General features: G+C 71.1%; 52 protein-coding genes (2 of these 52 cut by a window edge). 29 read left to right on the top strand and 23 right to left on the bottom strand.

Going from position 1 to position 57,176, the window contains the following annotated elements; all coding sequences use genetic code 11:
- Positions 1-206, bottom strand: the beginning of a protein-coding gene (locus ACYF6T_RS07780) for a S66 family peptidase (RefSeq protein ID WP_461694588.1). It extends 841 nt beyond the left edge of the window; 206 of the gene's 1,047 nt are visible here — the first part of the coding sequence; it begins with the start codon at positions 204-206; its stop codon lies beyond the left edge, outside the window.
- A gap of 86 nt (positions 207-292) precedes the next feature.
- Here ACYF6T_RS07780 and aroQ point away from each other — a divergent pair, with 86 nt between their 5' ends.
- Positions 293-766 carry a type II 3-dehydroquinate dehydratase gene (gene aroQ, locus ACYF6T_RS07775; protein ID WP_461694586.1) on the top strand — a complete coding sequence of 158 codons (474 nt, stop codon included), beginning with the start codon at positions 293-295 and terminating at the stop codon, positions 764-766.
- Positions 767-791: 25 nt separating this feature from the next.
- Here the strand turns inward: aroQ and ACYF6T_RS07770 are convergent, their stop codons facing one another.
- The 5 genes from ACYF6T_RS07770 to ACYF6T_RS07750 form a co-directional block, all read right to left on the bottom strand.
- Positions 792-1,544, bottom strand: coding sequence for an amino acid ABC transporter ATP-binding protein (locus ACYF6T_RS07770; protein WP_461694585.1), 753 nt, complete (start codon positions 1,542-1,544; stop codon positions 792-794).
- Positions 1,541-2,455: an amino acid ABC transporter permease gene (locus tag ACYF6T_RS07765; RefSeq protein ID WP_461694583.1), complete on the bottom strand. Its 915-nt coding sequence runs from the start codon at positions 2,453-2,455 to the stop codon at positions 1,541-1,543. The genes ACYF6T_RS07770 and ACYF6T_RS07765 overlap by 4 nt, the downstream gene beginning before the upstream one ends.
- Positions 2,452-3,336 (bottom strand): ABC transporter substrate-binding protein, encoded by an 885-nt coding sequence (locus ACYF6T_RS07760; RefSeq protein ID WP_461694581.1) that lies wholly within the window; start codon positions 3,334-3,336, stop codon positions 2,452-2,454. The genes ACYF6T_RS07765 and ACYF6T_RS07760 overlap by 4 nt, the downstream gene beginning before the upstream one ends.
- Before the next feature lie 437 nt (positions 3,337-3,773).
- The gene (locus tag ACYF6T_RS07755; protein WP_461694579.1) at positions 3,774-4,430 is read right to left on the bottom strand and encodes an MBL fold metallo-hydrolase; all 657 of its coding nucleotides are present in this window, start codon (positions 4,428-4,430) and stop codon (positions 3,774-3,776) included.
- A gap of 76 nt (positions 4,431-4,506) precedes the next feature.
- On the bottom strand, positions 4,507-5,193 hold the full coding sequence (locus tag ACYF6T_RS07750) for a maleylpyruvate isomerase family mycothiol-dependent enzyme (RefSeq protein WP_461694577.1): 687 nt from the start codon (positions 5,191-5,193) through the stop codon (positions 4,507-4,509).
- Positions 5,194-5,418: 225 nt separating this feature from the next.
- Here ACYF6T_RS07750 and uvrA point away from each other — a divergent pair, with 225 nt between their 5' ends.
- Entirely contained in the window at positions 5,419-8,463 is a 3,045-nt protein-coding gene (gene uvrA, locus ACYF6T_RS07745) for an excinuclease ABC subunit UvrA (protein WP_461694575.1), read from the top strand.
- A gap of 162 nt (positions 8,464-8,625) precedes the next feature.
- Here uvrA and ACYF6T_RS07740 read toward each other — a convergent pair whose 3' ends face one another.
- Both ACYF6T_RS07740 and ACYF6T_RS07735 read right to left on the bottom strand, forming a co-directional pair.
- A complete protein-coding gene (locus ACYF6T_RS07740; RefSeq protein ID WP_461694574.1) occupies positions 8,626-9,543 on the bottom strand; it encodes a carbohydrate kinase family protein in 918 nt (305 codons plus the stop codon).
- On the bottom strand, positions 9,540-10,604 hold the full coding sequence (locus ACYF6T_RS07735) for a LacI family DNA-binding transcriptional regulator (RefSeq protein ID WP_461694573.1): 1,065 nt from the start codon (positions 10,602-10,604) through the stop codon (positions 9,540-9,542). Before ACYF6T_RS07735 ends, ACYF6T_RS07740 begins: the two co-directional genes overlap by 4 nt.
- 183 nt (positions 10,605-10,787) lie before the next feature.
- Between ACYF6T_RS07735 and ACYF6T_RS07730 the strand changes: the two genes are divergently transcribed.
- Entirely contained in the window at positions 10,788-11,210 is a 423-nt protein-coding gene (locus ACYF6T_RS07730) for a Rieske (2Fe-2S) protein (RefSeq protein WP_461694571.1), read from the top strand.
- 56 nt (positions 11,211-11,266) lie between these two features.
- Here ACYF6T_RS07730 and ACYF6T_RS07725 read toward each other — a convergent pair whose 3' ends face one another.
- The 4 genes from ACYF6T_RS07725 to ACYF6T_RS07710 all read right to left on the bottom strand — a co-directional run bounded on the left by ACYF6T_RS07725 (position 11,267) and on the right by ACYF6T_RS07710 (position 13,210).
- Positions 11,267-12,223 carry a hypothetical protein gene (locus tag ACYF6T_RS07725; protein WP_461694569.1) on the bottom strand — a complete coding sequence of 319 codons (957 nt, stop codon included), beginning with the start codon at positions 12,221-12,223 and terminating at the stop codon, positions 11,267-11,269.
- A gap of 212 nt (positions 12,224-12,435) precedes the next feature.
- Positions 12,436-12,567 (bottom strand): hypothetical protein, encoded by a 132-nt coding sequence (locus tag ACYF6T_RS07720; RefSeq protein ID WP_461694567.1) that lies wholly within the window; start codon positions 12,565-12,567, stop codon positions 12,436-12,438.
- Between the two features lie 5 nt (positions 12,568-12,572).
- Entirely contained in the window at positions 12,573-12,923 is a 351-nt protein-coding gene (locus ACYF6T_RS07715) for a hypothetical protein (RefSeq protein WP_461694565.1), read from the bottom strand.
- Between the two features lie 125 nt (positions 12,924-13,048).
- Entirely contained in the window at positions 13,049-13,210 is a 162-nt protein-coding gene (locus ACYF6T_RS07710; RefSeq protein ID WP_461694563.1) for a hypothetical protein, read from the bottom strand.
- A gap of 487 nt (positions 13,211-13,697) precedes the next feature.
- On the opposite strand from ACYF6T_RS07710, the gene ACYF6T_RS07705 reads away from it, so the two are divergent.
- The 14 genes from ACYF6T_RS07705 to ACYF6T_RS07640 all read left to right on the top strand — a co-directional run bounded on the left by ACYF6T_RS07705 (position 13,698) and on the right by ACYF6T_RS07640 (position 30,603).
- Positions 13,698-13,955, top strand: a complete 258-nt coding sequence (locus ACYF6T_RS07705) for a hypothetical protein (protein WP_461694561.1) — start codon at positions 13,698-13,700, stop codon at positions 13,953-13,955.
- A 10-nt stretch (positions 13,956-13,965) separates the two neighbouring features.
- Entirely contained in the window at positions 13,966-16,110 is a 2,145-nt protein-coding gene (gene uvrC / locus ACYF6T_RS07700; RefSeq protein ID WP_461694560.1) for an excinuclease ABC subunit UvrC, read from the top strand.
- Positions 16,107-17,075 (top strand): RNase adapter RapZ, encoded by a 969-nt coding sequence (rapZ, locus tag ACYF6T_RS07695; RefSeq protein ID WP_461694558.1) that lies wholly within the window; start codon positions 16,107-16,109, stop codon positions 17,073-17,075. The genes uvrC and rapZ overlap by 4 nt, the downstream gene beginning before the upstream one ends.
- Positions 17,072-18,148 carry a gluconeogenesis factor YvcK family protein gene (locus tag ACYF6T_RS07690; protein ID WP_461694556.1) on the top strand — a complete coding sequence of 359 codons (1,077 nt, stop codon included), beginning with the start codon at positions 17,072-17,074 and terminating at the stop codon, positions 18,146-18,148. The genes rapZ and ACYF6T_RS07690 overlap by 4 nt, the downstream gene beginning before the upstream one ends.
- The gene (whiA, locus tag ACYF6T_RS07685; RefSeq protein WP_461694554.1) at positions 18,139-19,128 is read left to right on the top strand and encodes a DNA-binding protein WhiA; all 990 of its coding nucleotides are present in this window, start codon (positions 18,139-18,141) and stop codon (positions 19,126-19,128) included. Before ACYF6T_RS07690 ends, whiA begins: the two co-directional genes overlap by 10 nt.
- Before the next feature lie 147 nt (positions 19,129-19,275).
- Complete coding sequence (locus ACYF6T_RS07680) at positions 19,276-22,230, top strand: M14 family metallopeptidase (protein ID WP_461694553.1); 2,955 nt, start codon at positions 19,276-19,278, stop codon at positions 22,228-22,230.
- Between the two features lie 228 nt (positions 22,231-22,458).
- Positions 22,459-23,466 carry a type I glyceraldehyde-3-phosphate dehydrogenase gene (gap, locus tag ACYF6T_RS07675; RefSeq protein WP_461694552.1) on the top strand — a complete coding sequence of 336 codons (1,008 nt, stop codon included), beginning with the start codon at positions 22,459-22,461 and terminating at the stop codon, positions 23,464-23,466.
- A 189-nt stretch (positions 23,467-23,655) separates the two neighbouring features.
- Positions 23,656-24,867, top strand: coding sequence for a phosphoglycerate kinase (locus ACYF6T_RS07670; RefSeq protein WP_461694551.1), 1,212 nt, complete (start codon positions 23,656-23,658; stop codon positions 24,865-24,867).
- Positions 24,868-24,872: 5 nt separating this feature from the next.
- Positions 24,873-25,649, top strand: coding sequence for a triose-phosphate isomerase (gene tpiA / locus ACYF6T_RS07665; RefSeq protein WP_461694549.1), 777 nt, complete (start codon positions 24,873-24,875; stop codon positions 25,647-25,649).
- Positions 25,650-25,746: 97 nt separating this feature from the next.
- Positions 25,747-25,983 (top strand): preprotein translocase subunit SecG, encoded by a 237-nt coding sequence (gene secG / locus ACYF6T_RS07660; RefSeq protein ID WP_461694548.1) that lies wholly within the window; start codon positions 25,747-25,749, stop codon positions 25,981-25,983.
- Between the two features lie 213 nt (positions 25,984-26,196).
- Positions 26,197-26,532, top strand: coding sequence for an RNA polymerase-binding protein RbpA (locus ACYF6T_RS07655; RefSeq protein WP_003976875.1), 336 nt, complete (start codon positions 26,197-26,199; stop codon positions 26,530-26,532).
- Positions 26,533-26,664: 132 nt separating this feature from the next.
- A complete protein-coding gene (locus ACYF6T_RS07650; RefSeq protein WP_461694516.1) occupies positions 26,665-27,969 on the top strand; it encodes an MFS transporter in 1,305 nt (434 codons plus the stop codon).
- A 53-nt stretch (positions 27,970-28,022) separates the two neighbouring features.
- A complete protein-coding gene (gene pgi / locus ACYF6T_RS07645) occupies positions 28,023-29,678 on the top strand; it encodes a glucose-6-phosphate isomerase (protein WP_461694514.1) in 1,656 nt (551 codons plus the stop codon).
- A gap of 97 nt (positions 29,679-29,775) precedes the next feature.
- The gene (locus ACYF6T_RS07640; RefSeq protein ID WP_461694512.1) at positions 29,776-30,603 is read left to right on the top strand and encodes a hypothetical protein; all 828 of its coding nucleotides are present in this window, start codon (positions 29,776-29,778) and stop codon (positions 30,601-30,603) included.
- 18 nt (positions 30,604-30,621) lie between these two features.
- Here the strand turns inward: ACYF6T_RS07640 and ACYF6T_RS07635 are convergent, their stop codons facing one another.
- The 3 genes from ACYF6T_RS07635 to ACYF6T_RS07625 are packed head-to-tail and all read right to left on the bottom strand — an operon-like array spanning position 30,622 to position 34,365.
- A complete protein-coding gene (locus ACYF6T_RS07635) occupies positions 30,622-33,090 on the bottom strand; it encodes an FtsX-like permease family protein (protein WP_461694510.1) in 2,469 nt (822 codons plus the stop codon).
- A gap of 13 nt (positions 33,091-33,103) precedes the next feature.
- Complete coding sequence (locus ACYF6T_RS07630) at positions 33,104-33,853, bottom strand: ABC transporter ATP-binding protein (protein WP_461694508.1); 750 nt, start codon at positions 33,851-33,853, stop codon at positions 33,104-33,106.
- A complete protein-coding gene (locus tag ACYF6T_RS07625) occupies positions 33,850-34,365 on the bottom strand; it encodes a PadR family transcriptional regulator (protein WP_461694506.1) in 516 nt (171 codons plus the stop codon). Before ACYF6T_RS07625 ends, ACYF6T_RS07630 begins: the two co-directional genes overlap by 4 nt.
- 121 nt (positions 34,366-34,486) lie before the next feature.
- Here ACYF6T_RS07625 and ACYF6T_RS07620 point away from each other — a divergent pair, with 121 nt between their 5' ends.
- The 5 genes from ACYF6T_RS07620 to ACYF6T_RS07600 all read left to right on the top strand — a co-directional run bounded on the left by ACYF6T_RS07620 (position 34,487) and on the right by ACYF6T_RS07600 (position 41,087).
- Entirely contained in the window at positions 34,487-35,764 is a 1,278-nt protein-coding gene (locus ACYF6T_RS07620; protein ID WP_461694504.1) for an ABC transporter substrate-binding protein, read from the top strand.
- Between the two features lie 134 nt (positions 35,765-35,898).
- Positions 35,899-37,509, top strand: coding sequence for a glycoside hydrolase family 13 protein (locus ACYF6T_RS07615; RefSeq protein WP_461694502.1), 1,611 nt, complete (start codon positions 35,899-35,901; stop codon positions 37,507-37,509).
- Positions 37,510-37,558: 49 nt separating this feature from the next.
- Positions 37,559-38,887 carry an ABC transporter substrate-binding protein gene (locus tag ACYF6T_RS07610; protein ID WP_461694771.1) on the top strand — a complete coding sequence of 443 codons (1,329 nt, stop codon included), beginning with the start codon at positions 37,559-37,561 and terminating at the stop codon, positions 38,885-38,887.
- Between the two features lie 5 nt (positions 38,888-38,892).
- Positions 38,893-40,251: an ABC transporter permease subunit gene (locus ACYF6T_RS07605; RefSeq protein WP_461694500.1), complete on the top strand. Its 1,359-nt coding sequence runs from the start codon at positions 38,893-38,895 to the stop codon at positions 40,249-40,251.
- Positions 40,248-41,087: a carbohydrate ABC transporter permease gene (locus ACYF6T_RS07600; RefSeq protein WP_461694498.1), complete on the top strand. Its 840-nt coding sequence runs from the start codon at positions 40,248-40,250 to the stop codon at positions 41,085-41,087. The genes ACYF6T_RS07605 and ACYF6T_RS07600 overlap by 4 nt, the downstream gene beginning before the upstream one ends.
- 47 nt (positions 41,088-41,134) lie before the next feature.
- Here ACYF6T_RS07600 and pgl read toward each other — a convergent pair whose 3' ends face one another.
- The 5 genes from pgl to tkt are packed head-to-tail and all read right to left on the bottom strand — an operon-like array spanning position 41,135 to position 47,802.
- Positions 41,135-41,917: a 6-phosphogluconolactonase gene (gene pgl / locus ACYF6T_RS07595; protein ID WP_461694496.1), complete on the bottom strand. Its 783-nt coding sequence runs from the start codon at positions 41,915-41,917 to the stop codon at positions 41,135-41,137.
- The gene (gene opcA / locus ACYF6T_RS07590; RefSeq protein WP_461694494.1) at positions 41,914-43,023 is read right to left on the bottom strand and encodes a glucose-6-phosphate dehydrogenase assembly protein OpcA; all 1,110 of its coding nucleotides are present in this window, start codon (positions 43,021-43,023) and stop codon (positions 41,914-41,916) included. The genes pgl and opcA overlap by 4 nt, the downstream gene beginning before the upstream one ends.
- Positions 43,020-44,558, bottom strand: coding sequence for a glucose-6-phosphate dehydrogenase (zwf, locus tag ACYF6T_RS07585; protein ID WP_461694492.1), 1,539 nt, complete (start codon positions 44,556-44,558; stop codon positions 43,020-43,022). Before zwf ends, opcA begins: the two co-directional genes overlap by 4 nt.
- Before the next feature lie 4 nt (positions 44,559-44,562).
- Entirely contained in the window at positions 44,563-45,681 is a 1,119-nt protein-coding gene (tal, locus tag ACYF6T_RS07580; RefSeq protein WP_461694490.1) for a transaldolase, read from the bottom strand.
- A 33-nt stretch (positions 45,682-45,714) separates the two neighbouring features.
- Positions 45,715-47,802, bottom strand: coding sequence for a transketolase (gene tkt, locus ACYF6T_RS07575; protein ID WP_461694488.1), 2,088 nt, complete (start codon positions 47,800-47,802; stop codon positions 45,715-45,717).
- A gap of 371 nt (positions 47,803-48,173) precedes the next feature.
- On the opposite strand from tkt, the gene ACYF6T_RS07570 reads away from it, so the two are divergent.
- From ACYF6T_RS07570 to ACYF6T_RS07560, 3 genes are all read left to right on the top strand, one after another.
- Positions 48,174-49,127 carry a heme o synthase gene (locus ACYF6T_RS07570; RefSeq protein ID WP_461694486.1) on the top strand — a complete coding sequence of 318 codons (954 nt, stop codon included), beginning with the start codon at positions 48,174-48,176 and terminating at the stop codon, positions 49,125-49,127.
- 58 nt (positions 49,128-49,185) lie between these two features.
- Complete coding sequence (locus tag ACYF6T_RS07565) at positions 49,186-49,506, top strand: hypothetical protein (RefSeq protein WP_461694484.1); 321 nt, start codon at positions 49,186-49,188, stop codon at positions 49,504-49,506.
- 91 nt (positions 49,507-49,597) lie between these two features.
- Positions 49,598-50,704, top strand: a complete 1,107-nt coding sequence (locus tag ACYF6T_RS07560) for an amidohydrolase family protein (protein WP_461694482.1) — start codon at positions 49,598-49,600, stop codon at positions 50,702-50,704.
- A 58-nt stretch (positions 50,705-50,762) separates the two neighbouring features.
- Here the strand turns inward: ACYF6T_RS07560 and ACYF6T_RS07555 are convergent, their stop codons facing one another.
- Genes ACYF6T_RS07555 through ACYF6T_RS07545 form a run of 3 tightly spaced genes read right to left on the bottom strand, consistent with a single transcriptional unit; the run spans position 50,763 to position 53,521 of the window.
- Complete coding sequence (locus ACYF6T_RS07555; protein WP_461694480.1) at positions 50,763-51,773, bottom strand: COX15/CtaA family protein; 1,011 nt, start codon at positions 51,771-51,773, stop codon at positions 50,763-50,765.
- Between the two features lie 54 nt (positions 51,774-51,827).
- On the bottom strand, positions 51,828-52,544 hold the full coding sequence (locus ACYF6T_RS07550; RefSeq protein WP_461694770.1) for an ABC transporter permease: 717 nt from the start codon (positions 52,542-52,544) through the stop codon (positions 51,828-51,830).
- A gap of 53 nt (positions 52,545-52,597) precedes the next feature.
- On the bottom strand, positions 52,598-53,521 hold the full coding sequence (locus tag ACYF6T_RS07545) for an ABC transporter ATP-binding protein (RefSeq protein ID WP_461694478.1): 924 nt from the start codon (positions 53,519-53,521) through the stop codon (positions 52,598-52,600).
- A 217-nt stretch (positions 53,522-53,738) separates the two neighbouring features.
- On the opposite strand from ACYF6T_RS07545, the gene ACYF6T_RS07540 reads away from it, so the two are divergent.
- The 4 genes in view from ACYF6T_RS07540 to ACYF6T_RS07525 are tightly spaced (at most 58 nt apart) and all read left to right on the top strand, a layout consistent with a single transcriptional unit that may run on beyond the window.
- Entirely contained in the window at positions 53,739-54,482 is a 744-nt protein-coding gene (locus ACYF6T_RS07540) for a helix-turn-helix transcriptional regulator (RefSeq protein WP_461694476.1), read from the top strand.
- Positions 54,479-55,903 (top strand): Fe-S cluster assembly protein SufB, encoded by a 1,425-nt coding sequence (gene sufB / locus ACYF6T_RS07535; protein ID WP_461694474.1) that lies wholly within the window; start codon positions 54,479-54,481, stop codon positions 55,901-55,903. The genes ACYF6T_RS07540 and sufB overlap by 4 nt, the downstream gene beginning before the upstream one ends.
- 58 nt (positions 55,904-55,961) lie before the next feature.
- On the top strand, positions 55,962-57,146 hold the full coding sequence (sufD, locus tag ACYF6T_RS07530) for a Fe-S cluster assembly protein SufD (RefSeq protein ID WP_461694472.1): 1,185 nt from the start codon (positions 55,962-55,964) through the stop codon (positions 57,144-57,146).
- Positions 57,143-57,176, top strand: partial view of a bifunctional 3-phenylpropionate/cinnamic acid dioxygenase ferredoxin subunit gene (locus ACYF6T_RS07525; protein WP_461694470.1) — the 5' end (the start) only. It continues 287 nt past the right edge of the window; the window shows 34 of its 321 coding nt (coding positions 1-34); it begins with the start codon at positions 57,143-57,145; the stop codon falls past the right edge of the window. Before sufD ends, ACYF6T_RS07525 begins: the two co-directional genes overlap by 4 nt.

Here is a 57,176-nt window from a genome sequence, read left to right as displayed (position 1 = left end):
TGGATGTCGGCGGCGCGTTCCCGGGGCGTGGCGCCCATCGTGCGGGTCGTCGGATACTCGACCGGTTCGAGTCCGTAGTCCTTGCGCAGGCGCTCCAGGCCCAGTTCGAAGGGGCGCGGGAACAGACCGGGGAGGCCGGCCGACGGGGAGATGACGGCTATGCGATCACCGGGCGCGGGCTTGGGCGGGTACGAGATCGTCGTCATGGCGGGAGGGTACGGGCCGTCCGGCGCGCCGCGCACCGTGATAAACCGGGTGCGAGCAGCCCGCCTTTCACCGGACCGGAGGAACCGTGCCCCGCACCCTGGCCAACGCCCCGATCATGATCCTCAACGGCCCCAACCTGAACCTCCTCGGGCAGCGGCAGCCGGAGATCTACGGCAAGGACACCCTGGCCGACATCGAGGCCCTGTGCGCCAAGGCCGCGGCCGCGCACGGCGGCACGGTGGACTTCCGGCAGTCCAACCACGAGGGCGAGCTGGTGGACTGGATCCACGAGGCACGGCTGAACCACTGCGGGATCGTCATCAACCCGGGCGCCTACTCGCACACGTCGGTCGCGATTCTGGACGCACTCAACACCTGTGACGGCATGCCGGTGCTGGAGGTCCACATCTCCAACATCCACCAGCGCGAGTCCTTCCGGCACCACTCGTACGTCTCGCTGCGCGCGGACGGGGTCATCGCCGGGTGCGGGGTGCAGGGCTACGTGTTCGGCGTGGAGCGGGTGGCCGCACTGGCGGGGCCGGCCCAGACCGAGGTGTAAGTCCCGACGGCCGGGACGACGCCCCTTACAGTCGGCCCGCCTCCACGATCCGCCGCAGGAAGCGCCGTGTGCGTTCCTGCTGCGGATCGCCGAAGACCTGCTCGGCGCTGCCGCGCTCCAGGACGACGCCTCCGTCCAGAAAGCAAACCTGGTCGGCGACATCGCGGGCGAACCCCATCTCGTGCGTCGCCAGCACCATGGTCATGCCGTCCTCCTTCAGGTCGCGCACGACCGTGAGGACCTCCCCGACGAGTTCCGGATCGAGCGCGGCGGTGATCTCGTCGAGCAGCAGCAGCCGGGGACGTACGGCGAGGGCGCGCACGATCGCCACACGCTGCTGCTGACCGCCGCTGAGCCGGTCCGGGTACGCGTCCGCCTTGCCGCCCAGCCCGAGCCGCTCCAGCAGCTCCCTGGCCCGCTGCTCGGCCTCCTCCCGGGCCACGCCGTGCACCCGGCGCGGGGCGAGCGTGATGTTCTCCAGCACGGTCATGTGCGGAAAGAGGTTGTACGCCTGGAAGACGACGCCGATACGGCGGCGTACCGCGTCCTGGTCGACGCGCGGGTCGGTGATCTCCTCGCCGTCCAGCCAGATCGCGCCGTCGTCGATCTCCTCCAGGAGGTTGGCGCACCGCAGCAGCGTCGACTTGCCGGACCCCGAGGCGCCGATCAGCGCGGTCACCGTGTGCGGGGCGACCTCCAGGTCGACGTCCCGCAGGACCACCGAGCCGCCGAAGGTCTTGCGCACGGACTCCATGCGCAGCACGGGCGCGTCGCTCATATCGCTCCTCCCTGGGCCCGCTGCCGGTCCATCCTGGCCGTCACCCAGTCCGTGAACCGGGTCATCGGGATGGTCAGCGCCACGAAGACCAGGCCCGCGACGATGTACGGCGTGTAGTTGAGACTGCGCTGGGCGATGATGTCGGCCGCACGGACCGCGTCGATGGCGCCGCCGATCGACACCAGGCCGGTGTCCTTCTGGAGGGACACGAGGTCGTTCAGCAGGGGCGGCACCTGGCGTCGTACGGCCTGCGGGAGCACCACGTGGCGCAGCGCCTGCCGGTTGGTCAGGCCGAGCGAGCGGGCCGCGGCGCGCTGCGAGGGGTGCACGGACTCGATGCCGGCGCGGAACACCTCGGCGACGTACGCGGAGTACGTCAGGGTCAGCGCCGTACCGCCGAGCAGCACGGGGTCGACGGTCACGCCCTGAAGACGCAGCGCCGGCACGCCGAAGACCACGATCATCAGGTTGATGATCAGCGGCAGACCGCGGAAGAAGTCCGTGTACGTGGCCGCCAGCACCCGCAGCGGGAAGAACACGGGCCCGGGCAGGGTGCGCGCGATGGCGATCAGCATGCCCAGGACCAGGACGAGCACACCGCAGATCAGCAGCAGCCGGACGTTGAGCCACAGTCCTTCGAGGACCTTCGGGAGCGCCTCGCGCGCGTAGTGCGCGTCGAAGAACGTCTCCTTGGTGCGCTGCCAGCCCGGCGCGCTGACCACGACCACGTACAGAACGGCGGCGGTGACCAGGGTCGACAGCGCGGCGATCGCCGTCGCGCGACGGGCACGCGCGCGCTTGTACCGCTCGCGCTCCAGCCGCCGTTCGGACGGGACGTACCCGTCGCGCACGCCGCCGTTGCCGGAGTCCTCCCCGGACTCCTCCCCGGAGACGTCCTTGGTGACCGTCACTTGAGCACCGGAGCGTCGACGGCGTCGGACAGCCACTGCTGCTCCAGCTTCGCCAGCGTGCCGTCCTTGCGCAGGGCGTCCACGGCCGACGACACACAGGAGGTGAGGGCGCTGCCCTTGTCCAGGACGAGCCCGAACTGCTCCGGCGTGCCGCCCTGGTTCTCGAACTGGCCCACGATCTCGGCGTTGGTCACCTGTGCCGAGGTGACGTAGAAGGCGGTCGGCAGGTCGGTGACGATCGCGTCCACCTGACCGTTCTTCAGCGCCGAGATGGCCTGGTCGTTCTTGGAGTACGCGGCGGCCTCCTGAGAGGGCTTCACCACGTCGCTGATGTAGTTCAGGCTCGTCGTGCCGACCTGGGCGCCCAGCTTGAGCCCCTTCAGGTCGGCGATGCCGGTCGCCTTGGCGGCCTTGGTGCCCTTCAGCGCGATGACGGCCTGACGCACGTCGTAGTAGCCGGCGGAGAAGTCCACGGCCTTCTTGCGCTCGGCACTGATCGACACCTGGTTGATGTCGAAGTCGAAGGTCTTCACGCCGGGCGCGAAGGCCTTGTTGAAGGGCACGCTCTGCCAGACGACGGCGTTCTTGTCGTAGCCGAGCTGCTTCGCCACGGCGTAGGCGACCGCCGACTCGAACCCCTTGCCGTTGGCGGGCTTGTCGTCCTCGAACCAGGGCTCGTACGCCGGCTCGTCGGTGGCGATCGTCAGCTTGCCGGAGGTCTTGGTGGCCAACTGGCCCTTGGCGCAGGTGCTCCCGGTCGACCCGGACGGCGTGTCGGCCGCCTTCTCCTCCGGCTGCGGAGCACAGCCGACGGCGGTGGCGAGCAGGGCGATCGTTGCGGCGGCTACGGCGCGGCGCAGTACGCGAGGGGCGAGATGCATGGCGGGAATTCGACCGCACACCGTCCCGTTTGTCGAGGTCACGACGGGAACTGTCCGCATACTGGGAAGCCGTGTTGCATTCCTGTGAACACTGCTCCCGGCGCACGCCGGGGCCGCCGGCCGAGGGCGGGGATTCGGAAGACCGGCGGCCCGTACCGCGCAGGAGCCGTCATCCTGTGCGGGGCTGCTCCCAGTTGACCGCGCAACCACGCGCGCGGGGAGCGCACGCATGACTCCGGCTCGTGTGAATGCTTCACACGGGACCGAACGGTTCACACGGGCCCTGCGCGAGGGGTGTGACGCACCGGCGGCCCGGTGCGCTGTAGGGCATGACTCCCATGGGTCGCGGGCCCGTCTTCAGAAGCGGCGAAACGGGCCGACGCGTACAGGGGCGGCGGGTCCCGGCCCGACCGCCCCTGTGTGCCGTGCGGAGGCCGTCACCACCCGCGCGCGTGCCACTCCGGCAGCTGCGGGCGCTCGGTGCCGAGCGTGGTGTCGTTGCCGTGCCCCGGGTAGACCCAGGTCTCGTCCGGGAGCACGTCGAAGATCTTCGTCTCGACGTCGTGGATCAGACTGGCGAACGCCTGCGGGTCCTTGCGGGTGTTGCCCACGCCGCCGGGGAACAGGCAGTCCCCGGTGAACACATGGGGATGCCCGTGCGGGTCGTCGTAGACGAGGGCGATGGAGCCCGGGGTGTGGCCGACGAGGTGGCGCGCGGTGAGTTCCACGCGCCCGACGCGGATCACGTCGCCGTCGTCGACGAGCACGTCCGTCGGCACGGGGATGCCGTCGGCGTCGTCGCGGCCCGCGTACGTGCGGGCGCCCGTGGCCGCCACGACCTGCGCGAGCGCCTGCCAGTGGTCGGGGTGCTGGTGGGTGGTGACGACGGAGGCGATGCCGTCGTCACCGATCATGCCCAGGAGGGTGTCCGCGTCGTTGGCCGCGTCGATCAGCAACTGCTCGTCGGTGGCCCGGCAGCGCAGCAGATAGGCGTTGTTGTCCATGGGGCCGACCGCGATCTTGGTGATCATCAGGTCCTTGAGCTCGTGCACGTCCGCCGGGCCGCCGACCGTCACCTGTCCGCTGTACGTCATGGCGGTCAGCCTATAGCTCGGGCGGCGGCCCCGGACCGCCCGCGCCCCACGGCGGAACAGCGGTTCCGGGGGCGCCCTACAGCGGCGGGAGCGTCGGAAGCGGGCCGCCGGCCACCGTGAGACCGGAGCCGGCCCGGCGGCCGCACAGCCAGCCCAGCAGGTCGGGAGCGGGGCCGCTGACCGTGATGTCGGGCACATCCGCCTCCCGTCCCGTGCGCCACGCGTGCGTGCCGTCGGTCAGTCGCGTGGACGGCACGTCGGAGCGGCCCGTGAAGCGCCGGGCGAGGAAGTCGATCTCCCGCTCCACGAACTCCGCTGGCAGGTTCTCCAGCTCGTAGCCGATCCCGAGGTCGACATGGTGCAGCTCGACCTCGATCCACCGCCGGAACGGTACCCGGGACGCCGAGTCGGTGACCCCGTTGCGCAGCTCCACCGTGCGCGACCAGTCCGCGGGCGCCGCTGCCGCATCCTGGAAGCGGGCCGCGGCCTCGCGCAGGTCGGCGAGCTGGACGTCCAGGGCGCGCGGGGCGTCCCGCTCGATGTCGGCGTCCCGGGCGTCGCCGGAGGCGTACATGGGGCGGCCCTGGAGGACGTTCACGAGCGCGTCCGCGTTGCGGGCGAGGTGGGCGAGGACGTGGCCGCGGCTCCAGCCCGGCAGCCGTGACGGCTCGGCCACCGAAGCGTTGTCCAGCTTGGCGGCTGCGCTGAGCAGCCGGTCCGTCGCGTCTCGTACACACGCCAGGTCATGACCGTGATCAATCATGGTGCTGACCCTAGCCCCGCCACACCTTTGGGTGAAGGTGGTGAAGCGATGACGAAAATCGAATGCACGTGCTATAGGGTCGGGTGTGGCGTCGGGCATGCTGGATGGCCGGGGATTGTTATGCACTCCGGGAATCCGACCCGGCGTTGTCAGTGGCTCCCCCTAGTGTGAGAAGACACGGGGGCCCCGCCCCTGTCACTTCTCTCAAGAAAGGTGCGGACCGGCGTGGCCGACCGTCTCATCGTCCGTGGCGCGCGCGAGCACAACCTGAAGAACGTCTCGCTCGACCTGCCTCGTGACTCGCTCATCGTCTTCACGGGCCTGTCCGGGTCGGGCAAGTCCTCCCTGGCCTTCGACACCATCTTCGCCGAGGGCCAGCGGCGCTACGTGGAGTCGCTCTCCTCGTACGCCCGCCAGTTCCTCGGCCAGATGGACAAGCCGGACGTCGACTTCATCGAGGGCCTGTCCCCGGCCGTCTCCATCGACCAGAAGTCGACCTCGCGCAACCCGCGCTCGACGGTCGGCACCATCACCGAGGTCTACGACTACCTGCGTCTGCTCTTCGCGCGCATCGGCAAGCCGCACTGCCCCCAGTGCGGCCGCCCGATCTCGCGCCAGTCGCCGCAGGCCATCGTGGACAAGGTCCTGGAGCTGCCGGAGGGGAGCCGCTTCCAGGTCCTCTCGCCGCTGGTGCGCGAGCGCAAGGGAGAGTTCGTCGATCTCTTCGCCGACCTCCAGACCAAGGGCTACTCCCGCGCGCGGGTGGACGGCGAGACCGTCCAGCTGTCCAACCCGCCGACACTGAAGAAGCAGGAGAAGCACACCATCGAGGTGGTCGTCGACCGCCTCACGGTCAAGGACTCCGCCAAGCGCCGCCTCACCGACTCCGTCGAGACCGCGCTCGGCCTGTCCGGCGGCATGGTCGTGCTCGACTTCGTCGACCTCCCCGAGGACGACCCCGAGCGCGAGCGCATGTACTCGGAGCACCTGTACTGCCCGTACGACGACCTGTCCTTCGAGGAGCTGGAGCCCCGTTCCTTCTCCTTCAACTCGCCCTTCGGCGCCTGCCCCGAGTGCACCGGCATCGGCACGCGCATGGAGGTCGACCCGGAGCTGATCGTCCCGGACGAGGACAAGTCCCTCGACGAAGGCGCCATCCACCCCTGGTCGCACGGACACACCAAGGACTACTTCGGCCGCCTCGTCGGCGCCCTCGCGGACGCGCTGGGCTTCCGCACGGACATTCCCTTCGCGGGCCTGCCGCAGCGCGCCAAGAAGGCCCTGCTCTACGGCCACAAGACGCAGATCGAGGTCCGCTACCGCAACCGCTACGGCCGCGAGCGCGTGTACACGACGCCCTTCGAGGGCGCCGTGCCGTTCGTCAAACGGCGGCACAGCGAGGCCGAGAGCGACTCCAGCCGGGAGCGCTTCGAGGGCTACATGCGCGAGGTGCCCTGCCCCACCTGCGAGGGCACCCGCCTGAAGCCGATCGTCCTCGCGGTCACGATCATGGGCAAGTCGATCGCCGAGGTGTCGGCGATGTCCATCAGCGACTGCGCGGACTTCCTGGGCGAACTGAAGCTCAGCGCCCGCGACAAGAAGATCGCCGAGCGCGTGCTCAAGGAGGTCAACGAGCGGCTGCGGTTCCTGGTCGACGTCGGCCTGGACTACCTCTCCCTCAACCGCGCGGCCGGCACGCTCTCCGGCGGCGAGGCCCAGCGCATCCGCCTGGCCACCCAGATCGGCTCTGGTCTCGTCGGCGTCCTGTACGTCCTGGACGAGCCGTCCATCGGCCTGCACCAGCGCGACAACCACCGGCTGATCGAGACCCTGGTCCGGCTGCGCGACATGGGCAACACGCTCATCGTCGTCGAGCACGACGAGGACACCATCAAGGTCGCCGACTGGGTCGTGGACATCGGCCCCGGCGCGGGCGAACACGGCGGCAAGGTCGTGCACAGCGGCTCCCTGAAGGAACTGCTCGCCAACGCCGAGTCGCAGACCGGCCAGTACCTGTCCGGCAAGAAGTCCATCCCGTTGCCCGACATCCGCCGCCCGCAGGACCCGTCCCGCCGGCTCACGGTGCACGGCGCCCGGGAGAACAACCTCCAGGACATCGACGTGTCCTTCCCGCTGGGTGTCTTCACCGCCGTCACGGGCGTGTCGGGCTCCGGCAAGTCCACGCTGGTCAACGACATCCTGTACACGCACCTGGCCCGCGAGCTCAACGGCGCGCGCAACGTCCCCGGGCGGCACACGCGCGTGGAGGGTGACGACCTCGTCGACAAGGTCGTGCACGTCGACCAGTCGCCCATCGGCCGCACCCCGCGGTCCAACCCGGCGACGTACACCGGTGTCTTCGACCACATCCGCAAGCTGTTCGCCGAGACGACCGAGGCGAAGGTCCGCGGCTACCAGCCCGGCCGCTTCTCCTTCAACGTCAAGGGCGGCCGCTGCGAGAACTGCGCGGGCGACGGCACGATCAAGATCGAGATGAACTTCCTCCCGGACGTCTACGTCCCGTGCGAGGTCTGCCATGGCGCCCGGTACAACCGGGAGACCCTGGAGGTCCACTACAAGGGCAAGTCCATCGCCGAAGTCCTGAACATGCCCATCGAAGAGGCCATGAACTTCTTCGAGGCGGTCCCGGCGATCAACCGCCACCTCAAGACGCTGAACGACGTCGGTCTCGGCTACGTCCGCCTCGGCCAGTCCGCGACCACCCTGTCCGGCGGTGAGGCGCAGCGCGTCAAGCTCGCCAGCGAGCTGCAGAAGCGCTCCACCGGACGCACGGTCTACGTCCTGGACGAGCCGACCACCGGTCTGCACTTCGAGGACATCAGCAAGCTGCTGAAGGTGCTGTCCGGCCTGGTCGACAAGGGCAACACGGTCATCGTCATCGAGCACAACCTCGACGTCATCAAGACCGCCGACTGGATCGTCGACATGGGTCCGGAGGGCGGCGCCGGCGGCGGACTCGTCGTCGCCGAGGGCACGCCGGAGGAGGTGGCCGGGGTTCCGGCCAGCCACACCGGCAAGTTCCTGCGCGAGATCCTCGGCGCCGAGCGGATCAGCGACGCCAGCTCCGTGAAGGCCCCGCGCAAGACGGCCGCGAAGAAGACGGTCGCGGCCAAGTCGCCGGCGAGGAAGACGGCGGCGACGAAGAAGGTGGCGGCCACGAAGACCACTGCCACGAAGACCACTGCCACGAAGACCACTGCCACGAAGGCGACTTCCGCGAAGAAGGCGACGCGGACACGCAAGGGCTGAGGCCCAAGGGCAACAAGCCTCGACAAATCCGGAAAAGTGCGGCGCCCCGCGGGAACCTCCTGCGGGGCGCCGCTCGTTGTCCGATCAAGCCGCCCGATCCACGCGGCGGCGACGCACCTTGACTCCTCAACAGTGGAAACGGCGAGGAAGAGCCGAACGCCCCTACATGTCCCCAAGCCCGAGCTCGGAGGCGTACGGCGGTTCCGCACCCGCCCGGGAGCAGGTGATCGCGGCTGCCCGCGCCGCGAACCGCAACAGCCCCGTCCAGCCGTCGGTGCCCAGTCCCAGGAGCGCCTCGGCGGACAGGGCATCCCGGGCGGCCAGCCCGTGCAGCAACGCCGCGTTCACGGTGTCGCCGGCGCCGATCGTGTCCACGACGTCGACGTCCTCACCCGGTACGGAGTGCACCGCGCCGTCCCCCGTGAAGACGCTCAGTCCGTCACCGCCCTGGGTGATCACGACGGCCGAAGGTCCCGCGGCCAGCCACTCGCGCGGGGTGCCGCCCAGCCACCGCGCGTCCTCCTCGGAGAGCTTCAGCAGCGACACCGACGGCAGCCAGCTCTTGAAGCGCGCGCGGTAGGCGTCGGCGTCCGGGATCAGTCCCGCCCGGATGTTGGGGTCCAGCGCGGTGAAGACGCCCTGCTCGGCCGCCGTCCGCATCATCTCCTCGTAGGCGCTCGCCCCGGGCTCCAGGACGAGTGAGCAGGTGCCGAAGGACACGGCCCGGGTCCCGGCGGGAAGAGCCGGGGGAGCGGTGAACAGCCGGTCGGCCGTGCCCTCCACGTAGAAGGAGTAGGCGGCCGAACCACCTGCGTCGATCGTGGCGACCGCGAGCGTGGTGGGCTCGGTTCCCCGCTGCACGGCGGAGACGTCCACGCCCGCCTGCCGCAGGCCGTCGAGCAGGGCCTCGCCGAAGGCGTCGAGCGAGGTGCGGGAGCAGAAGGCGGTGGGGGAGCCGAGGCGGCCGAGGGCCACGGCCGTGTTGTACGGGCCGCCGCCGAGCGCCGGCTTCAGGCTCGCGAGGGCACCCGTGCCCTGCGGTACCAGGTCGATCAGGGCCTCACCGGCGACGACGATCACGAGACGGGTCCTTTCTCGGGGTGCGTGGGTTCGGAGCCGTGACGCCGTTCCGGACAGCCGCACGAGGTGCGGTGCACGAAGGCGCAGGGCAGCCGCACGGTCTGTGGCGGACGCTGCGGGTCGGCGAGGCGTTCCAGCAGCACCCGGACCGCCTCCGCGCCGATCTCCTTGCTGGGCTGGGCGATCGCGGTGAGCCGGGGCGAGAACAGGTCGGCCCACGCGAAGTCGTCGAAGCAGCACAGGGCGATGTCGTCGGGCACGGTCAGACCATGCGCGCGCAGGGCGCGCAGCGCGCCGATGGTCATCGCGTTGTTGGCCGTGACCAGGGCGGTCGGCGGAGCGGCCAGGGACAGCAGGGCGACGGTGGCCCGCTCGGCGCCGGCCGACTTGGAGTCGCCGTGCACCACGAGCCGCTCGTCGTGCGGGAGCCCGGCAGCGGTCAGCCCCTGCCGGTATCCGGCGATGCGTTCCCGGGTGGTGCTGAGCCCGGGCAGACCGGCGACGAGGGCGATGCGGCGATGGCCGAGCTGCGCGAGATGGGTGACCAACCGGGCCGTCGGCGCGCGGTTCTCGGCGCAGACCTGGTCGTGGCGCGGTGCGTCGCCGGACGGGGCGTCGACCAGCCGGTCCAGGAAGACGGTCGGCACGTCGTGGCGGCCGAGGTAGGCGAGGAGCTCGGCCGGGTGAGGCGAGGGGGCGACGATCATGCCGTCCACCCGGCGTTCGTGGAGCAGTTGGACGACCTTGCGCTCGTGCTGCGGGTCGTCGTGCGGATCGGCGATCAGGAGGCTGTAGCCGTGCTCCAGGGCGGCGGCCTCGACGCCCTGGAGGATCTCCGTGAAGTACGGGTTGCTGATCGCCGACACCGCGAGCCCGATGGACCGGGTGCGCGAGGTCACCAGGGACCGGGCGAGGGTGTTCGGGGTGTAGCCGAGGCGGTCGATGGCGTCCAGGACCGCCTGGCGCGTGTGCGGGAGGACCGGTCGGGTGTCGTTCAGGACGTGCGAGACGGTCGCCACGGACACGCCCGCGCTCCGCGCGACGTCCGCCATCGTCGGCATGGCTGCCCTCCTCGACCCGTCGGCACGACACTCCGCAGCGGTGGCTTCGGGCGGGAACGTATCTCATTCGCAGCCCCCGCGTAAACGCTTGCGTAAGCGTTTACGTACCCGGGGTGCCCGTCGGTGGGAACGATCAGCGCCGGTATCGTCGCCGTGCACCGCACCCGACCAGTGGAGTCCCGCATGCCCGGCCGTCCCTCCCCGAGCCGCCGTACCGTCCTGCGAGGAGCAGCCCTCACCCCCGTGGCCGGCCTCGGCCTCACCGCCTGCTCCTCAGGCGGCGGCACGGCATCCGCCACGCCGACGGCGCCCGTCGAGCTCGGCGCGGAGAGCGAGGTCGCCAAGGGAGGCGCCAAGCTGTACCGGGATCACAACGTCGTCGTCAGCCGGAGCGCGGACGGCACGCTGAAGGCGTTCAGCACGATCTGCACGCACGCGCTGTGCCCCATCAACAAGCTGGAGGGCACGACGCTGATCTGCCCGTGCCACGGCAGCCGGTTCGACGCCACGACCGGCAAGGTGCTGCACGACCCGGCCACCGAGCCGCTCAACGCACTGCCGGTGAAGGCCGAGAACGGCAAGATCGTCGCCGGTCCGGGAGCCTGAGCCCCGGAAACTCGGGTAGCGGCTGGGCCGCGGTCAGTGACAGCCGTCCGGCGACGTCACTCCCAGTCCCATCCGATCCCCACCAGTCCCGTCCGCACCCGTGGCTCCACGAGGTGGACCGAGTGGTGCCGGGCGCTGAGGAGCAGTTCCTGGCGGCCGCTGCGCGGAGCCGCCGGCGAGTGCTGGGCGAAGCGGTGGCAGCGCACCGGGAGCGCCTGCGCGTCGAAGCCGACCTGGAGGGCGTACTGCCCGCCGGCCGGTCCGAAACCGCGGACGTACTCGCGGCACACTCCGGCGGTGCCGTCCTCGACGGCGTACCGGAAGAGGAAGGTGTCCCCGGCCCGCAGCCGGGTGTCGAAGAGGAGCTCCACCACGAGCATCCCGGTCTCCTGATCCGTGCGGACGCGTCCCGTGCGGCAGTTCTCCAGGGCGAGCACTCGCATGCCCTCGGGTACGCACCCCACGTCCCCGTGGTGGACGGCCACGAACCGGTCGACGCCCTCCTTGTGGGCGCGCACGATGTGGTGCGACTCGCGCCCCGCCAGTTCCCGGCGCGGCCCGATGCGGACCCGCTCGTGGTGCCCCAGGGTGTGCAGGCCGCCGTCCGCGGGCAGGCCCAGCTCGCTCAGCAGCCGGTCCAGGACGCCCGAGGCCTCCATGAGGGAGCGGTAGGAACGGCCCGCGGGCTGCCGGGTGGACGTCGGCTCCTCGGCCTCGGCGAGCAGCCGGATCAGGGACTCCTCCGGGAGCTGGAGTATCTCCTCCAGCGCCCGGACGGCCCGCAGGGACTCGGGCCGCTGCGGGCGGCGGGCGCCCTGCTGCCAGTAACTCAGGCTGGTGACGCCGACCTTGACGCCGTGCCGCGACAGATGGTGCTGCACACGCTGCAACGGCAGCCCACGGGCGGCGATGGCGGCGCGCAGCGCGATGTGGAAGGGGCCGCCCCGCAGGGCCGAGTCCAGTTCCGCGGTGGCGACGGTGGCGACGTCCGCGTGCTGTGTGGCGTGCGGCATGCAGGGGGCCTTTCTGTGAGTGCTCGCTACGGCTGGTCAGGCCGGTTCGGGCCGGACATCGGAGGCCGGTGCGCCGGCGTCGGGGCGTCTTCACATCCGTACGCCGTCGTTCACCGCTCCGAGTTCCCCCGCATTGAAGCGTGTTGACCTACTCCCGACAACACCTGGCGACCGACCGCGAGGCGCCGCTGGCCGAGACGCGATCGGCCCTCTCAGACCGGCGCGGTGCTCCCGTCGCCGCCCAGGACGTCTCTGATCGCCCGCGCGGACAGGTCTGACTTGTGCGGGAAGCCGCGGGCGGGACTGGAGGCGACGAGTTCCCGGGAGCCCTTCGACGAATGCATGGAGATCAGGATGATGACCGAGGAGACGCTGTGAGGAGGGCCACTGCGACGTCGAAGCCGTTGTCGCCGTCGAGGCCGAGGTCGAGGTCCTCCAGGACGATGTCCGGGCGCAGTTCCGCCGAGCGGGCGGCGCCCGGTACCCGGAACCTGCTCAGTAACCGGAATGCGCTGAGGTCCCATTCGGAGGCCGAGTTCGCCGAACACCTCCGGCCATCCTCTCCAACGGCGGCCTCAGAACCGCCCTGTGTCCCCTGTCCCGCCGCTCCGTCGTCCCCGTGGCGCTCGACCTGCGACTGCCCGCCACGCGGCTGCCCGAACCCGTGGAGGTGGTAGAGGTGATCGGCGGCAGACTGCATGTCACCACCCCGCCGACGAGGGCACCACGATGACCGTCCACCTGCCCGGGGACCAGGCCCCCGGCGCCTGACGGGCGACGGGCGCACGTCGCGCATACGACCGCCCGAGAGGCAACCGTTCGACTCTAGAGGCGGCCGTCACCGTCCCGCTGCGCGAGTTGCAGGCGCTTGGCGCGCACTATGTCCGGGTCCCGGGGGTCCAGGACGTCGCCGAGCGCACTGGGGTCGTCCGCGTCCCGGCGGGCACGAGCCGGCAGCCGTCGTTTGTCGATCCGCGTCTGTCGCATGCCCGCAGCCCTTCGACCCATGACCGCCGGCTCTCACCCGAGCCGGCCGGTCGATCTGCATCCGCACTGCTACGAGAATCGCGTGCGGACGTGCCGATGTCGTCACGGCAAGCCTCCAATTCCCCTTACGACTGGCCGTAACCCCGTGCGCGGCCAGCCGTAACCGCACGATGTGGGAAGACTGTTGGGCGCGCACCGCATCGGCCAAGGGAGCCGGCACCATGGACGCCGCATCGCAGCAGTCCGCGCGGGGAGGTGTCGTTCTCCGCCGCCGACGACGTCCTGGTCCGGGCGGACGGGCCAGCCTGTGCCAGCGCGCGTCGGATACGAGGTGGCGGGCCAGACGGGCGAGGCAGGCGCAGCTCCTGAACCTGGTCGCCGCCGAGCGCCCCGACCTCGCCATCGTCGACATCAGGATGCCGCCGGACCACTCACCGAGGACCTGGAGCCGGTCAACCGGGGCGGATCGGTCGTCGTCCCCCCCCTGGTGCTGGTGCTGGTGCTGGTGCTGGTGCAGGTGCAGGAGCCGTTCCCGACACAGCGCCGCGACGACCCCCTCGCCCGCCTCAGCGCCCGCGAGCGCGAGCGCGAGGCCCTCGTCCTGAGGGCCGAGGGTCACTCCAAGCCCGGCCTCGCCGAGGACACCGACGACCGCCGCCGTGTCCCGGCGTGGCGGTGGCGATCTTGCTGGAGTCGCGTCAGGCGTTGTCCACAGGCGCGCCGCGCTGTCAGCGCCCGCCAGTAGGGTGTGAGACATGGCCGACCCCTCCAGCTACCGCCCCAAGCCGGGACAGATCCCGGACTCTCCCGGGGTGTACAGGTTCCGTGACGAGCACCGCCGGGTGATCTACGTCGGAAAGGCGAAGAGCCTGCGCCAGCGCCTGGCGAACTACTTCCAGGACCTGGCGAACCTGCACCCGCGCACCCGGACCATGGTCACCACGGCCGCGTCCGTGGAGTGGACCGTGGTGTCCACGGAAGTCGAGGCGCTGCAGCTGGAGTACTCCTGGATCAAGGAGTTCGATCCCCGGTTCAATGTCAAGTACCGCGACGACAAGAGCTACCCGTACCTCGCGGTGACGATGAACGAGGAGTTCCCGCGCGTGCAGGTGATGCGCGGCCACAAGCGCAAGGGCGTCAGGTACTTCGGGCCATACGCGCACGCGTGGGCGATCCGCGACACCGTGGACCTGCTCCTGCGCGTCTTCCCCGTGCGCACCTGCTCCGCCGGCGTCTTCAAGAACGCCGCCCGCACCGGCCGCCCCTGCCTGCTCGGCTACATCGGCAAGTGCTCCGCCCCCTGCGTCGGCCGCGTCTCCGAGGACGAGCACCGGGAACTGGCCGAGGAGTTCTGCGACTTCATGGCCGGCCGCACGGGCACCTACCTGCGCCGCCTGGAGACGCGGATGACGCAGGCGGCCGAGGAGATGGAGTACGAGCGGGCGGCCCGCCTGCGCGACGACATCGAGGCCCTGAAGAAGGCCATGGAGAAGAACGCGGTCGTGCTCGCCGACGCGACCGACGCCGACCTGATCGCCGTCGCCGAGGACGAGCTGGAGGCCGCCGTCCAGATCTTCCACGTGCGCGGCGGACGCGTGCGCGGCCAGCGCGGCTGGGTCACCGACAAGGTCGAGGAGATCACCACCGGCGCCCTCGTCGAGCACGCTCTGCAGCAGTTGTACGGCGAGGAGCGCGGCGACGCGGTCCCGAAGGAGGTCCTCGTCCCCGCCCTGCCCGACCCGGTCGAGCCGGTCCAGGAGTGGCTCACCGAGCGCCGGGGGTCGAACGTGTCGCTGCGCATCCCGCAGCGCGGCGACAAGAAGGCGCTGATGGAGACCGTGCAGCGCAACGCACAGCAGGCACTCGCCCTGCACAAGACCAAGCGCGCCTCCGACCTCACCACCCGCTCGCGCGCCCTGGAGGAGATCGCCGCGGCCCTCGACCTGGACAGCGCGCCCCTGCGGATCGAGTGCTACGACATCTCCCACCTCCAGGGCGACGACGTGGTGGCCTCCATGGTCGTCTTCGAGGACGGGCTGCAGCGCAAGAGCGAGTACCGCCGCTTCCAGATCAAGGGCTTCGAGGGCCAGGACGACGTCCGCTCCATGCACGAGGTGATCACCCGCCGGTTCCGACGCTACCTCGCCGAGAAGGAGAAGACCGGCGAGTGGGTCGACGACGCCTCCCAGGGCCTCTCAGGCAACGGCTCGCAGGACCTCTCGGGCAACGGCTCGCCGGACCTGTCGGGCAACGGCTCCCAGGGCCTTCCGGGCAACGCCTCCCCGGACCTGTCGGGCAATGGCCTCAAGGACGAGGAGGGCCGTCCCAGGAAGTTCGCCTACCCGCCGCAGCTCGTCGTCGTCGACGGCGGCCAGCCGCAGGTCGCCGCCGCCAAGAAGGCCCTGGACGAGCTCGGCATCGACGACATCGCCGTCTGCGGCCTGGCCAAGCGCCTGGAGGAGGTCTGGCTGCCCGGCGAGGACGACCCGGTCGTCCTGCCCCGCACCAGCGAGGGCCTCTACCTGCTGCAACGCGTCCGCGACGAGGCCCACCGCTTCGCCATCACCTACCAGCGCACCAAGCGCGCCAAGCGCTTCCGCTCCAGCCCGCTGGACGACGTGCCCGGTCTCGGAGACGCGCGGAAACAAGCTCTTCTCAAACATTTCGGCTCGCTGAAGAAGCTGCGTTCCGCCACCATCGACCAGATCTGCGAGGTTCCCGGCATAGGCCGCAAGACGGCCGAGACCATCGCCGTGGCCCTGGCCCAGGCGGCTCCGGCCACGCCCGCCGTGAACACCGCGACCGGAGAGATCATGGAAGAGGAACCGGGCACCATGGGTTCCAGTGGGCAGCCCGTGACGACGGGTGCCCCGGACGAGCGACGGGGGCAGGAGACATGAATGACAACAAGCACACCGCACCACAGGGCCAAGAGGGCCAGGGCGGAGACGGAGCACAGGTGAGTACGGGCACGACCATCGAGACGGCCGGGGTGCCCGACGCGGCCATCCCCGAGCTGGTGATCATCTCGGGCATGTCCGGGGCCGGCCGGTCCACGGCCGCGAAGTGTCTGGAGGACCTCGGCTGGTTCGTCGTCGACAACCTGCCGCCCGCGCTGATCCCCACCATGGTGGAGCTCGGCGCCCGCTCCCAGGGCAACGTGGCCCGGATCGCGGTGGTCGTCGACGTCCGCGGCCGGCGCTTCTTCGACAACCTGCGCGAGTCCCTCGCGGATCTGGAGGCGAAGAACGTCACCCGGCGGATCGTCTTCCTGGAGTCCTCCGACGAGGCGCTGGTGCGCCGCTTCGAGTCGGTGCGCCGCCCGCACCCCCTCCAGGGCGACGGCCGCATCGTGGACGGCATCGCGGCCGAGCGGGAACTGCTGCGCGAGCTGCGCGGCGACGCCGACCTGGTGATCGACACCTCCAGCCTGAACGTGCACGAGCTGCGCGCCAAGATGGACGCGCAGTTCGCCGGCGAGGAGGAGCCCGAGCTGCGGGCCACCGTCATGTCCTTCGGCTTCAAGTACGGCCTGCCGGTCGACGCCGACCTGGTCGCGGACATGCGCTTCCTGCCCAACCCGCACTGGGTGCCGGAGCTGCGCCCCTTCACCGGCCTCAACGAGGAGGTGGCGGCGTACGTCTTCAACCAGCCCGGCGCCAAGGAGTTCCTCGACCGCTACGCCGAGCTGCTGCGGCTGATCGCGGCCGGCTACCGCCGCGAGGGCAAGCGCTACGTGACCATCGCCATCGGCTGCACGGGCGGCAAGCACCGCTCGGTCGCGATGTCGGAGAAGCTCGCCGCGCGCCTGGCGGCCGAGGGTGTCGAGACGGTGGTCGTGCACCGGGACATGGGACGGGAATGACGGAACGTTCTCCGCGGCTGGGCAGGCTCGGACGGCTGGGCCGGGCGGTGCCCGAGGGGCGCGGTGGCCGGCCCGTCGAGGGCCGCGGGGCCAGGCCCCGCCGCCGGGGCGCCCAGCCCAAGGTGGTCGCGCTGGGCGGCGGCATGGGCCTGTCCGCCTCGCTCGCCGCGCTGCGCCGGATCACCGGCGACCTCACCGCCGTCGTCACCGTGGCCGACGACGGCGGCTCCAGCGGGCGGCTGCGCGACGAGCTGGGCGTGCTGCCGCCCGGCGACCTGCGCAAGGCGCTGGCCGCGCTGTGCGGCGACGACGACTGGGGCCAGACCTGGGCCCGCGTCATCCAGCACCGCTTCCAGTCCAAGGGCGACCTGCACGAACACGCGGTCGGCAACCTGCTGATCGTTGCCCTGTGGGAGCAGCTCGGCGACCACGTCCAGGCCCTGGACCTGGTCGGCAAGCTGCTCGGCGCGCACGGGCGCGTGCTGCCCATGTCCGCCGTGCCGCTGGAGCTGCAGGCCCTGGTCAAGGGGCACGACCCGGAGCGGCCCGACGAGGTGGACACCGTGCGCGGGCAGGCGACGGTGGCCCTGACGCCCGGCGAGGTGCAGTCCGTGCACCTGGTGCCGCACGACCCGCCCGCCGTCCCGGAGGCCGTCGCCGCCGTCCTGGACGCGGACTGGGTGGTGCTCGGCCCCGGCTCCTGGTTCTCCTCGGTCATCCCGCACCTGCTGGTGCCGCAACTGCTGGACGCGCTCACCGAGACGAAGGCGCGCCGGGTACTCTCGCTGAACCTCGCCCCGCAGCCCGGAGAAACCGAGGGCTTCTCCCCGCAGCGTCATTTGGAGGTTTTGGGACGACACGCCCCTAAACTCGCCCTGGACGTGGTGCTGGCCGACGAGGCCGCCGTGCCCGACCGCGACGTGCTGACCGAGGCCGCCAAGCGGCTGGGTGCCGCGGTGGAGCTGGCACCGGTGGCCCGGACGGACGGGACTCCAAGGCATGACCCGGAGCTCCTTGCCGCCGCGTACGACCGTATTTTTCGGATGCATGGAAGGATCGGCCCATGGCGATGACGGCAGCGGTGAAGGACGAGATCTCCCGGCTCCCCGTCACCCGGACCTGCTGCAGGAAGGCGGAGGTCTCCGCCATTCTGCGGTTCGCCGGCGGCCTCCACCTGGTGAGCGGGCGCATCGTGATCGAGGCGGAGCTGGACACCGCGATGGCGGCCCGCCGGCTCAAGCGGGACATCCTGGAGATCTTCGGCCACAGCTCCGAGCTGATTGTGATGGCGCCGGGCGGACTGCGCCGCGGTTCGCGTTACGTGGTGCGGGTCGTCGCCGGCGGTGACCAGCTGGCCCGGCAGACCGGCCTGGTGGACGGCCGGGGCCGCCCGATCCGGGGCCTTCCCCCGCAGGTGGTCTCGGGGGCCACCTGCGACGCGGAGGCGGCCTGGCGCGGGGCCTTCCTGGCGCACGGCTCGCTCACCGAGCCCGGCCGCTCCTCCTCCCTGGAGGTGACCTGCCCCGGCCCGGAGGCCGCGCTCGCCCTGGTCGGCGCCGCCCGCCGGCTGTCGATCGCCGCGAAGGCCCGCGAGGTGCGCGGCGTGGACCGGGTGGTCGTCCGCGACGGCGACGCGATCGGCGCGCTGCTCACCCGCCTCGGGGCGCACGAGTCGGTACTGGCCTGGGAGGAGCGCCGGATGCGCCGCGAGGTGCGGGCGACGGCGAACCGGCTCGCCAACTTCGACGACGCCAACCTGCGCCGCTCCGCCCGCGCGGCCGTCGCCGCCGGCGCCCGGGTGCAGCGCGCGCTGGAGATCCTCGGCGAGGACGTCCCCGAGCACCTCGCGGCCGCCGGGCGGCTGCGCATGGAGCACAAGCAGGCCTCCCTGGAGGAGCTGGGCGCGCTCGCCGACCCGCCGCTGACCAAGGACGCCGTGGCCGGCCGTATCCGCCGGCTGCTGGCGATGGCGGACAAGCGCGCCGCCGACCTCGGCATCCCGGGCACCGAGTCCAGCCTCACCGAGGAGATGGCCGACAACCTCGCCGGCTGATCGCCCGTCAACTCACCGGTGCCGACGCCCCGTCGGGGTGTCGGCACCGGTGTTTGTCTGGCTTTGAGTCGCCCTTGACTCGGCTGTGAACCGGCATGAGCCTGGCAGCCGATTCGTCATCGTGACGAAGGACTGCTAGGGGGGTTCATGAGACACAGAGCGAGATCGATCCTCGCTGTCGGCGCGCTCCTGATCGGCGGAGCGAGCCTCGCACCCATCGCCCAGGCACAGAACGGGACCTCACAGGGTTCCGGGACCGACGAGGTCAGGGTCTACCGCGCCGAGGTCACCGCCCGGCAGGTGCCCCTGCTGCTGGCCGCCGGACAGGACGGCCGCGAACTGGGCGACCAGGTCCCCGCGAAGGGGACGGCGCAGGTCGAGCTGTACCTCACCGGCAAGCAGGCGCACACGCTCGAAAAGCAGGGCGTCGACCTCACCGAGCACACGCTTTCGGCCAAGGCGGAGAAACGGGTCGACAGCGCCGCCCAGGGCGTGTTCCGCCCCTACAGCGGAAGCGGCGGCCTCAAGGAGGAGATCCTGCGCACCGGGCAGCAGAACCCCGGGCTCACCAAGGTCGTCTCCATCGGCAGGACCGTCAACGGCCAGGACATCCTCGCGCTCAAACTGACCAAGGACGCGAAGAAGTCCAAGGACGGCTCCAAGCCGTCCGTCCTGTACGTCTCCAACCAGCACGCGCGCGAGTGGATCACGCCGGAGATGACCCGTCGGCTGATGCACTACTACCTGGACCACTACAAGACCGACAAGCGCGTCAAGAAGATCGTCGACAGCACCGAGCTGTGGTTCGTGATCTCGGCCAACCCCGACGGCTACGACTACACCTTCAAGGACTCCGACACCCGCCTGTGGCGCAAGAACCTGCGTGACGTCAACGGCGACGGCGTCATCTCCACCGGCGACGGCGTCGACCTCAACCGCAACTTCGCCTACAAGTGGGGCTACGACGACGAGGGTTCGTCCCCGAACCCCACCAGCGAGACCTATCGCGGCGCGAGCCCGGCCTCCGAGCCCGAGACCCGGGCGCTGGACGCCTTCGAGAAGCGCATCGGCTTCTCCTACGGCGTCAACTACCACTCCGCCGCCGAACTCCTCCTCTACGGCGTCGGCTGGCAGGTCGCCACCCCGACCCCCGACGACGTCCTCTACAAGGCGCTCGCCGGCACCCCGGACAACTCCGCGATCCCCGGCTACCGTCCGCAGGTCTCCTCGGAGCTGTACACGACCAACGGCGAGGCGGACGGCCACGCGGCCAACGTCAACGGCATGTCGATGTTCACCCCGGAGATGTCGACCTGCCAGACCGCCTCGAACCTCGACCCGAACGACCAGTGGAACGCGGCCGACTGCCAGTCGGTGTTCAACTTCCCCGACGACGAGAAGCTGATCCAGCAGGAGTTCCAGAAGAACATCCCCTTCGCGCTCTCGGTCGCCGAGACCGCCGAGCACCCCGACGTCCCGTCCTCCTCGCTCGGTCTGAAGGCCGCCGACTTCACCCCGGCGACGTTCGCCACCTCCTACGCGCGCGGCGCCGACCAGGAGGTCTCCGTCGTCGTGCGCAAGTCCGTGCGGGACAAGGAGCTCAGGTACCGCGTCAACGGCGGCCGTACGCAGGACGAGCCGCTGCGCGCCTGGAAGGGCGGCGAGACCTACGGCGGTGACGACAACCTCCACTTCGACGAGTACCGGGCCAAGGTCAGGGACGGCGACCCGGGTGACAAGGTCGAGGTGTGGTTCACCGGCCGCACCCGGGGCGGCAAGCGCACCTCCAGCGGGCACTTCACCTACACCGTCGCCCAGCGGGCCAAGGCCGACACGCTCGTGGTCGCCGAGGAGGGCGCGGCCGCCACGCAGGCGCAGACCTACGTGGACGCGCTCAAGGCCAACGGCCGCAAGGCGGTCGTCTGGGACGTCGCCACACAGGGCGCGCCCGACGCGCTCGGCGTGCTGAAGCACTTCCGGACGGTCGTCCACTACACGGGCGCGAGCGTCCCCGGCAACGCCACCCAGCTCCAGCTGCGCGCCTACCTCAACGAGGGCGGCAAGCTGATCGAGGCCGGCGAGCAGGCCGGCGGCTACGTCGACCTCGGCGGTGGCACCCTGTCCAACGACTTCAGCCAGTACTACCTGGGCGCCTACTCGCGTACGTCGACCCCCGGCGCCACCGGCTTCACCGGCTCCGGCGAACTCGGCGGTTTCAGCGGGGCCCTCGGCGCGGCGCCCGGCAACCCGCTGGACAAGGCCGGCACCTACGGCGTCACCTCCGACTCCCTGCCGGTCGCCGACTATCCGCAGTTCGCCAGCGCCGGCGCGGGCCAGTTCGCCGGCACCGTCAACCCGTACGGGCCCTACGCGGGCTCCTACATGGCGGCGGCCGTCCACACCGACGACGCCTACAAGCGCCTCACCCGCACCATCGACCTCACCGGTGTCACGGCGGCCGACAAGCCGACCCTGCGCAGCCACCTGCTGTGGGACACCGAGCCCGGCTACGACCACGTCATCGTCGAGGCGCACACCACCGGCGCCGACGACTGGACCACGCTTCCGGAGGCGGGCGGCGCGAGCAGCACCGCCGTACCGTCCGAGTGCGGGGCCGGGTTCCTGATCGCCGAGCACCCGTGGCTCAAGCACTACCTGACGATCGCGAACAACGCCTGCACCGCGACCGGCAGCAGCGGCTCCTGGAACAGCCTCACCGGCGCCTCCAGCGGCTGGCAGCAGGTCGACTACGACCTGAGCGCCTACGCCGGCAAGTCCGTCGAGGTCTCGCTCAGCTACGTCACCGACCCCGGCACCGGCGGCCACGGCGTCCTCGCCGACGACGCCTCGCTCGTCGTCGGCGGCACCGCGACCCAGACCGAGGGCTTCGAGACCTCGCTCGGCGCGTGGAGCGTGCCCGGACCGCCCGCGGGCAGCCCGGCCGTCCTCAAGGACTGGACGCGCACCGGAACGCTGTTCAGGACCTACGGCGCCGTCACCACCGACCGGACCGTGCTGCTGGGCTTCGGCCTGGAACACGTCACCGCGGCGGCCGACCGCAACGCCCTCCTCAAGAAGGCGCTCGCGGCCCTCGCCGGGTGAACGGCATGGTCAACGGTGACTAGCGCTCCGTAGCCGAAACGAGTGATCGGGTTTTCCGACCCGGGCGGTCCGTACCCCTACTGGCGGGTACGGACCGCCTGCCCGTGTATGCGGCGTCTCGATGTCACTCCGGGGGCCTCAGGGAGGTAGGGTCGGGGGTGGTCGGGGACATCCCAAACAGAGCTCGCCGGCACCGCATGGCCGGCGTACCAACGAGGAGATCGGTTCGTGACGATCCGCGTAGGCATCAACGGCTTCGGCCGCATCGGTCGTAACTACTTCCGCGCGCTGCTGGAGCAGGGTGCAGACATCGAGATCGTGGCTGTCAACGACCTGGGTGACACCGCGACCACCGCTCACCTGCTGAAGTACGACACCATCCTGGGCCGCCTGAAGGCCGAGGTCTCGCACACCGCCGACACCATCACCGTCGACGGCAAGACCATCAAGGTCCTGTCCGAGCGCAACCCCGCCGACATCCCGTGGGGCGAGCTGGGCGCCGACATCGTCATCGAGTCGACGGGCATCTTCACCAAGAAGGAAGACGCCGCCAAGCACATCGCCGGCGGCGCCAAGAAGGTCATCATCTCGGCTCCGGCCAAGGATGAGGACATCACCATCGTGATGGGCGTCAACCAGGACAAGTACGACGCCGCCAACCACCACGTCATCTCCAACGCCTCCTGCACCACCAACTGTGTGGCGCCGATGGCGAAGGTCCTCGACGAGAACTTCGGCATCGTCAAGGGCCTGATGACGACGGTCCACGCGTACACCAACGACCAGCGCATCCTGGACTTCCCGCACAAGGACCTGCGCCGCGCCCGGGCCGCCGCCGAGAACATCATCCCGACCACCACGGGTGCCGCCAAGGCCACCGCGCTGGTCCTGCCGCAGCTCAAGGGCAAGCTGGACGGCATCGCGATGCGCGTCCCGGTCCCGACCGGCTCGGTCACCGACCTGGTCGTCGAGCTCGGCCGCGAGGTCACCAAGGAAGAGGTCAACGCCGCCTTCCAGAAGGCCGCCGAGGGCGAGCTGAAGGGTCTGCTCGACTACACCGAGGACCCGATCGTCTCCTCCGACATCGTCAACGCCCCGGCGTCCTGCACCTTCGACTCCTCCCTGACCATGGTCCAGGAGGGCAAGAACGTGAAGGTCATCGGCTGGTACGACAACGAGTGGGGCTACTCCAACCGCCTCGTCGACCTCACGGTCTTCGTCGGCAACCAGCTCTGATCGCCGCCGCAACCGGCGTCTCGACGTGAGAGCAGGGCTCGGGCAGCGCGCGGTCGCGCTGTCCGAGCCCTGTGTCGCGTGGCTGGGGCCGATCGGCCCTCGCGCCCGCGCCGCGCAGGCACCAGCCTCACGAAGAGAGCAGCCCTCTCGGACAGCCGAGCCTTTCCAGCCCTTTCTAGGAGCCCTGACATGAAGACGATCGACGAGCTTCTCGCCGAAGGCGTCGACGGCAAGCGGGTCTTCGTCCGCGCCGACCTCAACGTGCCGCTCGCCGACGGCCTCATCACCGACGACGGCCGTATCCGCGCCGTCCTGCCCACCGTCAAGGCCCTCGCCGCGGCGGGCGCCAAGGTGGTCGTGGCCTCGCACCTGGGCCGCCCCAAGGGCGCGCCGGACCCCGCCTTCTCCCTGCTGCCCGCCGCCGAGCGGCTCGCCGAACTCCTCGGCGCCCCGGTAGCGTTCGCCCAGGACACCACCGGCCCCGCCGCCCACGACGCGGTCAACGGCCTGCAGCCCGGCCAGGTCGCGGTCATCGAGAACCTGCGCTTCAACGCCGGCGAGACCTCCAAGGACGACACCGAGCGCGGCGAGTTCGCCGACCGGCTGGCCGCCCTCGCGGACGTCTACGTCGGCGACGGCTTCGGCGCGGTGCACCGCAAGCACGCGTCCGTCTACGACCTTCCGGCGCGCCTGCCGCACTACGCCGGCTACCTCATCGCCACCGAGGTCGGCGTCCTGAAGAAGCTCACCGAGGACGTCCAGCGCCCCTACGTCGTCGCGCTCGGCGGCGCCAAGGTCTCCGACAAGCTCGCCGTCATCGACGAGCTGCTCGGCAAGGCCGACCGGCTGCTCATCGGCGGCGGGATGGCGTACACCTTCCTCAAGGCCAAGGGCTACGAGATCGGCAGGTCCCTCCTTCAGGAGGACCAGATCGAGGCCGTCCGCGGCTACATCGAGCGCGCCGAGAAGACCGGCGTCGAGCTGGTCCTGCCCGTCGACGCCCTGGTCGCCACCGACTTCCCGGACCTGAAGACCAAGGCCCCGGCCAACCCCACCACCGTCGCCGCGGATGCCATCCCGGCCGACCAGCAGGGCCTGGACATCGGCCCGGAGACCCGCAAGCTGTACGCCTCGAAGCTCGCCGACGCGGCCACCGTCTTCTGGAACGGCCCGATGGGCGTCTTCGAGCACCCCGACTACGCCGAGGGCACCAAGGCGGTCGCCCAGGCCCTCATCGACTCCCCGGCCTTCACGGTCGTCGGCGGCGGCGACTCCGCCGCGGCCGTCCGTCTCCTGGGCTTCGACGAGACCGCATTCGGCCACATCTCGACCGGTGGCGGCGCCTCCCTCGAATACCTCGAGGGCAAGACGCTCCCCGGCCTCGCCGCACTGGAGGACTGAACCGCATGAGTACGCGCACGCCGCTGATGGCGGGCAACTGGAAGATGAACCTCAACCACCTCGAGGCCATCGCGCACGTCCAGAAGCTCGCCTTCGCCCTGGCCGACAAGGACTACGAGGCCGTCGAGGTCGCCGTCCTGCCGCCCTTCACCGACCTGCGCTCCGTGCAGACCCTGGTCGACGGCGACAAGCTGCGGATCAAGTACGGCGCCCAGGACATCTCGGCGCACGACTCCGGCGCCTACACCGGCGAGATCTCCGGTCCGATGCTGGCCAAGCTGAAGTGCACGTACGTGGCCATCGGCCACAGCGAGCGCCGTCAGTACCACAACGAGACTGACGAGCTCGTGAACGCCAAGGTCAAGGCCGCCTACAAGCACGGCCTGACCCCGATCCTGTGCGTCGGCGAGGAGCTGGAGGTCCGCGACGCGGGCAACCACGTCACGCACACCCTCGCCCAGGTCGAGGGCGGCCTCAAGGACCTCCCGGCCGAGCAGGCCGAGTCGATCGTGATCGCCTACGAGCCCGTGTGGGCCATCGGCACCGGCAAGGTCTGCGGCGCCGAGGACGCGCAGGAGGTCTGCGCCGCCATCCGCGGCAAGATCGCCGAGCTGTACACCCAGGAGCTGGCCGACCGGGTCCGCATCCAGTACGGCGGCTCCGTCAAGGCCGGCAACGTCGCCGAGATCATGGCCCAGGCCGACATCGACGGCGCCCTGGTGGGCGGCGCTTCGCTGGACGCCGACGAGTTCGTCAAGATCGTGCGCTTCCGCGACCAGTGAGTATGCGGTAGACCCGATCCGTCGTACCCTTGCGGGGGCACAGGAGCTCCACACTGTGCCCCCGTCGTCATCCGAGTCCGAGGAAGTTGGTCCAGCCGTGGTTTTGGGGTTCTCGATCGCCCTGATCGTCTTCAGCCTGCTGCTGATGCTGCTGGTGCTGATGCACAAGGGGAAGGGCGGCGGCCTCTCCGACATGTTCGGTGGCGGCATGCAGTCGTCCGTCGGTGGCTCCTCGGTCGCCGAGCGCAACCTCGACCGCATCACCCTGGTGATCGGTCTGCTGTGGTTCGCGTGCATTGTCGTACTCGGCATCCTCATGAAGTCGAACAGCTGAGCAGCAACGCACACACAGCACCTCCATTCCGCACGTAAGGCCCCATGTTCGGTACGCGCAGCTGAGCGCGGCCTATCATGGGGCTTGCGTCTGGTTGCGGGGGTGGTAACTCCCCTCACTGGACGCGCGTTGGGCCTTACGTAGACTGAGGCGCTCGCAGCGAAGCGAAACGCCGACTCGCTTCGCGGCACCATCACGCAGGGAGTTACGACCGTGGCAAGTGGCAACGCGATCCGAGGTAGCCGGGTCGGGGCGGGGCCGATGGGCGAGGCCGAGCGCGGCGAGTCCGCGCCGCGTCTGCGCATCTCCTTCTGGTGCTCCAACGGGCACGAGACTCAGCCCAGCTTCGCCAGCGACGCGCAGGTGCCCGAGACCTGGGACTGCCCGCGCTGTGGCTTCCCGGCCGGTCAGGACCGGGACAACCCCCCGGACCCGCCGCGCACCGAGCCCTACAAGACGCACCTGGCGTACGTCCGGGAGCGGCGCAGCGACGCGGACGGCGAGGCGATCCTCGCCGAGGCGCTCGCCAAACTGCGGGGCGAAATCTAGGAGTTGAGAGCCGGCCAGGCGCCCAGGGGCGCCTGGCCGCAGCCGTTTCCCGGCCCGCCTCCCTGCCGGCCCGGACCGATTGTCAGTGGTGCCCCCTACGGTTTGTGTCACGAGAGATCGTGAGGGGGAGACGTGACGGCGGTCGAGGCTGCGGGAGGGGGTGCGCCCGCGTGGCGTGGGGGATTCGGGCGGCTGTGGACCGCCGCGGTGGTCTCCCGGTTCGGGGACGCGCTGCGGGGTGCCGCGCTGCCGCTGCTCGCCGCCTCGCTGACGGACCGGCCGCTGCTCGTCGCGGCGGTGACCGCCTGCGGCTACCTGCCCTGGATCGTCTTCGGGCTGCCGGGCGGGGCGCTCGCGGACCGGGTCGACCAGCGGCGCGCCATGGGGGCGGTCGACGCCGTACGGGGGCTGCTCGTCGCCGCCTTCGCCGTGACCGTCGCGCTCGGTCACGCCTCGATCGGGCTGCTGATCGCGCTCGCCTTCCTCCTGACCACCCTCCAGACTCTCTTCGACAACGCGGCCACGGCCCTGCTGCCCGCCCTGGTGGGCCGCGAGGCGCTGGGCGGCGCCAACGCCCGCCTCATGACCGGGCAGAAGATCGCCGGAGGGCTGCTGGGGGCGCCCGTGGTGCCGCTGCTGCTCGCCGCCGGGACCGCCGTCCCCTTCGCGGCCGACGCGGGGACCTTCCTGGTGGCGGCGCTGGTGGCCTCACTCCGGCCGACGACGCCCGAGCGCGACTGCGGGCCGGCCGAGGCCGCCCCGCGCCGGCCGGTTCGGCACACGGCGGGCGGCGGCGCGCTGCGTCGGGAGATCGCCGATGGCCTGCGTGTCCTGTGGCGTGACCGGGCGCTGCGTGGGCTGTGTGCCGCCACGGCTCTGTGCAACGTCGGCATGGGCGCGCTCATCGCCACGCTGGTGATCCTGGTGACCGGCTGGCTGGACGCCGGCACCGCCGGATACGCGGCCGCGACCACCGCGTACACCGTCGGCGGCCTGGCCGGGGGAGTGGCACACCGGCGGATCACCGCCCGGCTCGGCCCGATGCGCGGTGTGCTGCTCGCCGGCGTCGCGCAGACCGGCGCCCTCGTGGTCATGGGCACCGTGCGCAGCCTGATGGCGCTGGTGGCGGCGCTCGCCGTCTTCGGGTTCATGGGCATGGTGTGGAACGTCGACACCACGACCCTGATGCAGCACCGCACCCCCGCCGACATGCTCGGCCGGGTCGGCTCGGCCTTCCGTACCCTCGCCGTCGCCGGAGCCCCGCTGGGCGCCCTGCTCGGCGGCGCGGCCGCCACCGCCTGGGGCCTGAACAGCCCCGCGCTGCTCACCGGCGCCTTCTTCGTCCTGTCCGTCCTCGTGCTGATACCTCCCCGCAAGGCCGACGTACCTGTTGTTGCGCCGGACGACGACGCCACGACGGCTCACGCCCGCCGCTGATCAACTAGGTTGGACCCGCTGGGACAGGCACCGAAAGAAGGCTGAAGTCGGACATGAACGCAGACGGCCGTACCAGGCTCAACCAGACGCCCGAGTGGACCGCGCTGGCCAAGCACCGTGAGGAACTCGGCGAGACGCGGCTGCGCGAGCTGTTCGCCGCCGACCCGGACCGCGGCACCGGCTACGCGCTCCAGGTCGGCGACCTGTACGTCGACTACTCCAAGCACCTCGTCACCGACGAGACGCTGCGGCTGCTGCGTGAACTGGCCGCCGCCACCGACGTGTTCGGGCTGCGCGACGCCATGTTCCGCGGCGAGAAGATCAACACCACCGAGAACCGCGCCGTGCTGCACACCGCCCTGCGCGCCCCGCGGGACGCGGTGATCGAGGTCGACGGCGAGAACGTGGTGCCCAAGGTCCACGAAGTCCTCGACAAGATGGCCGACTTCGCCGACCGCGTCCGCTCCGGCGCCTGGACCGGCCACACCGGCAAGCGCATCAGGAACGTCGTCAACGTCGGCATCGGCGGCTCCGACCTCGGCCCGGCCATGGCCTACGAAGTGCTGCGCAGCTTTACCGACCGCGACCTCACGGTCCGCTTCGTGTCGAACGTCGACGGCGCCGACCTGCACGAGGCCACCCGCGATCTGGACGCCGCGGAGACGCTGTTCGTCATCGCCTCCAAGACGTTCACCACGATCGAGACCATCACCAACGCGACGTCCGCGCGCAACTGGCTGCTGGGTGAGCTGAAGGCGGGCCAGGAAGCCGTCGCCCGGCACTTCGTGGCGCTGTCCACCAACGCCGAGAAGGTCGCCGACTTCGGCATCGACACGGCCAACATGTTCGAGTTCTGGGACTGGGTCGGCGGGCGCTACTCGTACGACTCCGCGATCGGCCTGTCGCTGATGATCGCCGTCGGCCCGGACCGCTTCCGGGAGATGCTGGACGGGTTCCGGCTGGTCGACGAGCACTTCAGGACCGCGCCCGCGGAGTCCAACGTGCCGTTGCTGCTCGGCCTGCTGGGCATCTGGTACGGCAACTTCCACGACGCCCAGTCGCACGCGGTGCTGCCCTACAGCCACTACCTGTCGAAGTTCACCGCGTATCTCCAGCAGCTGGACATGGAGTCCAACGGCAAGTACGTCGGCCGGGACGGGCGCGAGGTGGACTGGCAGACCGGGCCGGTGGTGTGGGGCACGCCCGGCACCAACGGGCAGCACGCCTACTACCAGTTGATCCACCAGGGCACCAAGCTCATCCCGGCGGACTTCATCGGCTTCGCCGAGCCGGTCGCCGAGCTCAGCGACGAACTGAAGGCGCAGCACGACCTGTTGATGGCGAACTTCTTCGCCCAGACGCAGGCCCTCGCCTTCGGCAAGACGCCGGAGGAGGTGCGGGCGGAGGGTGTGCCCGAGGAGCTGGTGGCGCACAAGACGTTCAAGGGCGACCACCCGACGACGACCATCCTGGCCCGTGAGCTGACCCCGTCGGTCCTCGGCCAGCTCATCGCCCTTTACGAGCACAAGGTGTTCGTGCAGGGCGCGATCTGGAACATCGACTCCTTCGACCAGTGGGGCGTCGAACTCGGCAAGGTGCTCGCCAAGCGCGTCGAGCCCGCCCTCACCGAGGGGGCCGAGGTGCCGGGGCTGGACGCGTCCAGCAGGGCTCTGGTCGCCAAGTACCGGGAGCTGCGCGGCCGCCGGTAACACCGGTGCCACAAGTACGGGAAGCGGGCGGCGCCGGGCCGTCCGCTTCCCGTAGACTCCCGATGATCATGAACACGCTCGCTCGGGGGAGCTCAGGATGAGCAGCGCACACGGCAGTTGGATCAGCGAGAGGCTGACCGCCCGGTCCCTTCTCAAGCCGCACCACGTGGCACGGGCGGTGTTCCACCCGGCGTGGATCCCGGAGGCGGTCGATCCGTCGGTGGAGCAGCTCAAGCGCGTACGGGTCATCGCCGGAGCGGTCGCCGCCCTCGGCGTCTACACCTTCGTGGAGGGCGGCTTCGCCTTCGACGAGATGCTCGACAACGCGGCGACCGCCTCCGCCGTCCTGTTCCTCCTCACGCCCCTGACGGTCGGCGTGATGCTCTACGTGTGGCGGCGCGGCGGCTCGGTGCGGCAGCTGCGGGTGCCGTTGGTGAACTCGCTCAAGCTGCTGCTGCTCTTCATCGGTTCCGTTCTGGCGACCGTGCTGCTCTTCCGGCTGGGGGACGTGTTCGGGATCCTCGCCAAGATGGTGCTGACCCTCGCCGGGCTGTGGATGGCCGTGTTCGTGCTCGCGGGCGCGGTCAGGCTCACCGGGAACTTCTTCGGCACGGCCGCCGTCCACCGCTGTCTGCCGCCGCTGCTGGCCACGGTGACGACGTGGCTCATGGCCGTCCCCGACCTCATGACCGGCGATCTGCACGGGCTGGGGCTCACCCTGGGCATCGTCTTCATCCTGGGCGCCCCCGTCACCGTCACGGCGATCGCCCTGCTGGAGACGCGACGCCTGCGCCGGCGTTACGGCATCCGGCTCACGGCCCACCCGGCCACCCTGCCGTCCGTACTCCCGCCCGTGCCGCCCTACGCCCCGGGGCCGGCGGGTCCGTACAACCCCTACAACACGCCACGCCCCTACCGGAGTTGACCCCGGCCACGCGTCCCGCTACGCCACCGCGCCCAGCGTGTCCGCCAGTCTCCGCCGTGCCGCCCGGGACGCCGGCAGGGCCGCCAGCGCCGCCGCGCCCACTACGGCGGCGGCCCCGAGCAGCACCAGCAGGAGCGGCGGCGGCGCCTGGGCGATCCCGGCGCCGATGCCGCTCGACCGGCTCTCGGCGTCGATCAGCCACCGCGCGAGAGGCGTGCCGAGCAGCGTGCCGACGAGGACGGCGGCCAGGGCGGTGCAGGCGGTGGCCGTGACCGTCACGGCGGTGATCTGGCGCGGCGACAACCCGATGGCCTTCAGTGCCAGCAGATCGCGCTCGCTCTCCCGGACGGTGCCGCCGATCGCCGTGAGCAGCTCGATCAGGCCGATCAGCGCCAGCACGGCGATCAGCCCGACGACCACGGCGCGCAGCGGCGAGAGCCCGTCCGCGGGGTTGTCCACGGCACGCACGTCGAGCTGCCCGTGCCCGGCGGCGGACAGGCGGGCGGCGACCCGGTGGGCGTCGGCGCCCGGCCGCAGCCGTACCTGGTAGAGGGTGGGCGTCAGCCGGGGGTCGTTCTCACGCAGGGTGTCGAGCGAGGTGGAGATGACCCGGCCGGCGTTCTCCGGCTCGATGCTGCGGCCGACGATGTGCAGGATCTGCGGCTGGTCGCCGACGGTCATCCGCACCCAGTCGCCGACCCGCGCGTCCAGCAGGTCGAGCAGCCCCTGCCCGGCCACGGCCTCGTCGCTGCCGTGCGCCGGACGCCCCGCGGCCAGCGTGTACGGGTACGGCTCCCGGCGGGTGCCGAGGCCGCGCAGGGCGATCGTGGCCGTCTGGCCCGGGACCAGGGCGGCGACCTCCACGCCCGGGTAGGCGGCGGCGACCTGCGGATCGCGCTCCAGCAGGGCGCGGGCGTCCCGGTCGCCGAGACCCGGGTCGGTGTGGACGGTGAGCGCGGCCGGGAGCCCGATCCGCTGCGGGTCGCCGCGGAAGCCGTCGATGGTGGTCCACGCGCTCATCGCCACCACGATCAGCAGCAGGGGTAGCGCCAGCCGTGCCACGGAGGCCAGCGACCGCATCCGACGCGTGAACGCGTTGTGCGCACCCAGCACCAGCGCGGGCGGCAGCCGCAGCCCCGCCGCCCCGGCGCGGACGCCCGCACCAGGCCCCTCCGCCGTCCTGCCCCCGCCTTCGTCGGACGCCTCCTGGCGCGTCCGTGCGCCGGCGCCCGGACCACGACCCTGGGATGTCCGGCCCCCGCGTCCGCCGGACGCCTCCCGCCGTGCCTGTATGCCGGGCCACGGCACGGTGAGCGTCGGGACCAGGGCCCAGCGCGCCGCGCGGGACAGTCCACCGCCCGTCGCAGCGGCCGGCCGCGGTACCGGAACCGGGGGAACCCGGCCCGCCCGCCAGGCCGCGAGCCCGGTGATCGCCCCGATGAACAGCACCGCGCCCGCCGGCACCGCGACCAGCGCCGCAGTGTGCCCGGGCAGCCCCTGCCACACACCGACCGCGTCCCCGAGCCGGCCGGGGACGCGCCGGCCCAGCGTCTCGGTGAGCGCGGCGGCGGCCAGAGCGCCGAGAAGGGCGTAGACGAGGTGCTGCAGGAGGAAGACGCGGACGACCTGGCCCGGAGTGAAGCCGATCGCCTTCAGCACCGAGATGTCCCGCAGGTGGCCGCGGATACGGGTGGCGATCGCCCCGTGCACCGCGAGGCCCGCCGCGATCAGCGCGCCCAGTCCGAACAGGCCCAGCACTTGCCCCAGCAGCCGGTTGTCGCCCTGCGCCTCGGCGCGGGCCTGCCGCCAGGTGGAGACCTCGCCGATGGCGCCGGCGCCGAGCACGGTGACGGCGCGCTGGACGGCGTAGTCCGTGTCGCCGGGGTCGGTCAGGCGCACCCCGATGACCTGGCCGGTCGGGGCGCGCACGGCGGACGGCAGGGCCCAGACGAGCCCCGGCTGCTCGCCCGGGCGGTAGCGCGGCTCGGCGCTGTCGGCCACGCCCAGCACGGTCACCGTACGCGCCGTTCCCGGCACGGTCAGCGTGTCGCCGGGCGCGGCCAGCAGGGCGCGGGCGAGGCCGGCCTCCAGGACCACGCCGTCGGGGTGGGCGGGCTCCAGCCAGTGCCCGGAGGTCAGCAGCGGGCGGCCCACGGAGGGGCGTCCGGGCGTCGCGCGCAGCTCGACCGCGGCACGGGCGCCGCGCGAGGCGAGGGTGGCGGACTCGACGGCGTAGGGGCCGGCGACGGCCTCCACGCCGTCCAGACCGGCCAGTCGGCGCACGTCCGCCGACGTGCCGGTGTGGATCCACACGTGCGCGCCGCGGGCCTGGGTGAAGACGCGCTGCCAGGGGTTGGTGGCGTATCCGAACAGGGCCGTGGCCAGCAGCAGCGACACCACGATCCCGGCGGTGGCGAGGACGAGGAACAGCGCCTCGCCGCGGTGCGTGCGCAGATCGGAGTGGGCCCAGCGCAGGGTGGCTCGCATGCGGGTCAGTCCCTCAGTCCTTGAGCTCCAGGACCCCGGAGATGCCCCGTCCGCGCGCCGGTGTGCCCTCCAGCGCGGCGTCGTCGGCTATCCGGCCGTCGAAGAAGGAGATCACCCGGTCCGCGGCGCTCGCCAGCCGGGCGTCATGGGTGACCAGCACGATCGTCTGGCCGCGCTGGTGGAAACGGGACAGCAGCCGCATCACCTCGCGGGTGCCCTTGCTGTCCAGGCTGCCGGCGGGCTCGTCGGCCAGCAGCAGGGGGGGACGGTTGACCAGGGCGCGGGCCAGCGCGACCCGCTGCTGCTCGCCGCCGGACAGCTCGCCCGGCATGCTGCGCTCCTTGCCGGCCAGGCCCAGCTCGGCCAGCAGTCCCTCCCGCTCGGCGCGTGCCTGCTTCGGGGGTGTCCCGGCGAGCAGGGCCGGCAGCTCCACGTTGTCGGCGACCGACAGGTTGGAGACGAGGTTGAAGAACTGGAAGACGATCCCGATCCGCTTGCGGCGCTCCACCGCCCAGCGGGACTCGCTCCAGGTGTCGGTGCGCTCGCCGTCCAGCCGGATGACCCCGCCGTCGGGCCGTTGCAGGCCGCCCAGCAGATGCAGCAGCGTCGACTTCCCCGCCCCGGACGGACCGGTGACGGCCACGAACTCGCCCTGCCGTACGCACAGGTCGACCCCGCGCACGGCGTGCGCCGGGGCGCCCTCGCCGTAGTGCGTCTTGACCAGGCCCTCGGCGTGCAGCACGGGAGCGGGACGCTCGCTCACTCCAGCTCCTCCAGCTCTTCCTGGCACCGCTCCAGCCAGTCGAGGTCGGCCTGCAGGTGCAGCATCGCGCCCTCGATCAGCAGATGGGCGATGCGGTTGTCCCGGTCTTCGGCGGCGGCCAGTTTCGACAGCTGCCGCATGGTGTTCAGATACTGGCGCCGCTGCTTGTTGATCAGGGCGATCTGGTCGGCGAGTCCGGTCTTCGGGGCGAGCGCCAGCTTCATGAAGAACTCGTCCCGCACCCGCGGCTCGTCCTCGGGCTCCTCGAACCAGGCGCGCAGTGCCTGCCGCCCGGCGTCGGTGAGGTGGTAGACCTTCTTGTTGGGCCGGCTCGACTGCTCGACGTCCTCGCCCTCGATCAGCCCCTGCTTCTCGAGGCGGCCGAGGGTGACGTAGATCTGGCCGACGTTCGGCTGAGGGTACGCGGACCCCAGCATCTGCTCAAGGTCCTGCTTGAGCTCGTACCCGTGGGCCGGACCACGCGCGAGGAGTGCCAGGAGGGGCAGACGCACGTGAGCAGTCCTCCTGTCTCGTCAATGTGCTCCAGGCCCTAGTATCGCGCATACCTAACAGGTATACATGGCCTCTGTCTCCGGGCGAAGACGCCCGCAGCCGGTGTGCAAGGAGGAACCTATGCGGTGGGTGCGTGCCGCGGGTAGGGGCCTCCTCGTCTTCGTCGTGGTCATGGCGGGGTACGTCGCCTCGGGTGCCGGGGCCGGCGAGGGCGCGGCCGGCGGTCGTGGCCCCCTCACCCTCGCCACCGCCGGAGACCTCACCAACTACCTCGGGCCCGTCCTGGAGGGCTGGAACCGCACCCACCCCGGCGAGAAGGTCACCCTCGTCGAGCTGCCGGACTCCGCCGACGAGACCCACGCGCAGATGGTCACCGACCTGCGCGGCGGCGACCGCAGCCGGTTCGACGTGCTGAACATCGACGTCAACTGGACCTCGGAGTTCGCCGCGGCGGGCTGGATACGGCCCCTGCCGCGCGACCGCTTCCCCCTCTCCACCTTCCTCAAGCCGGTCGTCCGCACGGCCACCTACGACGGACGCCTGTACGCCGTCCCGTACGTCACCAACGCCGGCCTGCTCCTCTACCGCAAGGACATCCTCGCCAAGGAGGGCCTCCCGCCGCCGCGCACCTGGGCCGAGCTGGAGCACGACGCCAGGACCGTCGCGCCGAAGTACGGCCTCGGCGGCTACGCCGGACAGTTCCTGCCCTACGAGGGGCTGACCGTCAACGCCGCGGAGGCCGTCTACTCCGCGGGCGGCACCATCCTCGGCGACGAGGGCGCCCGCGTCACCGTCGACTCCGCGGCGGCGCGGGAGGGGATCGGGTTCCTGGCCCGCGGGGTGCGCGAGGGCTGGATACCGAAGGCGGCGCTGACGTACAAGGAGGAGGAGTCCAAACAGGCCTTCCAGGACGGCAGGCTGCTCTTCCTGCGCAACTGGCCGTACGCGTACGTCGTCGCCTCGGCCAAGGGCTCCCCGGTCGCCGGCCGGATCGGCGCCGTGCCGCTGCCGGGGCCGGACGGTCCGGGCACCAGCGTCCTGGGCGGCTCCAACCTCGCCGTCACCGCGCACGCGCGGCACCCCGACTCCGCCGCGCGCCTGATCGCCTACCTCACCAGCGCGTCCGTGCAGCGCCAGGTCCTCACCCGCGGCGCGCTGCCACCGGTGCGCGCGGCGCTGTACGACGACCCCGAGCTGGTACGGCGGTTCCCCTACCTGCCGACCCTGCGCGAGAGCGTGATCTCCGCCCAGCCGCGCCCCAAGAGCCCGCACTACGACCAGGTGAGCCTGGTCGTGCAGGCCGTCGTGCAGGACGCCCTCACCGGGCACGAGACGCCCGCGGCGGCGGTGCGGCGGCTGGCGCGGGAGCTCGCCGCCGTCTCCCGGCGACAGCGATAGCTACTTGTTAGGTAACGCGGCGATCTCATCCAGCCGTGAAGTGCCCTGTTAAGTCCGGACATAAAAGGCCAACCGCGCGGTAGCTTCCGCATGTTCGTTGACACCTCCGCGACACGCCTACTTAACATGCATACATGTTGAGTAAGTACCGCTGGTGGCGCGACGCCGTGATCTACCAGGTGTACGTCCGCAGCTTCCTGGACAGCACCGGTGACGGCATCGGCGACCTGGCCGGGGTCCGCGCCGGGCTGCCGTACCTGTCGAAGCTCGGCGTCGACGGGATCTGGCTGAGCCCCTTCTACCCCTCGCCGCAGCACGACCACGGCTACGACGTGGCCGACTACTGCGACGTCGACCCGCTCTTCGGCGACCTCGCCGAGTTCGACCTGCTGATGACGGCCGCCCGCCGGCTCGGCATCAAGGTGCTGCTGGACATCGTCCCCAACCACTGCTCCAGCGAGCACCCGTGGTTCAGGGAGGCGCTCGCCGCCGCCCCCGGCAGCGCCGCCCGCGCCCGCTTCCACTTCGCCGACGGCCGCGGCCCGGACGGCGCCGAGCCGCCCAACAACTGGCACTCCATGTTCGGCGGCCCCGCCTGGACCAGGGTCGGCGACGGCCAGTGGTACCTGCACATGTTCGCGTCCGAACAGCCCGACTGGAACTGGCGCAACCCCGAGGTCGCCGCCGAGTTCGACCGCGTGCTGCGCTTCTGGCTGGACCGGGGCATCGACGGCTTCCGCATCGACGTCGCCGCCGGCCTCTACAAGCACCCCGACCTGCCCGACTCGGACGACCCCGAGGCCGACGCCCGCACCCGCGACTCGGTCAACCCGCTCGCCTGGAACCAGCCCGAGGTGCACGGCGTGTGGCGGCGCTGGCGTGCCCTCTGCGAGGAGTACACCGCCCGCGACGGCCGGGAGCGCCTGCTGGTCGGCGAGGTCTCCGTGCCCACCGCCCGCGAACACGCCCTGTACGTCCGGCCGGACGAACTCCACCAGGCGTTCTTCTTCGACCTGCTCAGCGCCCCCTGGGACCCCGACGCCTTCCGCAAGGTCATCTCCGAGGCCATGCAGGACATCGCCGGCACCGGCTCCACGGTCACCTGGGTCCTCAACAACCACGACCAGGTCCGCACCGTCACCCGTTACGGCGAACCCGCCACCGAGGGCAGCGGACTCGGCGCCGCCCGGGCCCGCGCCGCCGCGCTGCTGATGCTGGCGCTGCCCGGAGCCGCGTACATCTACCAGGGCGAGGAACTGGGCCTGCCCGAGGTCGTCGACCTGCCCGACGACGTGCTCACCGACCCGATCTTCCGCCGCACCGGAAACCGGGCCCGGATCCGCGACGGCTGCCGGGTGCCGCTGCCCTGGTCCGGGCAGGCCTCGCCGTTCGGCTTCACCTCCGGCGCCGAGAGCGCCAAACCGTGGCTGCCGCAACCGGAGTACTTCGCCGAGTACGCCACCGACCGCGCCCTCGCCGACACCCGCTCGTTCTGGCACCTGTACCGCGACGGCCTCCAACTGCGCGCCCGGCTGCCCCAGTTGGGCGAGGGCACGCTGCGCTGGCTGGACACCCCACCCGGCGTCCTGGCCTTCGCCCGCGGCGACGGCCTCGTCTGCGCCGTCAACTTCGGTACGGCGCCCACCCCGGCGCCGGTCTCCGGCACCCCGCTGCTGTCCAGCGGCCCGTGCCCGGCCGGGGTGCTGCCCGGCTCGACGGCGGCCTGGTGGATCGACGGCCTCTGAGCACCCCCGACCGCCCGCCAACTCCCCACCTGTGAAAGGGACATCGATGATGATGCGACGACGCACGACCCTGCTCGCGAGCTGCACCGCCCTCGCGCTCGCCCTCGGCGCGACCGCCTGCGGAGGCGGCGGCCCGGTCTCCGCGGGCGGCGGCGACAAGGCACTCAGCGGGCAGACCGTCACCGTGGCCGGCGTCTGGTCCGGCAGCGAGCAGAAGAACTTCCAGAAGGTGCTGGACGCGTTCAGCGCGAAGACCGGCGCCAAGACGCAGTTCGTCTCCACCGGGGACAACGTCTCCACCGTCGTCGGCAGCAAGATCGAGGGCGGTAACGCGCCCGACGTGGTGATGGTCCCGCAGGTGGGCGTGTTGCAGCAGTTCGCGAAGCAGGGCTGGCTGACCCCGCTGTCGGCGACCACCGAGAAGGCCGTCGACGCCGGGTACGCACCCGTGTGGAAGAAGTACGGCAGCGTCGACGGCCACCTGTACGGCCTGTACTTCAAGGCCGCCCACAAGTCGACGGTCTGGTACAGCCCCGACGCCCTCGACCAGGCCGGCGTCAAGCCGCCGACGACGTACGACGAGATGCTGAAGGCCGGGCACACCGTCTCCGACTCCGGGCTCGCGGCCTTCTCGGTGGCCGGCCAGGACGGCTGGACCCTCACCGACTGGTTCGAGAACATCTACCTCTCCCAGGCCGGACCCGAGAAGTACGACGCCCTCGCCGCGCACCGGCTGAAGTGGACCGACGCCTCGGTGGTCAAGGCGCTCGGCACCCTCGGCAAGCTGTTCAAGGACAAGCAGCTCATAGCCGGCGGCCAGAAGGAGGCCCTCAACACCGACTTCCCGGGCTCGGTGGAGAAGGTCTTCGGGCCCAAGCCGGAGGCCGGCATGGTCTACGAGGGCGACTTCGTCGCCGGCGTGGCCCACGACCAGTTCGGCAAGACCATCGGCACCGACGCCGACTTCTTCCCCTTCCCCGCCGTCGACGGCGGCACCGCCCCGGTCGTCAGCGGCGGCGACGCGGCCGTCGTCCTCAAGGACGGCAAGAACGCCAAGGCCGGCATGAAGCTCCTGGAGTACCTGGCCACCCCGGAGGCGGCGGCCGTGTGGGCGAAGGCGGGCGGCTTCCTGTCCCCGAACAAGAAGCTCGACCTCGCCTCCTACGGCGACGCCGTCACCCGCGCCACCGCCAAGTCCCTGGTCGAGGCCGGGGATTCGGTCCGCTTCGACATGTCCGACCAGGCACCGGCCGCGTTCGGCGGCACCAAGGGCGCCGGCGAGTGGAAGCTGCTGCAGGACTTCCTGCGCGACCCGTCCGACCCCAAGGCGACCGCGGCGAAGCTGGAGTCCGCGGCGGCCAAGGCCTACAAGGGCTGACGGCCGTGACCGCCACCCTCGTGAAAGAGACGAGTCCGCCCACGGCCGGGCTCGTCGCACGCGCCCGGCGCTCGCGGCGCCGGGCCCGCACCGTCGCCCTGCTGTTCGCCTTCCCGGCGCTGCTCCTGCTCGGCGCGCTCGTCGTCTACCCGGTGCTGTTCTCCATCGGCCGCAGCTTCTTCGACGCCTCCGGCACCCGCTTCGTCGGCGGCGAGAACTACGCCGAGATGTTCCGCGACCCGGCGACCCTGAAGGCCGTGCGGAACACGGCCATCTGGGTCGTGGTCGCCCCGGCCCTGCTGACCGGGCTCGGCCTGATCCTCGCGGTGCTGGTGGAGAAGGTGCGCTGGGCGACCGCCTTCAAGCTGCTGCTGTTCATGCCGATGGCCGTGTCCTTCCTCGCCGCCGGGATCATCTTCCGCCTCGCCTACGACGAGGACCCGGACAAGGGCGTGCTGAACGCGGCCGTGGTGTCGGTGCACGACGCCTTCAAGGGCACGGCGGAGTACCCGACCGCCCGGGCGCGGGACGGGCAGGGGCTGAGCGCGCTGAAGGACGGCTCGTACCGCACCAGCGCGGCCGTCGCGCCCGGCGGCTCGGTCGCCCTCGGCCTGGTGGGCGTCGCGCCGAAGGACCTGCCCGAGGGCGCCGAACCCGCCTACGCGGCCGCCCACCGCACGGCGGCGGCCGACGAGGTGCGCGGGGTCGTCTACCTGGACTTCACCCCCGGCGGGGGAGGAGTCCAGGGCAGGGTCGACCGACGGGAGAGCGGGCTGCCGAAGATGAGCGTCGAGGCCGTGCGCGACGGCAAGACGGTCGCCCGGACCACGACCGCCGCCGACGGCTCCTTCCGCTTCACCGGCCTCCCACAGGGCTCGTACACCCTCCGGTTGCCCGCCTCGAACTTCGCGCAGCCGTACCAGGGCGTCTCCTGGCTCGGACCGGCGCTCGTCACCCCGGCGATCATCGGCGCGTACCTGTGGATCTGGACCGGCTTCGCGATGGTCCTGATCGGAGCCGGGCTCGCCACCCTGCCCCGGGACGCGCTGGAGGCGGCGCGGATGGACGGCGCGAACGAGTGGCAGATCTTCCGGCGGATCACCGTGCCGCTGCTCGCGCCGGTGCTGACGGTGGTCTTCGTGACCCTCGTCATCAACGTCATGAAGGTCTTCGACCTCGTCTACATCATCGCGCCCGGGCCGGTGCAGGAGGACGCGACCGTGCTGGCGACGCAGATGTGGCTGGTGTCCTTCGGCGGCGGCAACAACCAGGGCCTGGGCAGCGCGCTCGGCGTCCTGCTCCTGCTGCTCGTCGTCCCCGCCATGGTCTTCAACGTCCGCCGCTTCCGAAGGAGTCAGCGATGAACGCGCTACGACGGGGACTGAGCAGCGCCCTGGTACAGGCCTTCCTCGTCCTGATCGGCCTGGTCTGGCTCACCCCGCTCGCGGGACTGTTCCTGTCCTCGCTGCGGTCGTCCCGGGACTCGGCGAGCAGCGGCTGGTGGACGGTGTTCACCAGCCCGGACCAGCTGTCCTTCGCCAACTACTCGGCACTGCTGAAGAACTCCGGGATGACGCAGGCCTTCTGGAACACGGTGCTGATCTCGGTGCCGGCCACGGCCCTGGTGGTCGTCCTCGCCGCGCTCGCCGGATACGCCTTCGCCTGGCTGGACTTCCCGGGCCGGGAGGCCGTCTTCCTGGTCGTGGTGGCCCTGTTGGTGGTGCCCGTGCAGATCGGCCTGCTGCCGGTGGCCAAACTCTTCGGCGAACTGGGCCTGTTCGGCACGATCCCCGGCGTCGTGCTCTTCCACGTCGCCTACGGGCTGCCGTTCGCCGTGTTCCTGCTGCGCAACTACTTCGCCGAGATGCCCAAGGAGATGCTGGAGGCGGCGCGGATGGACGGCGGCAGCGAATGGCGCATCTTCACCCGGCTGGTGCTGCCCGTGGGACGCCCGGCGATCGCCTCGCTCGCCATCTTCCAGTTCCTGTGGGTGTGGAACGACATGCTGGTGGCGCTGCTCTTCGCGGACAGCTCCGCCCAGCCGCTGACCGTGGAACTCCAGTCACAGATACGGCAGTTCGGCAGCAACATCGACGTCCTGGCACCCGGCGCCTTCGTGTCCCTGGTGGTGCCGGTGGTGGTGTTCTTCGCCTTCCAGCGGCACTTCGTGCAAGGCGTGATGGCCGGTTCCGTGAAGTGAGCCGGTGGGGGTTCCCGACGGGATGGACGGGAACCCCCACCGCACGCTCACGGCGAGGCCGGTGGGTACAGGGAGCGGGGGAGCTGCGAGGCCGCCGCCGCGTCCAGCAGCCACAGCGTGCGCTGCCGGCCGCGGGCGCCCGCCGCCGGGGCCTGGATCTCGCCCGCGCCGGACAGCGCGATCGCCGTCGCCTCCGCCTTGTCCTCGCCCGCCGCCAGCAGCCACACCTCACGGGCGGAGCGGATCGCGGGCAGCGTCAGCGTCACCCGCGTCGGCGGCGGCTTGGGGGCGCCGCGGACGCCCACCACCGTGCGCTCGGTCTCGCGGACCGCCGGAAGCTCCGGGAACAGCGAGGCCACGTGCGTGTCCGGGCCGACGCCCAGCATCAGGACGTCGAAGGTGGGCACCGCGCCGTGGTTCTCGGGGCCGGCGGCCCGGGCCAGCTCCTCCGCGTACCCGGCGGCGGCCGCGTCCACGTCGTCGCCGTACGGGCCGTCGGAGGCGGGCATGGCGTGCACGCGCTTGGGGTCCAGCGGCACCGCGTCCAGCAGGGCCTCGCGGGCCTGCGTGACGTTGCGCTCGCCGTCGCCCTCCGGCAGGAAGCGCTCGTCGCCCCACCACAGGTCGAGCCGGCCCCAGTCGATCGCGTCCCGGGCGGGAGCGGCGGCCAGGGCGGCCAGCAGGCCGTTGCCGTTGCGGCCGCCCGTCAGCACGACCGACGCCGAGCCGCGGGACGCCTGCGCGTCGACGATCTTCGTGATCAGCCGGGCCGCCGCGGCCTGCGCCATCAGTTCCTTGTCGCGGTGCACGACCAGCTGGGGAGTGCTCACTTCGCCGCCGCCTTCGTCACCGGTGCCTGCGCCGCCGCCTCCTTCGCGGGAGCTTTCGCAGCAGCCTCGACGGGCGTTTCGACGGCGACGGGCTCCTCGGAGCCCGGTTCTCCTTTGGCGGCGGGCCCGGATTCGGCACCGGGCGCCGGCTCGGCCTCCGGCTCCCGGAAGGGAGCCGCCGTCGCGTTCAGCCGCTCCACCCCGAACCGCAGCGCCGAGGCGTACGTGTCGTCCGGGTCCAGCCGCCGCAGCTCCTCCGCGATCAGCTCCGCCGTCTCCCGCCGCTTCAGCGCCACCGCACGGGCCGGCTGGCCCTCGATGGACAGCGTCGCCAGCGAGCCGTCGGCCCGGTCCAGGGTGATGGGACCGCAGTTGGTCTCCATCCGGACCGCCGTCAGCCCCGGCCCGCCCGACAGCGAGCGCCGCACCGGCACGTCCAGCCGGTCCGCGAGCCACATCGCCAGCAGCTCACAGCTCGGGTTGAACTCCTCGCCCTCCACCTCGACGGCCTTCACCTCGCAGGTGACCTGGTCGAGCGCGGCGGCCAGCATCGACCGCCAGGGCGTGATGCGGGTCCAGGACAGATCGGTGTCGCCGGGCGTGTAGGTGCCGGCGCGGGCCGTCAGCTCCCGCACCGGCTCCTCCGAGGCGTACGTGTCCGTCACCCGGCGCTGGCCCAGCGCGCCCAGCGGGTCGTTCGCCGGGTCCAGCGGCGCGTTCACCGGCCACCAGACGACGACGGGCGCGTCCGGCAGCAGCAGCGGCAGCACCACCGACTGCGCGTGGTCGACGATCTCGCCGTACAGGCGCAGCACGACCGTCTCGCCCGTGCCCGCGTCCGCGCCCACCCGCACCTCGGCGTCCAGCCGGGACGACGTGCGGTCGCGGGGCGTGCGCGAGACGCGCTTGATGACGACGAGGGTGCGCGAGGGATGCTCGCGCGAGGCGTCGTTCGCGGCCTTCAGAGCGTCGTAGGCGTTCTCCTCGTCCGTCACGATGACCAGCGTCAGCACCATGCCGACGGCGGGCGTGCCGATGGCCCGCCGCCCCTGCACCAGCGCCTTGTTGATCTTGCTGGCCGTGGTGTCCGTGAGGTCTATCTTCATGGCCGGCGCCAGCTCCGTCCCTCTCGTGCGAGCATTTCGTCCGCCTCGACGGGCCCCCAGGTACCGGCCGGGTACTGGGCGGGCTTGCCGTGGGTGTCCCAGTACTCCTCGATCGGGTCGAGGATCTTCCAGGACAGCTCGACCTCCTCGGTGCGCGGGAAGAGGTTCGAGTCGCCGAGCAGCACGTCGAGGATCAGGCGCTCGTACGCCTCCGGGGAGGACTCGGTGAATGACTCGCCGTAGGCGAAGTCCATCGACACGTCCCGGATCTCCATCGAGGTGCCCGGCACCTTCGAGCCGAAGCGGACCGTGACACCCTCGTCCGGCTGGACCCGGATGACGATCGCGTTGGAGCCCAGCTCCTCGGTGGCCGTCGTGTCGAAGGGGGAGTGCGGGGCCCGCTGGAAGACCACGGCGATCTCCGTCACCCGGCGGCCCAGGCGCTTGCCCGTGCGCAGGTAGAACGGCACGCCCGCCCAGCGGCGGTTGTCCACCTCCAGCTTGATGGCCGCGTAGGTGTCGGTCTTGGAGTGCGGGTCGATGCCCTCCTCCTGGAGGTAGCCGACCGCCTTCTCGCCGCCCTGCCAGCCCGCCGCGTACTGGCCGCGCACGGTGTCCCGGCCCAGGTCCTTGGGCAGCCGTACCGCGCCGAGCACCTTGGTCTTCTCCGCCGCCAGCGCGTCCGCGTCGAAGGAGGCGGGCTCCTCCATCGCGGTGAGGGCCATCAGCTGGAGCAGGTGGTTCTGGATGACGTCCCGGGCGGCGCCGATGCCGTCGTAGTAGCCCGCCCGGCCGCCGATGCCGATGTCCTCGGCCATGGTGATCTGCACGTGGTCCACGAAGGACCGGTTCCAGATCGGCTCGAACATCGTGTTGGCGAAGCGCAGCGCCAGGATGTTCTGGACGGTCTCCTTGCCCAGGTAGTGGTCGATGCGGAAGACCTGGTCCGGGGCGAAGACCTCGTGCACGACCTTGTTGAGCTCCTCGGCCGACTTCAGGTCGTGGCCGAACGGCTTCTCGATGACCGCGCGCCGCCAGGAGCCGGACGTCTGGTCCGCCAGCCCGTGCTTCTTCAGCTGCTGGATGACGACCGGGAAGGAGCGCGGCGGCACCGACAGGTAGAAGGCGAAGTTGCCGCCCGTACCCTGCGCCTTGTCGAGTTCCTCGATGGTGCCGCGCAGCCGCTCGAAGGCGTCGTCGTCGTCGAAGGTGCCCTGGACGAAGCGCATCCCCTGGATGAGCTGCTGCCAGACCTCCTCGCGGAACGGCGTGCGGGCGTGCGCCTTGACCGCGTCGTGGACCTCGGCGGCGAAGTCCTCGTTCTCCCACTCGCGGCGGGCGAAGCCGACCAGCGAGAAGCCCGGCGGCAGCAGACCCCGGTTGGCGAGGTCGTACACGGCGGGCATGAGCTTCTTGCGTGACAGGTCGCCCGTGACACCGAAGATGACCAGGCCCGACGGCCCCGCGATGCGCGGGAGCCGTCGGTCGGCGGGATCACGAAGCGGGTTCGCTCCGGAACCGGCAAGAGGGGCCAAGGGTTCAGCCCTCCGAGGGGGCGAGGCGCTCCAGCTCCGCCTCGGTCGACTTCAGCAGGTCGTTCCAGGAGGCCTCGAACTTCTCGACGCCCTCGTCCTCCAGGACCTGGACCACGTCGTCGTAGGAGATCCCGAGCTTCTCCAGCGCGTCGAGGTCGGCGCGGGCCTGCTCGTAGGTGCCGGCGATGGTGTTGCCGGTGATCTCGCCGTGGTCCTCGGTGGCCTCCAGCGTCGCCTCCGGCATGGTGTTCACCGTGTTCGGCGCGACCAGCTCGGTGACGTAGAGGGTGTCCGGGTACGCCGGGTCCTTCACGCCCGTCGACGCCCACAGCGGACGCTGCTTGTTGGCGCCGGCGCTCTCCAGCGCCTGCCAGCGGTCCGAGGAGAAGACCTCCTCGTACGCCTGGTAGGCCAGGCGCGCGTTGGCGACGGCCGCCTTGCCGCGCAGGGCCTTGGCCTCGTCGGTGCCGAGGGAGTCGAGGCGCTTGTCGACCTCGGTGTCCACGCGGGAGACGAAGAAGGACGCCACGGAGTGGATCTTGGAGAGGTCCAGGCCGCGCTCCTTGGCCTTCTCCAGGCCCGAGAGGTAGGCGTCCATGACCGCGCGGTAGCGCTCCAGCGAGAAGATCAGCGTGACGTTGACGCTGATGCCGAGGCCGATGACCTCGGTGATCGCCGGGATGCCCGCCATCGTGGCCGGGATCTTGATGAGCGTGTTCGGCCGGTCGACCAGCCAGGCCAGCTGCTTGGCCTCGGCGACGGTCGCCTTCTCGTTGTGCGCCAGGCGCGGGTCGACCTCGATGGAGACCCGGCCGTCCTGGCCGTCGGTGGCGTCGAAGACCGGGCGCAGGATGTCGGCGGCGTCGCGGACGTCCGCCGTGGTGATCATGCGGATGGCCTCTTCGACGGTGACCTTGCGGGCGGCGAGGTCGGAGACCTGAAGGTCGTAGCCGTCGCCCTGCGAGATCGCCTTCTGGAAGATCGTCGGATTGGTGGTGACGCCCACGACGTGCTGCTGGTCGATCAGCTCGGCGAGATTGCCGGACGTGATCCGCTTGCGCGACAGGTCGTCCAGCCAGATCGCGACGCCTTCCTCGGAGAGGCGCTTGAGTGCGTCTGTCATGGAATTACATCTCCTACGTGTCGTATGTGAGCGTCAGCGCTGGGCGGCGGCGATGGATTCCCGTGCCTTGTCGGCCACATTCTCGGCAGTGAAGCCGAACTCGCGGAAGAGGACCTTGCCGTCGGCGGAAGCACCGAAGTGCTCCAGGGAAACGATGCGTCCGGCGTCCCCGACGTACTTGTGCCAGGTGAGACCGATACCGGCCTCCACCGCGACCCGCGCCTTCACGTTCGGCGGCAGGACGCTGTCCCGGTACCCCTGCTCCTGCTCCTCGAACCACTCCACGGACGGCATGGACACGACCCGCGTCGGCACCCCGTCGGCCTCCAGCCGCTCCCGCGCCTCGACGGCGACGTGCACCTCGGAGCCGGTCGCGATGAGGATCACCTCCGGCGTGCCCGAGGAGGCCTCGAACAGGACGTAACCGCCCTTGGCCGCGTCCTCGTTCGGCTCGTACGTCGGCACGCCCTGCCGGGTCAGCGCCAGACCGTGCGGGGCGCCCTTGCCGAACTCCTTGGTGTAGCGCCTGAGGATCTCGCGCCAGGCGATCGCGGTCTCGTTCGCGTCGGCCGGGCGGACCACGTTCAGACCCGGGATCGCGCGCAGCGACGCGAGGTGCTCGACGGGCTGGTGGGTGGGGCCGTCCTCGCCCAGACCGATGGAGTCGTGCGTCCACACGTACGTCACCGGCAGGTGCATCAGGGCCGACAGGCGCACCGCGTTGCGCATGTAGTCGGAGAACACCAGGAAGGTGCCGCCGTAGACGCGGGTGTTGCCGTGCAGGGCGATGCCGTTCATCTCCGCGGCCATGGAGTGCTCGCGGATGCCGAAGTGGATCGTGCGGCCGTAGGGGTTCGCCTCCGGCAGCGGGTTGTCCGCGGGCAGGAACGACGACGTCTTGTCGATGGTGGTGTTGTTGGAGCCGGCCAGGTCGGCCGAGCCGCCCCACAGCTCCGGGATGACCGCGCCGAGGGCCTGGAGCACCTTGCCGGAGGCGGCACGCGTGGCCACCCCCTTGCCGGGCTCGAAGACCGGGACCTTCTCCTCCCAGCCGGCCGGCAGCTCGCCCGCGCTGATCCGGTCGAAATCGGCGGCGCGCTCGGGGTTGTTCTCCCGCCACAGCCGGAACGACTTCTCCCACTCGGCCTTCGCCTCGCGGCCCCGCTCCAGCGCCTGCCGGGTGTGCTTGAGGACCTCGTCGGAGACCTCGAAGGTCTTCTCCGGGTCGAAGCCGAGGACGCGCTTGGTGGCGGCCACCTCGTCGTCGCCGAGCGCCGAGCCGTGGGCGGCCTCGGTGTTCTGGGCGTTCGGGGCGGGCCAGGCGATGATCGAGCGCATCGCGATGAAGGACGGCTTGTCCGTCACCTTCTTCGCGGCCTCGATCGCGTTGTAGATCGCGTGCGGGTCCAGGTCGCCGTCCGGCTTCGGGGCGACGCGCTGCACGTGCCAGCCGTACGCCTCGTAGCGCTTGACGGTGTCCTCGGAGACGGCCGTCTCGGTGTCGCCCTCGATCGAGATGTGGTTGTCGTCCCACAGCAGGATCAGGTTGCCGAGCTTCTGGTGGCCGGCCAGCGAGGACGCCTCGGCGGAGATGCCCTCCTGGAGGCAGCCGTCACCGGCGATCGCGAAGACGAAGTGGTCGAACGGCGACTCGCCCTGCGGGGTCTCGGGGTCGAACAGACCGCGCTCGTAGCGCGCGGCCATGGCCATGCCCACGGCGTTGGCGACGCCCTGGCCCAGCGGGCCGGTGGTCGTCTCCACGCCCTTGGTGTGCCCGTACTCCGGGTGACCCGGCGTCTTGGACCCCCAGGTCCGGAACGACTTCAGGTCGTCCAGCTCCAGGCCGAAGCCGGCCAGGTACAGCTGGGTGTAGAGGGTCAGGGACGAGTGGCCGGCGGACAGCACGAAGCGGTCGCGCCCGACCCAGTCCGGGTCGGCCGGGTCGTGCCGCATCACCTTCTGGAAGAGGGTGTAGGCGGCGGGCGCCAGGCTCATCGCGGTGCCCGGATGGCCGTTGCCGACCTTCTGTACGGCGTCGGCGGCCAGGACGCGGGCGGTGTCGACGGCCCGCTGGTCCAACTCGGTCCAGTCGAGGTCTGTGGTGGTCGGCTTGGTGCTCACCCTGAGTCAGGGCTCCTCTCCACATGTCGAATGCCGGTGCACTGGGCGCCCACCGGCCGCTGTCGAGCCTACCCCCGGAAGTACGTGCAATTTTTCGAGTCATTCCAGACTGCCGGGACTCCGGGGGATCCGCCTCCCGACTGCACTGACGGTCATTCGGCATCTGAATACGCAGCCGCTCATCCGACTGCTCAATCGAGCTTCAGTACGACGGATGAGCGGATCGCCGGACGGCGGGCCGGCGACCCCCTCCCAACACGACCCCACCCCCGCGAAGGTCGGGGTATGGGCAACGTCTACAGTGGCGTGGTACGCGCGAGCCTTTACCGGGACTTCACACGGGGGAGGCTTGCTGGGATGTCTCTGTAGGGGTGTGCGTGACGGCCGTCGAATCCCGTCCAGCGGGGGTAATCGGTGCGAGCGAGAGCCCGCGTCACCGGCCGTTCGGGGCCCGTGTCAAGGCGTTCGTGGCGCTGACCAAGCCGCGGATCATCGAGCTCCTGCTCATCACCACCGTTCCGGTGATGTTCCTGGCCCGGCAGGGCGTGCCGGACCTCGGCCTGGTGCTGCTCACCTGTGTCGGCGGCTACCTGTCCGCGGGCGGCGCCAACGCGCTGAACATGTACATCGACCGCGACATCGACGCGCTGATGGACCGCACCTCGCAGCGCCCGCTGGTGACCGGCATGGTCAGCCCGCGCGAGTGCCTGGCCTTCGGCATCACCCTCGCGGTCGTCTCCACCCTGCTCTTCGGCCTCACCGTCAACTGGCTGAGCGCCTGGCTCGCCCTGGGCGCGCTCCTCTTCTACGTCGTCGTCTACACGATGATCCTCAAGCGCCGTACCTCGCAGAACATCGTCTGGGGCGGCATCGCCGGCTGCATGCCGGTGCTGATCGGCTGGTCGTCGGTGACCAACTCCCTGTCCTGGGCGCCGGTCATCCTCTTCCTCGTCATGTTCTTCTGGACGCCGCCGCACTACTGGCCGCTGTCCATGAAGGTCAAGGAGGACTACGCGCGCGTGGGCGTGCCCATGCTGCCCGTGATCGCCTCCAACAAGGTCGTCGCCCGGCAGATCGTGATCTACAGCTGGGTCATGGTCGCCGTCTCCCTCCTGCTCACCCCCCTCGGCTACACCGGCTGGTTCTACACCGCGGTCGCCCTGGTGGCGGGCGGCTGGTGGCTGTGGGAGGCGCACGCGCTGCAGAACCGGGCCAAGGCCGAGGTGACGGGCGTGAAGCTGAAGGAGATGCGCCTGTTCCACTGGTCGATCACCTACGTCTCGCTGCTGTTCGTGGCCGTCGCGGTGGACCCCTTCCTGCGCTGACGCAGATCACAGAGCCCTGCCCTCGCCAGCCTGACTACCGGTGAGTAGCATCCTGCCCATGGCAGAAACGCAGCAGGTTGACGCGAGGTCCGAGCGCAAGGTGGCCAGGCTCGCCAAGAGGATCGACGCCTTCTCCAAGGCGCACGGCGGCGCCGAGGGCCAGGTGGCCTACATCGGCGAACGCGGCGCCCGCATCGTGCTGGTCGGCGAGGACGGCGGCTGGGGCGACCTGGTGGCCCCGACGTACGAGATCGCCGAGCAGGCGGTGGCCAAGTCCGGGATCACCGTCCACGAGTCCTTCGACGGCGAGTTCGCGGCGAAGGTGACGACGAGCTCGTACGAGTGGAAGCGGATGGCCGGCATCCAGCTCGGCGGCTGAGCACCCCCGCAACGCCGCCGGCGCCCGGGCGACACCTAGGCGCCGTTCACCCGTTAGGCCCTGTAAGGCAGCGTCTAACGGGGAGCCCCGGATGATCGAAACGCCGTCCCTGGTGGACCAGTACTGCCACGGCGTCCTCAGAACAGAGCTGGGTCTCGGCACCTTCGAGGCCCAGCTGTCCCGCACCGAGGGCCCACCCGCGCCGGGCACCACCCTCTTCGACACCCAGACGGGTTTCGCCGTACGCCGCTGGTGCCCCCCGCTGCTGGGCCTGGAGCCCCACTGCCCGCCCGCCCGCTACCTGGCCCGCCGACGCGAACTGGGCGTCCTGGAAGCGGGCCGCAGGCTCCTGCGCGGCAGCGGCATCACGACGTACCTGGTCGACACGGGCCTGCCCGGCGACCTCACCGGCCCCTCCGAGATGGCCCGCGCGGGCGACGCCGAGGCCCGCGAGATCGTCCGCCTGGAGTTGCTGGCCGAACAGGTCGCCGACACCTCCGGCACCGTCGAGTCCTTCCTCGCCAACCTCGCCGAGTCGGTGCACGGCGCCGCCGCGAGCGCCGTCGCCTTCACCTCCGTCGCGGGCGTACGGCACGGCCTCGCGCTGGCGCCGGAGCCGCCGGGGCCGGGGGAGGTGCGGGGCGCGGCGGGCCGGTGGCTCGCGGCGCGCCGGGTCGGCGGCCACCTGACGGACCCGGTGCTGCTGCGGCACCTGCTGTGGATCGCCGTCGCCTCCGGGCTGCCCCTGCAACTGCACGCGGGGCTGGGCGAGCCGGGACAGCGGATCGACCGTACGGACCCGGTGCTGCTCACCGACTTCGTCCGCGCCACGGCGGGCCTGGGCACGGACCTGGTCCTGCTGCACGGCTACCCGTACCACCGTCACGCCGCCCACCTGGCCGGCGTCTTCCCGCACGTCTACACCGACTCCGGGGCGGCCCTGGCCCGCACGGGGGCGCGGGCGGCGACCGTCCTCGCCGAGATCCTGGAGCTGGCCCCCTTCGGCAAGATCCTCTTCTCCAGCGGCGCCCACGGCCTGCCGGAACTGCACGTGGTGGGCGCCCGGCTGTTCCGCGAGGCGCTGGGCCGGGTGCTGGGCGGCTGGGTGGCCGAGGGGGCGTGGTCGCTGGCGGACGCCCAGCGGGTGGCGGGGATGGTGGCGGAGGGGAACGCCCGCCGGGTGTACGGCCTGGAGTGAGCCGCGCCTACGCGCGCGTGCCGTGAGCCACGGCCTGGACTGAGCCGCTCGCGTCCGCCTACGCGCGCGTGCCGACCGTCACCTCAGCCGAAGGGCCCGGCAGGTCGGCCACCACCTCCGGGCGCTCGCGCAGCGCGAGCAGCACCCTGAGCACCCAGATCCAGATCAGGCCGGAGCCGAGCATGTGCAGGCCGACGAGGACCTCGGGCAGGTGGGTGAAGTACTGGACGTAGCCGATCACGCCCTGGGCGAGCAGGACCAGGAACAGCTCGCGGGTGCGCGCCAGCGGGCCCTTGGGGGCGTCGACGGCCTTCAGGATGAACCACAGGGCGAACGTCAGCGTCACCACGATCCAGGCGAGCACGGCGTGCAGCTTGGCGACCGTCTCCCAGTCGATCGGGATCCGCTCGACCTCCTTGGAGTCGCCCGCGTGCGGCCCCGCGCCGGTCACCACCGTGCCGACCGCGATCAGCAGCACGGAGGCGGCGACCAGGAACCACACCAGCTGCTGCACCGGCTTGCCGACCAGCGGCCGGGGCGCCCCGTCGCCTTCCCGGGTGCGCTGCCACATCAGCGTGGCCACAGCGATCAGCGCCGAGGAGAGCAGGAAGTGCGCCGCGACCGTGTAGGGGTTGAGGCCGACCAGGACCACGATCCCGCCGAGCACCGCGTTGCCCATCACGATCCAGAACTGCGCCCAGCCCAGCCGGGTCAGGGCGCGCCGGCAGGGCTTCTCGGAGCGCGCGGCGATGATCGCCCAGCCGACGGCCGCGCACAGCACGTACGTCAGCATGCGGTTGCCGAACTCGATGGCGCCGTGGAAGCCCATCGCGCTGGTGGCGGTGAGCGAGTCCGCGGTGCACTTGGGCCAGGTCGGGCAGCCGAGGCCGGAGCCGGTCAGCCGTACCGCCCCGCCGGTGACCACGATGACCACCGACATGACGAGCGCGGACAGAGCCGCCCGCTGAACCGTCCGGGGGGCCGGGGTCCAGCGTGCGGCGATGAAGGCGAGCGGGTTGCGCACGGCGGCCAGGGCGCCGGCGCGGGTCACGTTTGGCACGCGCACCATCGTAGGCCGCCGCTTGTGCACGCGTTCACGAGGGTCCATCGGGCCCGGCTCCCGTCACTCCCAGCGGAAGAACCTGCCGGCCGCGGCCAGCCCGAGGACGGCCCACACCGCCAGGACGCCCAGGTCGCCCCACGGCATGCCCGCACCGTGCTGGAGGACGTCGCGCAGGCCGTCGGACAGGGCCGAGATCGGCAGCAGGCCCAGCACGTCCTGGGCGCCCTGCGGGTACTTGTCCATCGGCACGATCACCCCGCCCCCCACGAGCAGCAGCAGGAAGACCAGGTTGGCGGCGCCGAGGGTGGCCTCCGCCTTCAGCGTGCCGGCCATCAGCAGGCCGAGCCCGGAGAAGGCGGCCGTGCCGAGGACCAGCAGGAGCAGGACGGCGGCGGGGTTGCCGTGCGGGGACCAGCCGAGGGCGAAGGCGATCACCGTCAGCAGGACCACCTGGAGGATCTCGGTGACCAGCACGGACGCCGTCTTGGCCGTCATCAGGCCCCAGCGGGGGAGCGGGGAGGAGGCGAGGCGCTTGAGGACGCCGTAGCGCCGCTCGAAGCCCGTGGCGATCGCCTGCCCGGTGAACGCCGTGGACATGACGGCCAGGGCGAGGATGCCGGGGGTTAGGAAGTCCACCGCCTCGCCCGCGCCCGTGTCGACGATGTCGACGGAGCTGAACAGCACCAGCAGCAGGGTCGGGATCACGATCGTCAGCAGCAGCTGCTCGCCGTTGCGCAGCAGCATCCTCGTCTCCAGGACGGCCTGCGCACCGATCATGCGGGGCAGGGGCGCGGCCCCCGGCCGGGGGGCGTGGGTACCGGTGGCCGTCGTCACGAGCGCAGCTCCTTGCCGGTCAGTTCCAGGAAGACGTCTTCGAGGGTGTGCCGCTCCACGGAGATCTTCTCCGGCATCACCCCGTGCTGGGCGCACCAGGACGTCACCGTCGCGAGCAGCTGCGGGTCGACCTTGCCGACGACCCGGTAGGAGCCCGGCGTCAGCTCGGCCGCCGTGCAGTCCGCCGGGAGCGCCTTGAGCAGCGAGCCGACGTCCAGGCCGGGGCGCCCGGTGAAGCGCAGGGTGTTCTCGGCGCCGCCGCGGCACAGCTCCTCGGGGGTGCCCTGCGCGATGACCCGGCCGGCGTCGATGATCGCGACGTCGTCGGCGAGCTGTTCGGCCTCGTCCATGTAGTGGGTCGTCAGGATCACGGAGACACCGTCGGCGCGCAGGTCGCGGACCAGGTCCCAGGCGGCGCGGCGGGCCTGCGGGTCCAGGCCGGCGGTCGGCTCGTCCAGGAACACCAGCTCCGGGCGGCCCACGACCGCCATCGCCAGGGCGAGCCGCTGCTGCTGGCCGCCGGAGAGGCGGCGGTAGGCGGTCCGGCCGCACGAGCCGAGGCCGAGCCGCTCGATGAGGGCGTTCACGTCCAGGGGGTGCGCGTGCAGCCTGGCGACGTGGCGCAGCATCTCCTCCGCGCGGGCGCCGGAGTACACGCCGCCGGACTGGAGCATCACGCCTATGCGGGGGTGCAGCTCGCGGGCCTGGCGCACCGGGTCCAGGCCCAGCACGCGGACCGTGCCCGAGTCCGGTCTGCGGTATCCCTCGCAGGTCTCCACGGTGGTGGTCTTGCCCGCGCCGTTCGGGCCGAGGACGGCGGTCACGCCCGCCCGGGCCACCAGATCGAGGCCGTCCACGGCGGTCTTCGCGCCGTACCGCTTCACCAGGGCCCGAACCTGGACCACGGGCTCACTTCGCATGGCTCCAGAGTCTAGGTACGCGGTCGGCGCGCCGGGCGGGCGGGTGCGGGATCCGACCGTTCCCCTCACGTGACCATGCCGCCCGTGACGTCGTCGTTCAAGGGACCGAAAGATCGTTTCCGCAGGTTGGATTAGGTATGCCTAAGTGACGCAGGGCACCGTCCACCGGCCCGGACGCGGCTTGCCCGGTCCTGAGGAATTACGCAACAATGGCGTTGTGAAAAACGTCGGCGAGGCTCGGGAGACCCCCACGGGGACCCCTCAGGAGGAGTTCGCGACCGGTGAGCGCTCCACGCGCAACCGGGTCGCGCGGTCCATCCTGGACCACGGGCCGTCGACCGTCGCCGAGCTCGCCGCGCGGCTGAGCCTGACCCAGGCCGCCGTACGCCGGCATCTCGACGCGCTCGCCGCCGACGACGTCGTGGAGGCCCGCGAGCAGCGCGTGTACGGCACGCGCACGCGCGGGCGCCCCGCCAAGGTCTTCGCGCTCACCGACTGCGGCCGCGACGCCTTCGACCAGTCGTACGACAAGCTCGCCGCGGACGCGCTGCGCTGGATCGCCGAGCGTGAGGGCGGCCAGGAGGCGGTCGCCGCCTTCGCCCGCGCCCGCATCGCCGCACAGGCGAGCGCGTACCGCGAGGCGATCGAGGGCGTCGCCCCCGACCGGCGGGCCGAGGCCCTGGCCAAGGCGCTGAGCGCCGACGGGTACGCTGCTACGGCGCGGAGCGCTCCCGTGGGCGAGCAGCTGTGTCAGCACCACTGCCCGGTCGCCCACGTCGCGGAGCAGTTCCCCCAGCTGTGCGAGGCGGAGACGGAGTTCTTCGCCGAACTGCTCGGGACCCACGTCCAGCGGCTGGCGACCATCGCCCACGGCGACGGCGTCTGCACGACGTTCATCCCCAGGATTTCCCAGATTTCTCACCACGCATCTGCAAGCACGGCCGGGAGGAACCCCGCATGACTCTCCCCATCGAGGAGACCGCCCACCCTGAGCTCGAAGGCCTGGGCAAGTACGAATACGGCTGGGCGGACTCCGACGAGGCCGGTGCCGCAGCGAAGCGCGGCCTGAACGAGGACGTCGTCCGCGACATCTCCGGCAAGAAGTCCGAGCCGGAGTGGATGACCAAGCTGCGTCTGAAGGGCCTGAAGCTCTTCGAGAAGAAGCCCATGCCGAACTGGGGCTCGGACCTGTCGGGCATCGACTTCGACAACATCAAGTACTTCGTGCGCTCCACGGAGAAGCAGGCGGAGTCCTGGGAGGACCTGCCCGAGGACATCAAGAACACGTACGACAAGCTCGGCATCCCCGAGGCGGAGAAGCAGCGCCTCGTGGCCGGTGTCGCCGCCCAGTACGAGTCCGAGGTCGTCTACCACCAGATCCGCGAGGACCTGGAGGAGCAGGGCGTCATCTTCCTGGACACCGACACCGCCCTGAAGGAGCACCCGGAGCTCTTCAAGGAGTACTTCGGCACCGTCATCCCCGCCGGTGACAACAAGTTCGCCGCGCTGAACACCGCGGTGTGGTCCGGCGGCTCCTTCATCTACGTCCCGCCGGGCGTCCACGTGGAGATCCCGCTCCAGGCCTACTTCCGGATCAACACGGAGAACATGGGCCAGTTCGAGCGCACCCTGATCATCGTCGACGAGGGCGCCTACGTGCACTACGTCGAGGGATGCACGGCCCCGATCTACAAGTCGGACTCGCTGCACTCCGCGGTCGTCGAGATCATCGTCAAGAAGAACGCCCGCTGCCGCTACACGACCATCCAGAACTGGTCGAACAACGTCTACAACCTGGTCACCAAGCGCGCCGTCGCCTACGAGGGCGCCACCATGGAGTGGATCGACGGCAACATCGGCTCCAAGGTGACGATGAAGTACCCGGCCGTCTACCTGATGGGCGAGCACGCCAAGGGCGAGACCCTCTCCATCGCCTTCGCGGGCGAGGGCCAGCACCAGGACGCCGGCGCCAAGATGGTCCACATGGCGCCCAACACCTCGTCCAACATCGTCTCCAAGTCGGTGGCGCGCGGTGGCGGCCGTACGTCCTACCGCGGTCTGATCGAGATCGGCGAGGGCGCCCCGGGCTCCAAGTCCAACGTCCTGTGCGACGCGCTGCTCGTCGACACGATCTCGCGCTCCGACACCTACCCGTACGTCGACGTCCGCGAGGACGACGTGTCCATGGGCCACGAGGCGACCGTCTCCAAGGTCTCCGAGGACCAGCTCTTCTACCTGATGAGCCGCGGTCTGTCCGAGGACGAGGCGATGGCGATGATCGTGCGCGGCTTCGTCGAGCCGATCGCCAAGGAACTGCCGATGGAGTACGCGCTGGAGCTCAACCGGCTGATCGAGCTGCAGATGGAGGGCGCGGTCGGTTAATCCCGACACGCGGTCCCGTCCAGCCCTTACGTTACGGAAAGCGAGCATTACGACAGCCATGGCTGAGGCCCAGAACATCCCGGTCGGTTCCACGACCGCCGGCTCGATCGCGGTCGCCGCCGAGTCGACCGTCGCCACGCGCATGAGCGCGCCCCCCTCCTTCGACGTGGCGGACTTCCCGGTCCCGCACGGCCGCGAGGAGGAGTGGCGGTTCACCCCGCTGGAGCGCCTGCGCGGTCTGCACGACGGCACCGCCGTCGCGACCGGCGAGGGCGTCAAGGTCGAGGTGGAGGCCCCCGAGGGCGTCACCGTCGAGACCGTCGGCCGCGACGACGCGCGGCTCGGCAGGGCGGGCACCCCGGTGGACCGCGTCGCCGCGCAGGCGTACTCCGCGTTCGAGAAGGCCGGCGTGGTCACCGTCCCCAAGGAGACGGTCCTCACCGAGCCCATCCGGATCGCCGTGCACGGCGAGGGCGGCACCGCCTTCGGCCACCAGGTGATCGAGCTGGGCGCCTTCGCCGAGGCCGTCGTCGTCATCGACCACACCGGTGACGCGGTGCTCGCCGCCAACGTCGACTACGTCCTGGGCGACGGCGCCAAGCTGACCGTCGTCTCCGTCCAGGACTGGGACGACAAGGCCGTCCACGTCGCCCAGCACAACGCCCTGGTCGGCCGGGACGCGTCCTTCAAGTCGGTGGTCGTCACCTTCGGCGGCGACGTCGTACGGCTGCACCCGCGCGTCTCCTACGCCGGCACCGGCGGCGAGGCCGAGCTGTACGGCCTGTACTTCACCGACGCCGGCCAGCACCAGGAGCACCGCCTCCTGGTCGACCACAACACCCCGCACTGCAAGTCGAACGTCGCCTACAAGGGTGCGCTCCAGGGCGACGACGCGCACGCGGTGTGGATCGGCGACGTGCTGATCGAGGCCAAGGCCGAGGGCACGGACACGTACGAGATGAACCGCAACCTCGTCCTGACGGACGGTGCCCGGGTCGACTCCGTGCCGAACCTGGAGATCGAGACCGGCGAGATCGTCGGCGCCGGGCACGCCAGCGCCACCGGCCGCTTCGACGACGAGCAGCTCTTCTACCTGATGGCCCGCGGCATCCCGGAGTACGAGGCCCGCCGCCTCGTCGTCCGGGGCTTCTTCGCCGAGCTGGTCCAGCAGATCGGTGTCCCGGACATCGAGGAGCGCCTGCTCGCCAAGATCGAAGAGGAGCTGGAGGCGTCGGTCGCATGACCACCTTCGTCCGCGCCTGTGCGCTGAGCG

This window comes from Streptomyces sp. 7R007, from assembly GCF_054850255.1.
Note: the sequence above shows the minus strand (reverse complement) of the source record. Positions and strands in the feature narration are given on the sequence as shown.

Bases quoted from the DNA above. Each gene is read 5' to 3' on its own strand.
- ACYF6T_RS07770 (WP_461694585.1), bottom strand. From the start codon at position 1,544: ATGAGCGACGCGCCCGTGCTGCGCATGGAGTCCGTGCGCAAGACCTTC.
- ACYF6T_RS07760 (WP_461694581.1), bottom strand. From the start codon at position 3,336: ATGCATCTCGCCCCTCGCGTACTGCGCCGCGCCGTAGCCGCCGCAACG.
- ACYF6T_RS07755 (WP_461694579.1), bottom strand. From the start codon at position 4,430: ATGACGTACAGCGGACAGGTGACGGTCGGCGGCCCGGCGGACGTGCAC.
- ACYF6T_RS07750 (WP_461694577.1), bottom strand. From the start codon at position 5,193: ATGATTGATCACGGTCATGACCTGGCGTGTGTACGAGACGCGACGGAC.
- ACYF6T_RS07735 (WP_461694573.1), bottom strand. From the start codon at position 10,604: ATGCCGACGATGGCGGACGTCGCGCGGAGCGCGGGCGTGTCCGTGGCG.
- ACYF6T_RS07730 (WP_461694571.1), top strand. From the start codon at position 10,788: ATGCCCGGCCGTCCCTCCCCGAGCCGCCGTACCGTCCTGCGAGGAGCA.
- ACYF6T_RS07725 (WP_461694569.1), bottom strand. From the start codon at position 12,223: ATGCCGCACGCCACACAGCACGCGGACGTCGCCACCGTCGCCACCGCG.
- ACYF6T_RS07720 (WP_461694567.1), bottom strand. From the start codon at position 12,567: ATGCATTCGTCGAAGGGCTCCCGGGAACTCGTCGCCTCCAGTCCCGCC.
- ACYF6T_RS07715 (WP_461694565.1), bottom strand. From the start codon at position 12,923: ATGCAGTCTGCCGCCGATCACCTCTACCACCTCCACGGGTTCGGGCAG.
- ACYF6T_RS07710 (WP_461694563.1), bottom strand. From the start codon at position 13,210: ATGCGACAGACGCGGATCGACAAACGACGGCTGCCGGCTCGTGCCCGC.
- uvrC (WP_461694560.1), top strand. From the start codon at position 13,966: ATGGCCGACCCCTCCAGCTACCGCCCCAAGCCGGGACAGATCCCGGAC.
- rapZ (WP_461694558.1), top strand. From the start codon at position 16,107: ATGAATGACAACAAGCACACCGCACCACAGGGCCAAGAGGGCCAGGGC.
- ACYF6T_RS07690 (WP_461694556.1), top strand. From the start codon at position 17,072: ATGACGGAACGTTCTCCGCGGCTGGGCAGGCTCGGACGGCTGGGCCGG.
- whiA (WP_461694554.1), top strand. From the start codon at position 18,139: ATGGCGATGACGGCAGCGGTGAAGGACGAGATCTCCCGGCTCCCCGTC.
- ACYF6T_RS07680 (WP_461694553.1), top strand. From the start codon at position 19,276: ATGAGACACAGAGCGAGATCGATCCTCGCTGTCGGCGCGCTCCTGATC.
- ACYF6T_RS07670 (WP_461694551.1), top strand. From the start codon at position 23,656: ATGAAGACGATCGACGAGCTTCTCGCCGAAGGCGTCGACGGCAAGCGG.
- tpiA (WP_461694549.1), top strand. From the start codon at position 24,873: ATGAGTACGCGCACGCCGCTGATGGCGGGCAACTGGAAGATGAACCTC.
- pgi (WP_461694514.1), top strand. From the start codon at position 28,023: ATGAACGCAGACGGCCGTACCAGGCTCAACCAGACGCCCGAGTGGACC.
- ACYF6T_RS07640 (WP_461694512.1), top strand. From the start codon at position 29,776: ATGAGCAGCGCACACGGCAGTTGGATCAGCGAGAGGCTGACCGCCCGG.
- ACYF6T_RS07635 (WP_461694510.1), bottom strand. From the start codon at position 33,090: ATGCGAGCCACCCTGCGCTGGGCCCACTCCGATCTGCGCACGCACCGC.
- ACYF6T_RS07620 (WP_461694504.1), top strand. From the start codon at position 34,487: ATGCGGTGGGTGCGTGCCGCGGGTAGGGGCCTCCTCGTCTTCGTCGTG.
- ACYF6T_RS07615 (WP_461694502.1), top strand. From the start codon at position 35,899: ATGTTGAGTAAGTACCGCTGGTGGCGCGACGCCGTGATCTACCAGGTG.
- ACYF6T_RS07610 (WP_461694771.1), top strand. From the start codon at position 37,559: ATGATGCGACGACGCACGACCCTGCTCGCGAGCTGCACCGCCCTCGCG.
- ACYF6T_RS07600 (WP_461694498.1), top strand. From the start codon at position 40,248: ATGAACGCGCTACGACGGGGACTGAGCAGCGCCCTGGTACAGGCCTTC.
- opcA (WP_461694494.1), bottom strand. From the start codon at position 43,023: ATGAAGATAGACCTCACGGACACCACGGCCAGCAAGATCAACAAGGCG.
- tal (WP_461694490.1), bottom strand. From the start codon at position 45,681: ATGACAGACGCACTCAAGCGCCTCTCCGAGGAAGGCGTCGCGATCTGG.
- ACYF6T_RS07565 (WP_461694484.1), top strand. From the start codon at position 49,186: ATGGCAGAAACGCAGCAGGTTGACGCGAGGTCCGAGCGCAAGGTGGCC.
- ACYF6T_RS07560 (WP_461694482.1), top strand. From the start codon at position 49,598: ATGATCGAAACGCCGTCCCTGGTGGACCAGTACTGCCACGGCGTCCTC.
- ACYF6T_RS07555 (WP_461694480.1), bottom strand. From the start codon at position 51,773: ATGGTGCGCGTGCCAAACGTGACCCGCGCCGGCGCCCTGGCCGCCGTG.
- ACYF6T_RS07550 (WP_461694770.1), bottom strand. From the start codon at position 52,544: ATGATCGGTGCGCAGGCCGTCCTGGAGACGAGGATGCTGCTGCGCAAC.
- ACYF6T_RS07545 (WP_461694478.1), bottom strand. From the start codon at position 53,521: ATGCGAAGTGAGCCCGTGGTCCAGGTTCGGGCCCTGGTGAAGCGGTAC.
- sufB (WP_461694474.1), top strand. From the start codon at position 54,479: ATGACTCTCCCCATCGAGGAGACCGCCCACCCTGAGCTCGAAGGCCTG.
- sufD (WP_461694472.1), top strand. From the start codon at position 55,962: ATGGCTGAGGCCCAGAACATCCCGGTCGGTTCCACGACCGCCGGCTCG.